Raw genomic sequence first — 57,671 nt, 5'->3', positions numbered from 1 at the left:
TACGCTCTTGCAGAACGCCCATCTCTTCGGCCAGGGTCGGCTGGTAACCTACTGCCGAAGGCATACGGCCCAGCAGTGCGGACACTTCGGTACCGGCCAGGGTGTAACGATAGATGTTGTCGACGAACAGCAGAACGTCGTTACCTTCGTCACGGAATTTCTCAGCCATGGTCAGGCCAGTCAGCGCAACGCGCAGACGGTTTCCTGGTGGCTCGTTCATCTGACCGTAGACCAGCGCTACTTTGTCGAGAACGTTGGAGTCCTTCATCTCGTGGTAGAAGTCGTTACCCTCACGAGTACGCTCACCCACACCGGCGAACACGGAATAACCGCTGTGCTCGATGGCGATGTTACGGATCAGTTCCATCATGTTCACGGTCTTGCCGACACCGGCACCACCGAACAGACCAACTTTACCACCCTTGGCGAACGGGCAAACCAGGTCGATAACCTTGATGCCGGTTTCCAGCAGATCGTTGCCGCCTGCCTGGTCCGCGAACGAAGGCGCCTTCTGGTGGATACCACGACGCTCTTCTTCACCGATCGGACCGGCTTCGTCGATTGGGTTACCCAGGACGTCCATGATGCGGCCCAGGGTAGCCTTACCGACAGGAACGGAGATGGCCGCGCCGGTATCGACGACGTCCAGACCGCGCTTCAGACCTTCGGTCGAGCCCATCGCAATGGTACGAACCACGCCGTCGCCCAGCTGCTGCTGAACTTCCAGGGTGGTTTCCGCGCCTTGTACTTTCAGCGCGTTGTAAACACTCGGCACGACGTCACGTGGGAATTCCACGTCGATGACGGCGCCGATGATTTGAACGATACGTCCGCTACTCATAGCTGGATCCTCTGAATTTTTGAACCGTTAAACCGCGGCAGCGCCGCCGACGATTTCCGAGATCTCCTGGGTGATCGCAGCCTGACGCGCCTTGTTGTAGATCAGCTGGAGTTCGCTGATCAGGTCACCGGCGTTGTCTGTGGCGTTCTTCATGGCGATCATCCGGGCTGCTTGTTCAGCAGCATTGTTCTCGACCACCGCCTGGTACACCTGCGACTCCACGTAACGCACCATCAAGCCGTCCAGCAGCTCTTTTGCGTCGGGTTCGTACAGGTAGTCCCAGTGATGCTTGAGATCCTGATCCGGGGTTGCCACCAACGGTACCAACTGCTCGACCGTCGGCTTTTGGGTCATGGTGTTGATGAACTTGTTCGAAACCACCGAGAGGCGATCGATACGGCCATCGAGGTAGGCGTCCAGCATGACCTTGACGGAGCCGATCAAGTCATTGATCGATGGCTCTTCGCCCAGGTGGCTGATCGCGGCTACTACGTTGCCGCCAAAGATACGGAAGAAAGTCGCACCCTTGCTGCCGATCACGCACAGGTCGATTTCCACGCCCTGTTCGCGGTTTTCGTTCATGTCCTTGACCAAGGCCTTGAACAGGTTGGTATTCAAGCCACCGCACAGACCACGGTCACTGCTCACCACGATATAACCGGCGCGCTTCACAGGGCGCTCGATCATGAACGGGTGGCGGTATTCCGGGTTGGCGTTGGCCAGATGACCGATCACCTGGCGGATACGCTCCGCATAAGGACGGCTAGCAGCCATGCGCTGTTGTGCCTTGCGCATTTTGCTGACCGCCACTTTTTCCATGGCGCTGGTAATTTTTTGCGTGCTTTTGATGCTCGCAATCTTACTGCGAATCTCTTTTGCGCCTGCCATGTATCACCTATCAGGTTAGCAAGCGGGGGCCTGGGCCCCCGCTGCGGCTTACCAGGTCTGGGTGGCCTTGAACTTCTCGATACCGGCTTTCATGCCTGCATCGATTTCGTCGTTGAAGTCACCCTTCACGTTGATCTTCGCCATCAGTTCGGCGTGATCACGGTGGAAGAAGGCGATCAGTGCTTGCTCGAAGCTGCCGACCTTGGAGACTTCTACGTCGGTCAGGAAGCCACGCTCAGCGGCGTACAGCGACAGGGCCATGTCCGCGATGGACATCGGCGCGTACTGCTTCTGCTTCATCAGCTCGGTAACGCGCTGACCATGCTCCAGCTGCTTGCGGGTCGCTTCGTCCAGATCGGACGCGAACTGGGCGAATGCCGCCAGTTCACGGTACTGAGCCAGTGCGGTACGAATACCACCGGACAGCTTCTTGATGATCTTGGTCTGAGCGGCACCACCTACACGCGATACCGAAACACCGGCGTTCACTGCAGGGCGGATGCCCGAGTTAAACATGGCCGATTCCAGGAAGATCTGACCGTCGGTGATGGAAATCACGTTGGTCGGAACGAACGCCGAAACGTCGCCAGCCTGGGTTTCGATGATCGGCAGAGCGGTCAGGGAACCGGTCTTGCCAGTGACTGCGCCGTTGGTGAACTTCTCGACGTATTCTTCCGAAACGCGCGATGCACGCTCCAGCAGACGGGAGTGGAGATAGAACACGTCGCCTGGGTACGCTTCACGTCCTGGTGGACGACGCAGCAGCAGGGAGATCTGACGGTAGGCAACAGCCTGCTTGGACAGATCATCGTAGACGATCAGGGCATCTTCACCGCGGTCACGGAAGTACTCGCCCATGGTGCAGCCGGAGTACGGCGCCAGGAACTGCAGTGCAGCCGATTCCGAGGCGCTGGCGGCAACAACGATGGTGTTGGCCAGGGCACCGGCTTCTTCGAGCTTGCGCACGACGTTGGCGATGGTCGACTGCTTCTGGCCGACGGCCACGTATACGCAGAAGATACCGCTATTTTTCTGGTTGATGATCGCATCGACCGCCATGGCAGTCTTACCGATCTGACGGTCACCGATGATCAGCTCACGCTGGCCACGGCCAACCGGGATCATGGCGTCGACCGACTTGTAGCCAGTCTGTACAGGCTGGTCTACCGACTTACGCCAGATCACGCCTGGAGCAACTTTCTCGACCGCGTCGGTCTCGGTGTTGTTCAGCGGACCTTTGCCGTCAATTGGGTTACCCAGTGCGTCCACGACGCGACCCAGCAGTTCCTTACCAACCGGAACTTCCAGGATGCGACCGGTGCACTTGGCGCTCATGCCCTCGGCGAGGGAGGTGTACGCACCCAGTACCACCGCACCTACGGAGTCTTGCTCCAGGTTCAGTGCCATACCGTATACGCCGCCCGGGAACTCGATCATTTCGCCGTACATAGCGTCGGCCAGACCGTGGATCCGTACGATACCGTCGGAAACGCTTACGACGGTACCTTCGTTACGGGCTTGGGAGCCGACATCGAGCTTCTCGATGCGGCCCTTGATGATTTCACTAATTTCGGAAGGATTGAGTTGCTGCATTGCTCTGCTGCCCCTTCAAACTCAAGATTTCAATGCTTCGGCCAGTTTCGCGATTTTGCCGCGAACAGAGCCATCGATTACCAGGTCGCCGGCGCGGATGACGACGCCGCCGATCAGGCTGGCATCCTCCGACGCGTGCAGGCGCACTTCCCGGCTGAGCCGTGCACTGAGAACCTTGGCGAGTTTGTCTTGCTGTTCTTGGTTCAACGCAAAAGCACTGGTGACTTCCACGTCCACGGATTTCTCTTGTTCTGCCTTGTACAGGTCGAACAGAGCGGCAATCTCCGGCAGAAGCAGGAGACGGTCGTTTTCCGCGGCAACATGAATGAAATTCTGTGCCGATGCATCGAACTTGTCACCGCAAACGTCAATGAATGCGGCGGCCTTTTCTGCGCTTGTCAGTCGCGGGGCCTTGAGCAGGCGCTGCATGGTGTCATCTTCGGACACTGCAGCAGCCAGGCCGAGCATGGCTGACCAATTGGCCAGTTGCTGATGGGCCTGGGCATGCTCAAAGGCAGCCTTAGCGTAAGGTCGGGCCAACGTGGTCAGTTCTGCCATGATCGCCCTCGCTTAAATTTCAGCGGCCAGTTTGTTAACCAGCTCTGCATGCGCGTTTTGATCGATTGTGGCGCCAAGGATCTTTTCAGCACCGCCAACAGCCAGGGCACCCACTTGGGCACGCAGGGCGTCTTTGACGCTGTTCAGTTCCTGTTCGATCTCGGCCTGAGCCTGAGCCTTCACACGGTCAGCTTCGACACGAGCCTGTTCACGGGCTTCGTCTACTAGCTGAGCAGCGCGTTTCTTGCTTTGCTCAATGATTTCAGCTGCCTGTGCCTTTGCTTCACGCAGTTGCTGACCCACTTTCTCTTGGGCCAGCTCCAGGTCGCGAGCTGCGCGGTTGGCAGCGTCCAAGCCGTCTGCAATCTTCTTTTGACGCTCTTGCAGAGCAGTGATGACCGGAGGCCATACGTACTTCATGCAGAAGAGTACAAAAATCAGAAAAGCAACGGATTGGCCAATCAGGGTTGCATTAATGTTCACGCCAACACCTCGCTCGGTCTTTGTCCATCACACCCATCAACTCGTCGAAACGAGTGATTAGCCGGCGATTTGACCAACGAAGGGATTCGCGAAGGTGAAGAACAGAGCGATACCAACACCGATCATGGTGACGGCGTCGAGCAGACCGGCAACGATGAACATTTTGACCTGCAGCATCGGAACCATCTCAGGCTGACGAGCAGCGCCTTCCAGGAATTTGCCGCCCAGCAGGCCGAAACCAATGGCGGTACCCAGAGCACCCAGGCCGATCAGCAGAGCAACAGCGATAGCGGTCAGACCAACTACAGTTTCCATCTTTCCTCCCGACTTTTACGTCGTATTGGTTAGGTTTTTTAGTTTGAAGCGGTAAAACGAATCGTTTGGTACAGCATGCCCTTGCGGACTTTTTAAGCCCTCCCCCCAAACGAGCGGGGAAGGCTATCAGACACGCCAGGCGGTCTTAATGGTTATCTTCGTGAGCCATCGACAAGTAGACGATGGTAAGCATCATGAAGATGAAGGCTTGCAGGGTGATGATCAGGATGTGGAACACAGCCCACGCCCATTGCAGCACGATACCCAGGCCGCTGAGCCACAGGATGCCGGCGCCGAACATCACGGCAATCAGGATGAACACCAGCTCGCCGGCGTACATGTTGCCGAACAGACGCAGTGCCAGCGAGATCGGCTTGGCGATCAGGGTCACGAATTCCAGCAGGAAGTTGACCGGGATCAGCAGGATCTGCAGGAAGATATTCTTGCTGCCGAACGGGTGCAGGGTCAGCTCACCGATGAAGCCACCCAGGCCCTTGACCTTGATGCTGTAGAAGATGATCAGCGCAAACACGCAGAAGGCCATGGCCAGGGTCGCGTTCGGGTCGGTGGTCGACACGGCGCGGAACGGAATGTGCGGATCACCCGAGATCAGGATGGCCAGCTGAGGAATCCAGTCGACCGGTACCAGGTCGATGGCGTTCATCAGGAATACCCAGACGAAGATGGTCAACGCCAGCGGCGCGATCACCGGGCTACGGCCGTGGAAGGAGTCCTTCACGCTGCCATTGACGAAGTCCACCAGCACTTCGACGAAGTTCTGCAGGCCGCTCGGTTGGCCAGAAGTCGCCTTCTTGGCCGCCATGCGGAAGATGAACAGGAAGATCAGACCCAGTGCGACGGACCAACCCAGGGTATCCACGTGGAATGCCCAGAAGCCCATAGCCTTGGCTTCTGCAGCCGAATGGGCGAAGCCCCAGCTGCCGTCTGGTAGTTGACCGTAAGTCAGGTTCTGCAAGTGGTGCTGGATATAGCCCGAAGCGGTTTCTGCTGCCATGGTTGCCTCAAACGCCCTAAGGTCTCGAAAGTCTTTTATTCATCAGCAGGGGCGCGAACCAGCTGACCAAAAGGGTCAACACGAAGACGCCGAATACTGCCAGCGGCGCCAGTGGCTTCACTCCTGCGAAGGTCAGTGCGAAGAGCACTGCCGTCAAAATCATCTTGCCTGCCTCGCCAGCGTAGAACGACTTGACGATGGCCTGCGCCGCCCGAGCTCCGCTAAAGCGAAAAGCCTTCCAGGCGAAATAAACATTGGGCAGCCAGGCAATCAGGCCTCCGCAGAGCCCTGAATATCCGCTGACCGTCCCAGCCAACTGCCACAACACCAAGGTTGCCAGCAGCAGCACGACGAATTGCGTCAGCAATACCGGAAAAACCGCCCAGCGATGGAAAGGCAACCGGTTTGGCGTGCGGATTTCCATCACAACTGCTCCCCGTGAATCGGCCTGCCAGTCAGCGATGACTTGGCATAATTTGTGCCGACAAAATGCGCGCAGAGTATAGGGGTGGATTAACCCCTATTCAACTATTCGTAGTGATTTCCGATTGCGCGCTACAACAGGAATTGTTTCAGCGAATGTGTGTGAGTACGCCCTGCAACTCATCGAGCGAGTTATAGCGAATCACCAGTTGGCCCTTGCCTTTAGCGCCGTGGCGAATCTGTACAGCCGAGCCTAAACGCTCTGCAAGCCGCTGTTCCAGGCGTGCAATGTCCGGATCAGGTTTGCCGGGTTCTACCGGATCAGGTTTGTCGCTCAGCCATTGGCGCACCAGCGCCTCGGTCTGACGTACGGTCAGCCCACGTGCGACAACATGACGCGCCCCTTCCTCCTGGCGATTCTCTTCCAGGCCTAGCAAAGCCCGTGCGTGACCCATCTCCAGGTCACCATGGGCGAGCATCGTTTTGATCGCTTCAGGCAACGTGATCAACCGCAGCAGGTTGGCCACGGTCACCCGCGACTTGCCCACGGCATCGGCCACTTGCTGCTGGGTCAGCTCGAACTCCTGCTGCAACCGCTGCAGGGCCAGCGCTTCTTCCAGAGGGTTCAAGTCCTCGCGCTGGATGTTTTCGATCAGGGCCATGGCAATGGCCGCTTCGTCAGGGACCTCGCGGACCATGGCCGGAATGGTGTCCAGACCGGCTTGTTGAGTCGCGCGCCAGCGCCGCTCACCGGCGATGATCTCATAGCGCTCATCGCCAACCGGGCGCACCACGATCGGTTGCATCACGCCGTGGCTGCGGATCGAGTGAGCCAGTTCTTCGAGCGCCTGCGGGTCCATGTCGCGACGTGGCTGGTACTTGCCCCGTTGAATCAACTCGACGGGCAGGTGCTGAAGCTCCTTGAGGTCGATCTTTACAGCCTGCTCTTCGAGCGCGCTCACGGATGGACCGCTGAGCAGCGCATCCAACCCACGTCCGAGACCCCGTTTCTTGACGGCCATGCGGATTCCTTAAGTTGCTTGTGCAGTGCGGGACTGGCGGCGTTGACGACGAACCAGTTCTCCGGCCAGGGCAAGGTAGGCCTGTGCGCCGCGCGATTGCTTGTCGTAGGCCAATGCCGGCATACCGAAGCTGGGTGCTTCGGCCAGGCGGATGTTTCGCGGAATGACGGTATCGTACAACTGCGAACCGAAATGCTCCTTGAGCTGCGCCGATACATCGTTGTTCAGGCTCAGCCGCGGATCATACATGGTTCGCAGCAACCCCTCGATCTTGAGCGCGGGGTTCAACTTGGCAGCGATCCGCTTGATGTTGTCCACAAGGTCGCTCAGCCCTTCCAGCGCGTAATACTCGCACTGCATGGGGATGATCACGCCATCGGAAGCCACCAAGGCATTGAGCGTCAGCATCGACAATGAAGGCGGGCAGTCGATGAGGATGAAATCGTAGTTATCACGAATGGGCGCCAGCGCATTACGCAGGCGGCTTTCCTTGACCTGCATCTCCAGCAGCACGACTTCGGCAGCGGTCAGGTCACGGTTGGCCGGCAACAGCTGGAACCCACCATGCTCGGAATAGTGCATGGCCTGGGCCAGGTCACACTCTCCGATCAGCAGGTCGTACACAGAGTGCTCGAGCTCGTGCTTGTCCACGCCGCTGCCCATGGTGGCATTGCCCTGCGGATCGAGGTCGATCAGCAGCACACGACGCTTGGTCGCCACCAGCGAGGCAGCGAGATTGATACAGGTGGTGGTCTTGCCCACACCACCTTTCTGGTTCGCGATTGCGAATACCTTAGCCATTGATGCGTCTGTTCCCAATCAAGCCTTGCGGCGCAGTATCAGCAGATGACGTTGGCCCTGGCAACCCGGAACGGTCAGGGCCTGCTCGCTTTCCACTGTGAAGTCTGCGGGCAATGCTACCAGTTCATCGGCAGGATGCAGCCCCTTCATTGCAAGCCACTGCGTCCCGGTGTCGCCCAGGTGGCGGGTCCAGTTGGTGAAATTCTCCATGCTGCTGAAAGCGCGGGAGATGATGCCGTCGAACGGCTGGGCCGGCGTGTACCCCTCGACCCTGCTGTGGATAACCGTAAGGTTGTCCAGCTTGAGCTCCATTTTCACCTGGGTCAGAAAGCGCGTCTTCTTGCCATTGGCATCCAGTACGGTGATCCGCTTGTGGGGATACAGGATAGCCATGGGCACACCTGGCATGCCTCCGCCGCTGCCGACATCCAGCCAGTTACTGCGCTCGCTGTGGATAAACGGCATCACGCTGAGGCTGTCGAGCAGGTGACGCGAAACCATTTCATCCGGATCCCGGACGGCGGTGAGGTTGTAGGCCTTGTTCCACTTGATCAACAGGGCCAGGTAGCCCAGCAGTTTTTCATGGTGTTCAGGGCTCAGGGGCACAGCCAACTGGCGGGCACCTGTGGACAACTCTTCGGCATGTTGGGAGGTAACCAGGGAACTCAAACGCTTTGCTCCAGCTCGCGGCCTGCACCGCGTTTTTTCAGGTGGATGAGCAACAGGGAAATGGCCGCCGGCGTCACGCCTGGAATGCGCGAGGCCTGCCCCAGGGTTTCGGGACGGGTCTGGCTGAGCTTGCCCTGAATCTCTTTGGACAGCCCCGAAATCGTGGCGTACTCGATATCCACAGGCAGGCGCGTGTCCTCACTGGCGCGCAGCCGCGCGATTTCGTCCTGCTGACGGTCGATGTAACCCGCGTATTTGGTGCGAATCTCGACCTGCTCGGCGACCTGTGGATCGATCAACTCACCGCCGGTAGCCGCCATTAACCCTGCATAGTCGATTTCGGGTCGTGCCAGCAGGTTCAGCAGGCTGTACTCGTGGCTCAATGGCGTACCGAACTTGTCCACAACGGCTTGGCCTTGCTCGGTGTTGGGCCTTATCCAGGTCGATTTCAGCCGCTGCTCTTCTTTTTCGATACCGTCGCGCTTGGTGCAGAAGGCGGCCCAGCGCTCGTCGTCGATCAACCCCAGCGCTCGCCCTTTTTCTGTGAGACGCAGGTCGGCGTTGTCCTCCCGCAGGATCAACCGGTATTCGGCCCGGGATGTGAACATGCGATACGGTTCTTGAGTGCCCAAGGTGATCAAGTCGTCGACCAGCACGCCGATGTAGGCTTCATCGCGCCGCGGACACCAGGCCTCGCGGCCCTGAGCGCGCAGTGCGGCGTTGGTCCCGGCCAACAGGCCTTGCGCACCGGCTTCTTCGTAACCGGTGGTGCCGTTGATCTGGCCAGCGAAGAAGAGACCACCAATGACTTTGGTTTCCAGGCTGTACTTCAAGTCGCGCGGATCGAAGTAGTCATATTCGATGGCGTAGCCTGGGCGGACGATATGCGCGTTTTCCATGCCCCGGATCGAGCGCACCAACTCCAGCTGCACATCGAAGGGCAGCGAAGTGGAAATACCGTTGGGGTAGAGCTCGTGAGTGGTCAGGCCTTCAGGCTCGATGAATACCTGGTGGCTTTCCTTGTCCGCAAAGCGGTGGATCTTGTCTTCGATCGACGGGCAGTAACGTGGCCCTACCCCTTCGATGACCCCCGAGTACATGGGCGAACGGTCAAGGTTCGAAGCGATGATGTCATGTGTCCGGGCGTTGGTGTGAGTGATATAGCAGCTCACCTGGCGCGGATGCATGCCCGCATTGCCCATGAACGACATCACGGGGATAGGCGTATCGCCGGGCTGCTCGGTCATGACCGAGAAATCCACGGAGCGACCGTCGATACGAGGCGGCGTACCTGTCTTCAGGCGGCCGACGCGTAGCGGCAATTCACGCATGCGATGCGCCAACGCGATGGAGGGCGGATCCCCTGCGCGTCCTCCCGAGTGGTTCTGCATACCAATATGGATCAGGCCGCCCAGGAAGGTGCCGGTGGTGAGCACGACCGAGTTTGCAAAGAACCGCAGCCCCATCTGGGTGACCACGCCTTTGACTTCATCCTGTTCAACGATCAGGTCGTCACAGGACTGCTGAAATATCCACAGGTTGGGCTGGTTTTCCAAAATCTCACGCACAACCGCCTTGTAGATGGCGCGGTCAGCCTGTGCACGCGTGGCGCGAACGGCTGGGCCCTTGCGGTTATTCAACACGCGAAACTGAATGCCACTCTTGTCGGTGGCCAGCGCCATGGCGCCGCCCAGGGCATCGATTTCCTTGACCAGATGGCTTTTGCCGATGCCACCAATGGCAGGGTTGCAACTCATGTGCCCGAGGGTTTCCACGTTGTGGGTCAGCAGCAGGGTTTTGACACCCATGCGTGCAGACGCAAGCGCAGCCTCGGTACCGGCATGGCCGCCGCCGATGACGATCACTTCAAAACGGGAAGGGAAATCCACCACGCACCTCGTGCCTGTTGTGCAAATAGAAAAGGTAAGCCGACAAGTATAGGGACATCACCCCCCTCATTGAAACCGTCTGAGCAAATTTTGATCAGGCTGTGGATGAATGGCACACAACAGAAATCAACGAAGATAGATTTATAAAAGCTTTGTTTTTATGTTTATTCTTATGCACAGCGATATCTGTGGATAAGGTCTTCAAGACCAGGAAACGCGTGTTGTACAGAGATCCTGAACCCTGTGCTTTAACCCCGCTGAGCCTTTTGGATAACAGGGAATAGCCTGTGGATGAAATGCAGGGTTACCCACAGGGCGATTTATCCTCAAGAAAAATTAGCGCTTATCAACGGAGCTCAGATAGGGTTTTCCACAGGGCTTAGCGGCTACCGTTCCTGGCTGTCCCTTCGCTGGAGGCTTATTTCAAGCCAAAAAAAACCGCCCCTAAAGGGCGGTTGGCTGGTCCGGGACCAGGTTGTTTGTTACTTGCCGATGCAGAAACTCGAGAAAATCCGCCCCAACAAGTCGTCGGAACTGAAGGCCCCGGTGATTTCCCCAAGCACCTGCTGCGCCTGACGCAAGTCCTCTGCCAGTAGTTCACCTGCACCTGCGAGGGTCAGCTGCGCACGACCGTGCTCAAGGTGCTCACTGGCCTGGCGCAACGCATCCAGGTGCCGTCGACGGGCGCTGAAACCACTCTCGGCGGTTTGTTCATAGCCCATGCAGGCCTTGAGATGGTCGCGCAACAGCTGCAGCCCCCCACCCTCTCCTTTGGCGCTCAGCGTGATGGTGGCTTGTCCATCTTCACCCTGGTGCAGCGCTACAGGCTCCCCACTCAGATCCGCTTTATTGCGTATCAGGGTTACCCGTGCTGGATCCGGACGCTGGTCCAGAAACTCGGGCCATAAAGCAAAGGGATCGTCGGCTTCAGGGGCTGTGGAGTCCACAACCAGCAATATCCGGTCTGCCTCGCCTATCGCTTGTAGCGCTCGCTCGACACCGATCTTTTCCACATGATCATCTGTTGAACGTAGCCCAGCTGTGTCCACCACGTGAAGCGGCATGCCGTCGATGTGGATATGTTCGCGCAGGGTGTCCCGAGTCGTGCCGGCAATGTCCGTTACGATCGCCGCTTCACGTCCCGCTAGCTGGTTGAGCAGACTCGACTTGCCTGCATTGGGTCGCCCAGCGATGACCACTGTCATGCCATCACGCAGCAAAGCCCCTTGGCCCGCCTCACGCAGCACTGTGGATAAATGATCCCTCACGGCATCGAGCATCGACAGCACGTGGCCATCGGCCAGGAAATCGATTTCTTCCTCGGGAAAATCAATGGCGGCCTCCACGTAGATGCGCAGCGCAATCAACGCTTCGGTGAGGCTGTGGACATGTCTGGAAAATTCGCCCTGCAGCGATCGCAGTGCGTTTCGCGCTGCCTGGCTGGAGCTGGCTTCGATCAAGTCGGCGATGGCCTCGGCTTGAGCCAGGTCAAGCTTGTCATTGAGAAATGCCCGCTCGCTGAACTCCCCTGGCCTGGCCAGGCGACACCCCAGTTGTACACAGCGCTGTAGCAGCATATCCAGGACCACGGGGCCGCCATGGCCTTGCAACTCAAGTACATCTTCACCGGTGAATGAGTTGGGCCCCGGAAAGAACAGCGCGATACCTTCATCCAGTACCACCCCCTCCTCGTCGCGGAATGGGCCGTAATGAGCATGACGCGGTTGCAGGCTGCGGCCGGTTATCCACTGGCCCGCCTGGGCAGCCAGTGGTCCTGACAACCTCACGATGCCTACGCCGCCGCGGCCTTGGGCAGTTGCGATGGCGGCAATGGTTTCACGCACAGTATTCATGCTGGGGAGCCTCTACGACAAATACGACAGATAGCAAAAACGCCCCACGAGGGGGCGTTTTATTCACAAGCTAGCGTAGCAGCCCGTCAGGCAGCCGCTTTCTTGTTGGCGGCCTCGATGCTGCGCGTGATGTACCACTGCTGCGTGATGGACAGGCAGTTGTTCACAACCCAGTACAGCACCAGACCGGCTGGGAACCACAGGAAGAAGAAGGTGAAGATGATCGGCATCATTTTCATCACCTTGGCCTGCATCGGATCCGGCGGGGTTGGGTTCAGGCGCTGCTGAATGAACATGGTAGCGCCCATGATGATCGGCAGGATGAAGAACGGATCCTTGATCGACAGGTCGGTAATCCACAGCATCCAAGGTGCCTGACGCATCTCGACGCTTTCCAGCAGTACCCAGTAGAGGGCCAGGAATACTGGCATCTGGACCAGGATTGGCAAGCAACCGCCCAGCGGGTTGATTTTCTCTTTCTTGTACAGCTCCATCATCGCCTGGGACATCTTCTGGCGATCATCGCCGAAGCGTTCCTTGAGCGCTGCGAGCTTGGGCGAAACAGCACGCATACGTGCCATGGAACGGTAGCTGGCAGCGGACAGCGGGAAGAACAGGCCCTTGATGAGCATGGTCAGCACGATGATCGACCAGCCCCAGTTACCCAGCAGGCTGTGGATATGTTGCAGGAGCCAGAAGATCGGCTGTGCGATGAACCACAGGAAACCGTAGTCGACGGTCAGCTCCAGGCCTGGGGACAACTCCTTGAGCTTGGACTGGATCTTGGGACCGGCATACAACATGGCGCTGGTTTCGGCCTTGCCGCCCGCAGGTACGCTGATAGCCGGGCCGGTGTAGCCGATGATGTAGTTGCCCTGGCTGTCCTTGCGGGTTTGCACCGCATTGTTGTCAGACTTGGCCGGGATCCATGCGGTCACGAAGTAGTGCTGAAGCCATGCTACCCAACCGCCGGACACATTTTCTTTCAAACTACCTTTGTCGATGTCCTTCATCGAGACCTTTTTGTAGGGCTCCGAAGGTGTCCACAGGGCCGCACCCAAGTAGGTCGCGGTGCCGGTGGCAGTGCTCGACGACGGATCGGAACTGGCATCGCGCTTGAGCTGGGCGAACATGTTGCCGCTCCAGGCCTGGCTGCTCTGGTTGTCGATCAGGTAGCTGACGTTCAGGTCATACTCGCCGCGCTTGAAGCTGAAGCGCTTGATGTAGTTGACCCCGTTGTCGCTGAACTTCAGGTCTACCACCAACTGGTCCTGACCATCGGCCAACTGATAACGCTTCTGATCAGCAGCGTAGAGGGGGCGACCGGTCGAACGGGCATCTGGACCGTTGGCACCGGTCAACCCGCTTTGCGCGAGATAGACGCGCTCTGCACCGTTGTCGAACAGCTGGAACGGGATATCCGGATGGTCCTGACGGCGTGGATACAGCGGCAGGTTCAGTTGGACGACGTCACCACCTACCGGATCGATAGCCAAGTCCAGCACATCGGTCTTGACCCGGATCAGATCCTTGCTGACAGCCACGGGTGCCAGATCGGCAGTGCGGGTTTCAGCAGTGGCGCTTGGCACATCGGCGCTGGCACCAGCACCGGCATTGCCGGCAGGTACGCCATCGGGCAAACCAGGGTTGTTCGTGCTGGCAGCAGTATTCTGAGTCGGCAGGGCAGCCTGGCCGTAGTCCTGGTTCCATTTAAGGACCATGACGTAGGACACGATTGCCAGGGCGACGATCAGGATCGTGCGTTTAATATCCATGATTACTCGGCTATCGAAGAAGTTCGGGAGGAAGGAGCGGGTGGAACGGGGTCGAAACCGCCGTCGTTCCACGGATGACAACGCCCCAGGCGACGAACGGCTAGCCATCCACCACGCCAGAGACCGTGGTTTTCGATGGCTTCGTAGGCGTAACAAGAGCAACTGGGGTAGAAACGGCAGTGGCTGGCCATCAGAGGACTAATGGCATAACGGTAAAACTGGATCGGAACGAGTGCCAGTTTACGCATCTTGGCTGCTTACCCCTGCGCAATCGGCGGAGACTGCTGGTGCCGGTCGGCTGCGCGCCAGGCGTTTCCAGAGTTTGCCGAAGTGTTGGTGCAATTCCGGGTTTTCTATCTCACCCAATCCCTTACGCGCGACGATCACGATATCCAACCCGGCAAGTGAATGCTGGTTCAGACGAAAGGAATCGCGCATCAAGCGCTTGAGGCGGTTGCGTTGAACGGCGAGCTTGACGCTTTTCTTGCCAATCACCAGGCCTAGGCGCGGGTGATCCAGACCGTTCTCGCGAGCAAGGATCAGCAGGTTTTTCCCTGGAACCTTGCCGGTTGGGGAGTCGAAGACCGCTTTGAAATGCCGGGGTGTAAGCAGTCGCTTTTCCCGACTGAAGTCCTGACTCACCACCTGTGCCGAAAAATCAAATGGCCAGACGCTTACGGCCTTTGGCACGACGACGCGACAGAACAGCGCGGCCGTTCTTGGTAGCCATACGGGCACGGAAACCGTGAGTGCGCGCGCGCTTGATGGTGCTTGGTTGGAAAGTACGTTTCATGGCGTGTTACCTGGGTTTGTCGACGACGGGCCGGGATGGCCCCCTTTTAAGAGACCGGCGATTCTAGAGAAAGCAAGCCCATAGGTCAATTTCCAACCAACCTTTCCTTTAGGTGTGGGATGAACGGGCGTAGGCCTGGGCTAGCGGCACGGACACCTATATGAAGCTCGGCAAGACAACACCGCTCAACATGAAAAATAAGAAAGACATATAAAAAGCTTCTTTAAAGATCTTAATACTCTTAAGTGGATAACTTTCTGTGGATAACCTTCTGCAGGCCTTGAATTCAGAGATGTACAGCATTTTTAAACCCTGTTTGAAAGCCGTGCTACAGCTGTTGCAGGCTTGAATTTAAGCTGTGCATAAGTATGGATTTTATACACAGGTAGGTTATGCACAGGTCGATTCATGGGGTTGTGCATAGACCTTAGGCCTAGTTATGCACAAGGCTTATGCACAGTGTATAAGTGGTTTTTCGGTCATTTAGTGGCTGGTTTGCCATGAATGCCGACGTGTCTGCATGTGGATAACTGAGCGCGTGCCCGGTACAATGGCCGTTTGTTTCAGCCTTCGTGGCTTTCAAGCTCAGGGGATATCCGTGTCAGTGGAACTTTGGCAGCAGTGCGTGGAGCTTCTGCGCGATGAACTGCCTGCCCAGCAATTCAACACCTGGATCCGTCCGTTACAGGTCGAAGCCGAAGGCGACGAGTTGCGCGTCTATGCGCCTAACCGTTTCGTTCTCGATTGGGTCAATGAAAAGTACCTGGGGCGTTTGCTTGAGCTTTTGGGAGAAAAAGGCACGGGCATAGCCCCCGCGTTGTCGCTGCTTATTGGCAGCCGGCGCAGCTCTGCGCCCCGTGCAGCACCTAATGCCCCGGTAAGCGCGGCTGTTGCAGCCTCCCTGGTTCAAACGACGCCCAAGGTCCCCGCCGTCACGCCGTCCGAGCCTGCTCCAGCGGCGACACTTGACCCCGCGCCTGCAAACGCCAACGATGTGGTCGAGCCTTCTTCTAGGGATAGCTTCGATGCCATGGCCGAACCTGCTCAGGCCCCCACGGGTAGGACGGAGCAGCGCACGGTACAGGTAGAGGGTGCCCTCAAGCACACCAGCTACCTGAACCGCACATTCACGTTCGACACCTTTGTGGAAGGCAAGTCGAACCAGCTGGCCCGTGCTGCCGCCTGGCAAGTTGCCGACAACCCCAAGCACGGTTACAACCCATTGTTCCTTTATGGCGGTGTGGGCCTGGGTAAAACCCACCTCATGCATGCCGTGGGTAACCACCTGCTTAGAAAAAACCCGAATGCCAAGGTGGTGTACCTGCATTCCGAGCGCTTCGTCGCCGATATGGTCAAGGCACTTCAGCTCAATGCGATCAACGAGTTCAAGCGCTTCTACCGCTCGGTCGATGCGTTGCTCATTGATGACATTCAGTTTTTCGCGCGCAAGGAGCGTTCACAGGAAGAGTTTTTCCACACCTTCAACGCATTGCTTGAAGGTGGCCAGCAGGTGATTCTCACCTCCGATCGGTATCCCAAGGAAATCGAAGGGCTCGAGGAACGCCTTAAATCGCGCTTTGGCTGGGGCCTCACGGTGGCCGTAGAGCCGCCGGAACTGGAAACGCGCGTCGCGATCCTGATGAAAAAGGCCGATCAGGCCAAGGTGGAGCTGCCGCACGATGCCGCCTTCTTCATCGCTCAGCGTATTCGGTCGAACGTGCGTGAGCTCGAGGGCGCCCTGAAGCGAGTGATTGCTCATTCGCACTTCATGGGGCGCGACATCACCATCGAATTGATCCGCGAATCCCTGAAGGACCTTCTGGCATTGCAAGACAAGCTGGTGAGTGTGGATAACATCCAGCGTACGGTGGCCGAGTACTACAAGATCAAGATCTCTGATCTGTTGTCCAAACGCCGGTCCCGTTCGGTGGCACGTCCACGCCAGGTGGCGATGGCGCTCTCCAAGGAGCTGACCAACCACAGCTTGCCAGAAATCGGCGACATGTTTGGTGGGCGCGACCATACGACTGTGTTGCATGCCTGCCGCAAGATCAATGAACTGAAAGAATCCGACGCGGATATCCGCGAGGACTACAAGAACCTGCTGCGCACGCTGACGACCTGAGGGGCGTCAGCGCAGCCATATGAAGGCAAGGGACAAGACCATGCATTTCACCATTCAACGCGAAGCCTTGCTCAAACCTCTGCAACTGGTGGCAGGTGTCGTCGAGCGCCGGCAGACGTTGCCGGTGCTTTCCAATGTTTTGCTGGTCGTACAAGGCCAGCAACTGTCGCTGACCGGTACCGACCTTGAGGTTGAACTGGTTGGCCGTGTGCAACTGGAAGAACCTGCCGAGCCTGGCGAGATCACTGTCCCAGCCCGCAAGTTGATGGACATTTGCAAAAGCCTGCCCAGCGACGTGCTGATCGACATCAAGCTCGATGAGCAGAAACTCCTGGTCAAGGCCGGGCGTAGCCGCTTCACACTGTCGACATTGCCTGCCAATGATTTCCCGACCGTTGAAGAAGGCCCTGGCTCGCTCACGTGCAATCTGGAGCAGAGCAAACTGCGTCGATTGATCGAGCGCACCAGCTTCGCCATGGCCCAGCAAGACGTCCGTTACTACCTTAACGGTATGCTGCTGGAGGTTTCGCGAAATACCCTGCGCGCCGTTTCCACGGATGGTCATCGCCTGGCCTTGTGCTCGATGAGTGCACCGATCGAACAGGACGACCGCCACCAGGTAATCGTGCCGCGCAAAGGTATTCTTGAGCTTGCTCGCTTGCTGACCGAGCCTGAAGGCATGGTTAGCATCGTGCTTGGCCAGCACCATATCCGCGCAACGACAGGTGAATTCACATTCACTTCCAAGCTCGTCGACGGGAAATTCCCCGACTACGAGCGCGTGCTGCCCAAGGGTGGTGACAAACTGGTAATCGGCGATCGCCAAGCTTTGCGCGAGGCATTCAGCCGCACCGCTATCCTGTCCAACGAAAAGTACCGCGGGATTCGTTTGTTGCTTGCTGCCGGCCAGTTGAAGATCCAAGCCAATAACCCCGAGCAGGAAGAGGCTGAGGAAGAAATCAGCGTCGATTACGACGGCAGCTCGCTTGAGATTGGTTTCAACGTTAGTTATCTGCTGGATGTGCTGGGCGTGATGACTACTGAGCAGGTACGCCTGATTTTGTCAGACTCCAATAGCAGTGCATTGCTGCAGGAGGCAGGCAATGACGACTCTTCGTACGTTGTCATGCCGATGCGGCTGTAAGCAAAGCAGGCCCAATGTCACTTAGGCGTATCATCGTCACCGGGGTGCGAAATATGCACCCGGTGACGTTCTCCCCCTCCCCGCGTATCAACGTGTTCTACGGCGATAACGGGAGCGGCAAGACAAGTCTTCTCGAAGCCGTACATTTGCTCGGCCTGGCTCGATCCTTTCGCAGTACGCGCTTGAACCCGGTGATCCAGTATGAGCAAGCGTCTTGTACGGTATTCGGAGAGGTGCTCCTCGCCGAAGGAGGTACCTGCAACCTCGGGGTGTCTCGCGAACGTCAGGGTGATTTCACCATCAGGATCGATGGGCAGAATGCGCGTAGCGCGGCACAACTTGCTGAATTGCTTCCATTGCAGCTCATCAACCCAGATAGCTTTCGGCTACTGGAAGGTGCCCCAAAAATCAGGCGGCAGTTCCTGGATTGGGGTGTGTTCCACGTGGAACCCCGTTTCATGCCTGCGTGGCAGCGCCTGCAGAAGGCCCTCCGGCAGCGGAACTCATGGTTGCGGCATGGTACACTTGACCCAGCTTCGCAAGCCGCTTGGGACCGAGAGTTGTGCTTGGCCAGCGCTGAAATAGATGAGTACCGCCGCGAATATATCAAGGCCCTGAAGCCTGTATTCGAAAAGACCCTGAGCGAGTTGCTTGAACTCGACGGTCTGACCTTGAGCTATTACCGAGGCTGGGACAAAGACCGTGAACTGCAGGATGTGTTGGCTGCTTCTATTCTCCGTGACCAACAGATGGGACACACGCAGGCGGGTCCGCAACGGGCAGATTTGCGACTTCGATTAGCTGCAAACAACGCAGCAGACATCCTGTCCCGTGGCCAACAAAAGCTGGTGGTATGCGCATTGCGGATAGCTCAAGGTCATTTGGTTGGCCAAGCGCGACGCGGCCACTGCATTTATCTCGTGGACGATTTGCCATCGGAGCTCGATGAGCAACATCGTCGTGCACTGTGTCGCTTGCTTGAAGAATTACGCTGCCAGGTATTCATCACCTGTGTAGATCATGAATTATTGAGGGAAGGCTGGCAGACGGAAACGCCGGTTGCTTTGTTCCACGTGGAACAGGGCCGTATCACCCAGACCCACGACCATCGGGAGTGAAGGCATGAGCGAAAATCAGACGTACGACTCCTCCAGCATCAAGGTGCTAAAAGGTTTGGATGCCGTGCGCAAGCGTCCCGGCATGTACATTGGCGACACCGATGATGGTAGCGGCCTGCACCACATGGTATTCGAGGTGGTCGACAACTCCATCGACGAAGCCCTGGCCGGCCATTGCGACGACATCACAGTAATTATCCACCCTGATGAATCCATCAGCGTGCGTGACAACGGCCGTGGCATTCCGGTCGATGTGCATAAAGAAGAAGGCGTGTCGGCAGCAGAAGTCATCATGACGGTGCTGCACGCAGGCGGTAAGTTCGATGACAACTCCTACAAGGTATCCGGTGGATTGCACGGGGTAGGTGTTTCGGTCGTCAACGCATTGTCCGAGCAACTGATACTGACGGTACGTCGCAGCGGCAAGATCTGGGAGCAGACGTATGTCCATGGTGTGCCTCAGGCGCCGATGGCGATCGTTGGCGAGAGCGAGACGACCGGTACTCATATTCACTTCAAGCCGTCCGCTGAGACATTCAAGAATATTCACTTCAGCTGGGACATCCTGGCCAAGCGCATTCGTGAACTGTCTTTCCTGAACTCGGGCGTTGGCATTCTGCTGAAAGACGAGCGCAGTGGTAAGGAAGAGTTCTTCAAATACGAAGGCGGCCTGCGGGCGTTCGTCGAGTACTTGAATACCAATAAGACGCCGGTAAACGCCCAGGTGTTCCACTTCAGCGTGCAGCGTGAAGACGGTGTGGGCGTAGAAGTTGCTCTCCAGTGGAACGACAGCTTCAACGAGAACCTGCTGTGCTTTACCAACAACATCCCGCAGCGTGATGGCGGTACGCACTTGGTAGGCTTCCGTTCTTCGTTAACCCGCAGCCTGAACAGTTACATCGAGCAAGAAGGCCTGGCAAAGAAGAACAAGGTTTCGACCACCGGGGACGACGCCCGTGAAGGCCTGACTGCGATCATTTCGGTCAAGGTGCCCGATCCCAAGTTCAGCTCGCAGACTAAAGACAAGCTGGTTTCGTCGGAAGTGAAAACCGCTGTCGAGCAGGAGATGAACAAGTACTTCTCCGATTTCCTGCTGGAAAACCCGAACGAAGCCAAGGCTGTCGTCGGGAAGATGATCGATGCTGCGCGCGCTCGTGAAGCTGCCCGCAAAGCGCGTGAGATGACCCGCCGTAAGGGTGCACTGGATATCGCGGGCTTGCCAGGCAAGCTGGCTGACTGCCAGGAGAAGGACCCTGCCCTGTCTGAACTCTACCTGGTCGAGGGTGACTCCGCAGGCGGCTCTGCGAAGCAGGGGCGTAACCGTCGGACCCAGGCCATCCTGCCGCTCAAAGGCAAGATCCTGAACGTGGAGAAAGCTCGGTTCGACAAGATGATCTCGTCCCAGGAAGTGGGGACATTGATCACTGCGCTGGGCTGCGGCATTGGTCGGGAAGAGTACAACATCGAAAAACTGCGGTATCACAACATCATCATCATGACCGATGCTGACGTTGACGGTTCGCACATTCGTACGTTGCTGCTGACCTTCTTCTTCCGCCAATTGCCGGAGCTGGTCGAGCGCGGTTACATCTACATCGCCCAGCCACCGCTGTACAAGGTCAAGCGCGGCAAGCAAGAGCAGTACATCAAGGACGATGAGGCCATGGAAGAGTACATGACCCAATCGGCCCTGGAAGACGCCAGCCTGCACCTGGACGAGTCTGCGCCACCGGTATCCGGCGTGCAACTGGAAGCCCTGGTCAACGAGTTCCGCGGTGTGATGAAGACCCTCAAGCGTCTGTCGCGCTTGTACCCGCAGGAGCTAACCGAGCACTTTATCTATCTGCCTGAAGTCACCCTCGAGCAGCTGGGTGATCATGCCGTGATGGAAGCCTGGAAGAACCAGTTGCATGAGCGCCTGAATTCGACCCAGAAATCGGGCCTGGTCTACAAGGCCAGCCTGCGTGAAGACAAGGAACGTAACGTATGGCTGCCTGAGGTGGAAATTACCTCCCACGGGCTTGCCAGTTACATCACGTTCAACCGTGACTTCTTCGGCAGCAACGACTACCGCACCGTAGTCAACGTAGGTGCCGAGCTGTCCAGCCTGTTGGGCGAAGGCGCTTATGTGCAGCGTGGCGAGCGTCGCAAAGCCATCGTCGAGTTCAAGGAGGGCCTGGACTGGTTGATGAACGAGACCACCAAGCGCCATACCATCCAGCGCTATAAAGGGTTGGGCGAGATGAACCCGGATCAGCTGTGGGAAACCACCATGGACCCAACAGTGCGCCGGATGCTGAAGGTCACGATTGAAGATGCAATCGCGGCTGACCAGATCTTCAACACCCTGATGGGTGATGCCGTTGAACCGCGCCGTGACTTCATCGAAAGCAATGCACTGTCGGTTTCCAACCTGGACTTCTGATTAGCCTCGACCGTCACATGACCGGGTAGCTTCGAAATTCGAGTTTAACCGGTCATCATCAAGCCCGCGCCAGCGGGCTTTTTATTTCCCGATCTTTGGGTAGGCAAGCTCACCCCCATCGGCTCAAGGGTAAAGCTCAGAACGGACTTGCCGTGGGTCGCACGATCAGTTCACTGACATCCACCTCTGCCGGTTGCGCAACCGCATACGCTATCGCTTGAGCGATGGCTGAAGCAGGTATTGCGACCTTGCGAAACGCCTGCATCTCCGCTCGGCCGCCTGCATCTGAAATGCTATCGGCCAGCTCCGACTCGGTGACGCCTGGCGCGATCAGCGTCACCCGAATGTCGCCCCCTACTTCCTGACGCAGACCTTCAGAAATCGCACGTACTGCATATTTGGTGGCGCAGTACACCGCAGCGGTTGGGCTAACCGTATAGGCGCCAATGGATGCGATATTGATGATCTGCCCTGCACGCTGTCGCTGCATTACTGGAAGCGCCGCGGCGATGCCATGCAGCACGCCTCGAATGTTCACGTCAATCATCCGGTCCCACTCTTGGACCTTGAGTGCTTCGAGTTTTGAAAGCGGCATGACCCCAGCGTTATTGATGAGGACGTCAATGCGACCGTGCAGCGACATGGCGAAATCAACGAAGGACTGCATGCTGTCCAAGCGCGTGACATCCAGCGCCTGTACATCGGCTGTACCTCCCGCCAAGCGAAGCTCGTTGGCGACCGCATGTAGGCGATCAATGCGACGGGCACCCAGCACTACGCTGGCGCCTTTGCCTGCGAGCAAGCGGGCTGTTGCTTCACCGATACCGCTGCTGGCCCCGGTGATGACGACGACTTTGCCTTGAATACCGTCCATATGTCGCTCCTGCTTCAGCTTGGAAAAGCCACCTTGATGGCAGCGGGTGAACCCAAGATTAGGAGGCATGAGGTAATACGGGTTATGCGATTTCTGCCAATCGCTTGCATGATTCTGCAAGAGCGACGTGCGACGAGGGCGAGCAATGCCCCGGGTTCGGCTTGCGTGCAGGGCGTCAATGTACGTCGGCAATGCCCGCCGCTTTCAAGCGCCGATACAACGTACGTTCGCTGATCCCCAAGTACTTGGCCAGCTCACTGCGCGACCCCTTGAAATGACTGAGCACCTGTATGAGATCTGCCGGGCGACTTGCGTTGGCGCGCACTTCGGCAGGGAGCGACACCACGTCTTCGGGCAAGTGTTCCGGCTCAATGACGCCTTCATCGGCAAACAGACGTGCCCGCTCCAGGATGTTGCGTAGCTCGCGGATGTTCCCCGGAAACGGATACATCATCAGTTGATCGAGTGCTGCATCACCGAGCGTGGGCGCGCTGGGCCCTGCGATTCTTTTCAGCAGGCTTTGGATCAGCAGAGGCAAATCCTCGCTACGCTCGCGCAGTGCAGGCATGCGGATGGGAAAACCACTGATCCGATAGTACAGGTCCTCCCTGAATGTGCCGTCGGCCACCATCTGCCTCAAGGGTTTATGGGTTGCCGACACCAGTCTGAAGTCCGAATGCACGGTGCGCAGGCTACCTACAGGCCGGAAGCTGCCGGTTTCGATCAAGCGCAACAGCTTGACCTGCATGGCCAAGGGCACCTCACCTATCTCGTCCAGGAACAGCGTACCGCCATGGGCAGCTTCCGCCAGGCCGGTCTTGCGCTGGTGCGCACCGGTGAATGCGCCCTTCTCATAACCGAACAGTTCGCTTTCGAAAAGCGCCTCCGTCAGGCTGGTGCAATCGACCACGACCAAGGGCCCATCGGCTCTGGGGCTGCCCATGTGCAATGCGCGCGCGAACAGTTCCTTGCCGGTGCCGGACTCACCCTGGAGCAAGACAGGGATGTCAGCCGGCGCCGCGCGTTGCAAGCTGGCCAATGCCGCCTTGAATGCAGGTGCCTGGCCCACTAGGCCCTGTTCCTGAGGCTGGGCAGATGCGATGACGATACGGGTGAGCCGTTCGACGAAAGCAATCACCCTGCCCTGCTCATCCAGGATCGGCCGAAGTTCGACATCCACATGTTCCGGCCCGCGTGGGGTGTGATGCACATGCAGCACACGCTCGGGCACCTTGCTGGACCAGGCCTTGCGCATCGGGCAGTCCTCGCCGGCCTGGTCGCAGGGAACGTGGTAATGGTGTGAGACCTTGTGACATTTCTGCCCAAGCGGCGCCTGCTGGTCCTGGCCGAACTGACGTCGATAAGCGGCGTTGGCGGCCAGAATGTTGTAGTCGGTGTCCAGCACGATGGCGGGCAGTACGTCGTGCTCCAGGAAAGACACCAAGGCAAGCACGGAAGGGTGAGGTTCGGACATGACGGCACCAGTCGGATAACGAGTTCGAGGGTAGCAAGGACTGCCAGCTGCTGCCATCGACTGACACCTGACTGCCACTGTTCACTGCCAACGAAGCTGCCATTTGCCTGTCACTCCGCCAATTCTGGGCTCCAGGCGAGCATCAGTGAGGTGGCATGCATCTTGATGGGGATAGGTATGGCGCCCTCTGGAAAAATGCAGCCAACGAGGGGGAGCCGAATGGGAGACTTGAATGATCATTGGCAATAACCTTCACGTGGAAGCGTTCTTCGACAGCGCCACCTCAACCATCAGCTACCTGGTCATGGATGGCGAAACGCGTGCTTGCGCCTTGATCGACAGCGTTCTGGATTACGACCCGAAGGCTGGGCGCGTGACCACAGCCTCTGCAGATTGCCTGATCGAACGCGTGAAAGCGCTTGGCGCCCAGGTGCAGTGGATATTGGAAACCCATGTGCATGCAGATCACCTGTCCGCTGCTGCCTACCTCAAAGACAAGCTGGGAGGCCGCATTGCAATCGGCGCTTGCATCACCCAGGTCCAGAAAGTCTTCGGCAGTTTGTTCAACGCTGAACCTGGCTTCGCCCGTGATGGCAGCCAGTTCGACGTCCTGTTCGACGATGGAGACATTTTCCAGATAGGCAATCTGCAGGCTCAAGCCCTGCATACCCCTGGGCATACGCCTGCCTGCATGAGCTACTTCATCGAGCATGAAGGCGAGTCGGCAGTCTTCGTCGGCGACACGCTGTTCATGCCGGACTACGGTACTGCGCGATGCGACTTCCCTGGCGCCGATGCTCGGACCCTGTATCGGTCGATCCACCGCCTCCTGGCCCTTGGAGATGGCACCCGGCTGTTCATGTGCCACGACTACCTGCCCGAAGGGCGCGAGCTGCGGTACATGACCACCGTGGCCGAGCAGCGCACTCAGAACATTCACATCCACCAGGGTATCGACGAAGACAGCTTCGTTGCCATGCGCCAAGCGCGTGATCGAACGCTGGACATGCCTGTCCTGATCCTGCCCGCCGTCCAGGTGAACATGCGCAGCGGCCAGTTCCCAGCGCCTGAAGCCAATGGGGTGCGCTACCTGAAGATTCCCCTCAATTCGCTGTAGTCAGGCACATCCCATAACCAGACAGTCAGGATCAACCATGCCCGCCGTGCCCTCTTCCGTCCCAGCCTTTCATCACCAGATCATCATCATAGGCGCCGGTGCTGCTGGCATTGCGACGGCGTCCAGCCTCCTCAAGCGCGACCGCTCGCTGGACATTGCCCTGATAGACCCCGCCGAGGTCCATTACTACCAACCCGGCTGGACCATGGTCGGTGCTGGGGTCTTCGATGCCCCGAGCACGGCTCGGCCGATGTCGTCCGTCATCCCTCGCGCGGTGCGCTGGATCAAGTCACAGGTGCAAGGGTTCGATGCACATTGTCGCAAGGTCCTGCTGGCAGATGGCAGGGCTTTCACCTATGAACAGCTGGTGGTCTGCCCCGGATTGAAGCTGGATTGGACGGCCATCGATGGGCTGGCCGATACCCTGGGCGAGCATGGCGTCACGTCCAATTACCGCTATGACCTGGCGCCCTATACCTGGGAGTTGGTGCAAGGCCTCAGGCAAGGCCGCGCCGTGTTCTGCCAGCCGCCCATGCCCATCAAATGCGCTGGCGCACCGCAAAAAGCGCTGTACCTTTCGTGCGACCACTGGCTGCGCCAGGGCCGACTGGGCACTGTGCGAGCCAGCTTTTTCAATGCCGGCAATGCCTTGTTCGGGGTGCCGGCCTATGTGCCTGCCTTGATGGCGTATATCGACAAGTACTCGGTAGACCTCAACTTCGGCCATCGTCTGATCGCGGTGGATGGACCGAAGCAGCAGGCTGTGTTCGCCCATACGTTTGCGGATGGCACTCAGCACCTTCGCACCGAGCCGTTCGACATGCTGCATGTGGTACCGCCGCAGGTCGCCCCCGACTTCATTCGTCACAGCTGCCTCGCCGATGGCGCTGGCTGGGTGGATGTGGATCCCGCGACCCTGCGCCATCGTACATTCGCCCATGTGCACGCCCTTGGGGACGTGATCAATGCCAGCAACGCGAAGACGGCAGCCGCTGCACGCAAGCAAGCGCCGGTGGTGGCCAACAATGTATTGGTGGCCCTGGGCCGACGCACGGGCCTGGCGCACTATGATGGCTACGGGTCCTGCCCACTGACGGTCGAGCGCGGCAAGATCGTGCTGGCCGAGTTTGGCTATGGTGGCGCGCTCAAGCCGAGCTTTCCCCAATGGCTCCTTGACGGCCGCAAACCCACACGGCTGGCCTGGCTGCTCAAAGCTCGCCTGCTACCACCCTTGTACTGGCAAGGCATGCTCAAGGGCCGTGAATGGCTGGCCAAGCCGGTAGCAAGCACGACCGAGGCAGCCCAGTGATCGATCAGGCGTGGCTCAGTACAGGCCTAGGCACGATCATCGGCGCGGTCTTGGCACTGACCGGTGCCGGTGGCGGCATCCTTGCGGTTCCGTTGCTGGTGTTCGGCCTGGGACTTTCGATGGCGCAGGCCGCCCCGATCGGTTTGCTGGCTGTGGGGCTGTCGGCCGCGGTGGGTGCCGGCTTGGGCTTGCGCCAGGGCGTGGTGCGCTACCGTGCGGCCCTGTTCATCGCAGCAGTGGGCATCGTGTTCACGCCCCTGGGGCTGATGCTCGCGCACCGCTTGCCCAACGCACCGCTGCAACTGATATTTGCTGGCATCCTGATCTACGCGTGCATGCGCACCTGGTTGAAGGCCCGTCAGCAATTGAATGGCGCAGACTCAGGTGCACATCGCTTCATCGAGCCCTGTGTACTCAACCCTCTGCAGGGCCGGTTACGCTGGACGCTTCCGTGCGCTCGGGCGCTTGCCGGCACCGGGGCGCTGTCGGGGTTGCTGTCAGGCCTGCTGGGGGTGGGCGGCGGCTTTGTCATCGTCCCTGCCCTGCGGCGCTACACCAACTTGCGTATGGTCAGCATCGTCTCTACCTCCCTGGCAGTCATCGCGCTGGTCGCCTTGGGCAGTGTCGCTACCGCCACCCTTGCAGGGAGCATGCGCTGGCAGGTGGGTGCGCCATTTGCGCTAGGTGCGGTACTGGGCCTGCTGGTAGCCCGGCCACTGGCGGCAAGGCTGGAGGGCCCCCGCCTGCAACAACTGTTCGCCATCGCAGGCTGGGCCGCAGCGGCGTTGTTGATCAGCAGAGCGCTAGGGGGCTAGCAGCGCATCCTGCTCGGCGGCACACAGGTTCAGCAGGTAATCCCATACCACGCGCAGGCGCACGGATTTATGCAGTTCGCGCCGGGTGCAGATCCAATAACTGCGCTGGATGGTTTCCCCCGGCAGCACCCTAACCAGCGTTGGGTCGTGCCGCGCCATGTAGTTGGGTAGCACGGCGATACCCAGCCCAGCACGCGCCGCCGCTTGCTGGGCAATCACGCTGGTACTGCGAAATACCACGTTCGGCGATCGGCAGAAGCTGTTGAGAAACAGCAGCTCCTGACTGAACAGCAAGTCGTCCACGTAGCCGATCCAACTGTGGCGCGCCAGGTCTTCGCGGTTGCGCAATGGCGCGGCGCGCTCCAGGTACGCTGCGCTGGCATAGAGGGCCAGCCGGTAGTCGGTCAGCTTGCGGGTGATCAGCAAGTCTGCACTTGGCCTTTCCAGGTGAATGCTGATTTCCGCTTCACGGTTGAGGATGCTGACGAAACGCGGCACCGCAACCAACTCCACTTCCAGGCCAGGGTAGCGCTCGAACAGCTCATTCATCCGTGGCGTGAAGAACATGATGCCGATCCCCTCCGTGACGCCGAGGCGGATCTTGCCCAGCGGCGTGATGGCCTGGGTGATTTCCTCCTGCGCCAGCAAGGCGGTGTTCTCCATGGCTTCGGCATGTTTGAGCAGTGCCTGACCAGACGGCGTCAGCTCATACCCCTGCGCATGCTGAACGAACAACGCAGTGCCCAGGCTCTGCTCGATACGCTCGATGTGACGCGCAACGGTGCTGTGGGTCGTCTCCAGACGCTTGGCGGCCGTCAACAAGCGCCCGCTGCGTTGCAGCTCCAGGAAAAACCGCAAATCATTCCAATCGAACATGCTGGTCCTTGCATATCTGTATCGAACACCCAGGTGTTAGGTGCCGACGCTCCACGAGGTATCGCTGTGCTTAAACGCACAACGGGTGCGCGAAATCGCGTGTTTCTTCCGCGAAATTACTCACTAAGCTGGTTGGGGACAAGAACAAAAACAGGCCCTGAGGTCCGCTATGTCATCAGTTGATTCTGCCTACGATTATGTGATCGTGGGTGCCGGCCCCGCTGGCTGCTTGCTGGCAAACCGGTTGTCTGCCGACCCGTCATGCCGGGTGCTGCTGCTCGAAGCCGGTGGGCGGGATAACTACCCTTGGATTCACGTGCCAGTGGGCTACCTGTACTGCATCGGTAACCCGCGCACGGACTGGTGCTTCAAGACCGAGGCCCAGCCTGGGCTGCAAGGTCGATCGCTGGGTTATCCCCGTGGCAAGGTCCTGGGCGGGTGCTCTTCGATCAATGGCATGATTTACATGCGTGGCCAGGCAGCTGACTACGATCACTGGGCTAGCCTAGGCAACCGGGGCTGGGCCTGGAAAGACGTGTTGCCGCTGTTCAAGCAAAGCGAAAGCCACCATGGCGGTGCCAGCGAACACCATGGTGGCAACGGTGAATGGCGTGTAGAGCGCCAACGCTACAGCTGGCCGATCCTCGACGCTTTCCGCGATGCAGCCGAGCAGACGGGTGTTACCAAGGTCGATGACTTCAATACTGGTGACAACGAAGGCTGTGGATATTTTCAGGTCAACCAGCGCAGCGGTGTTCGCTGGAACGCATCCAAAGCCTTTTTGCGCCCCATCAAACACCGCCCTAACCTGAGTGTCCTGACCGATGTGCAGGTGGACCAGGTGCTGCTCAGCAACACGCGTGCTCGCGCAGTTAAAGCCTATTGGCAGGGCAGCTGGCACGAGTTCTCGGCGCGACGAGAGATTGTGCTGTGTGCAGGTGCAGTAGGCTCGCCCGGCATCCTGCAACGCTCGGGCATTGGTCCACAGCAGTTGCTGGAGGGCTTGGGTATCGGGGTGCGCCATGCCGTACCGGGTGTGGGTAGCAACCTGCAGGATCACTTGCAACTACGGCTGATCTACCAGATCGGCAACGCACGTACCCTCAACCAGATGGCCAATAGCCTGTGGGGGAAGATGGGCATGGGCCTGCGCTACCTGTACGATCGCAGCGGTCCGCTGGCCATGGCCCCGAGCCAGCTGGGCGCATTCGTGCGTTCAAGCCCCGACCAGGCCACTGCGAACTTGCAGTACCACGTGCAGCCTCTGTCACTGGAGCGTTTTGGCGAGCCGTTGCATCAGTTTCCAGCCTTCACGGCTTCGGTGTGCAATTTGCGGCCACTGAGCCGTGGACGTATCGATATTCGCAGTGCAGACATGCACAGCGCGCCCTTGATCGACCCCAATTACCTCAGCGACCCCCAGGACCTGCGCGTCGCCGCCGACGCCATTCGTCTCACCCGGCGCATTGTGCAGGCCCCTGCCCTTGCCGCCTTTGCGCCCAAGGAATATCTGCCAGGGCCTGCCCTGCAGACCGAAGAACAGCTGCACGAAGCGGCGGGCAAGATAGGCACGACGATCTTCCATCCCGTAGGGACCTGCCGCATGGGCAATGGCCCTATGGATGTGGTCGATGACCAGCTTCGTGTTCATGGCATCCCAGGCCTTCGCGTGGCAGACGCATCGATCATGCCCCAGATCACGTCGGGCAATACCTGTTCACCTACCCTGATGATCGCCGAGAAGGCGGCGCAGCTTATTTTGAAAGGAGCAGCCACTACGACCTTCCTCAACCAGGATGCAGTACCAACACCCTGACCGGGTGTGCAATACGACAGCGCGTAGTCGGACGCTGTCGGCAGTGGAACAACAAGAATAATCACTGTGGCCTGCGGGCCGAGGACAGCAACGATGTCGGATTACATCCAAGAGCAGGATGCGGCCGCCAGCCGCCCCAGTCGTCGTGAAGAACGCAAGATCATCTTCGCGTCATCGCTCGGTACGGTTTTCGAGTGGTACGACTTTTTCCTCTACGGCGCCCTGGCTGCCGTGATCAGCAAGCAGTTTTTCGCGGGCGTCAACGACACCACCGCGTTCATCTTTGCACTGATGGCGTTTGCCGCGGGCTTTCTGGTGCGACCGTTTGGCGCGCTGGTGTTCGGCCGCCTGGGGGACATGATCGGGCGCAAGTACACCTTTCTCATCACCATCGTACTGATGGGACTGTCCACGTTCGCCGTTGGCCTTTTGCCCACCTATGCCAGCATCGGCATCGCAGCGCCGATCATCCTGGTCGTGCTGCGCATGCTGCAAGGCCTGGCGCTGGGCGGTGAGTACGGCGGTGCAGCCACCTACGTGGCCGAACATGCACCACCTGGCAAGCGGGGGTTCCATACTGGGTTCATTCAGTCCACCGCCACCTTGGGTCTGTTGCTGTCATTGCTGGTGGTACTGGGCAGCCGTTACGTGAGTGGCGATCAGTTCGAAACCTGGGGCTGGCGGCTGCCGTTTCTGCTGTCCATCGTGCTGTTGGGGATCTCGACCTGGATCCGGATGAGCATGCACGAGTCCCCGGCCTTCGTGAAAATGAAGGCACAGGGCAAGATCAGCAAATCGCCAATCCGTGAGTCGTTTACGTCCTGGCCAAACCTGAAGGTCGTGCTCACGGCGCTGTTCAGTATCAATGCGGGTCAGGCTGTCACCTTCTATACGGCACAGTTCTACGTGCTGTTTTTCATGACCCAGATGTTGAAGATGGACCCGGCCCAGGCCAACACCCTGCTGATCATCAGCGTGGTGATCGGGGCGCCGTTTTTCGTGTTCTTTGGATGGCTGTCCGATCGGATTGGGCGCAAACCGATATTGATGCTGGGCCTGCTGTTGGCCACGGTGCTCTACTTCCCCTTGTTCAAGGCCCTTAGCTTCTACGCCAACCCGCAGATCAACACCGCCAGCCGCCAGGCACCCATCGTCGTCACCGCTGACCCGAAAGGTTGCACCTTCCAGTTCGACCCTGTGGGCAAAGCCCGCTTCGATAGCCCTTGCGACAAGGTAAAGACCTTCCTGGTCAAGCAGGGTTTACCCTACAACTCGGTAAGCGTAGATGGCAGCGACGTGGTCGTGAGCATCGGCGACAAAACCATCAATGGCTATGACGAAGCGGCCATGCGTGCGGCGGTCGAGCAGGCAGGGTACCCCGCCAAGGCTGATCCGGCCCAAGTCAACAGCGTGATGGTGGTGGTGTTGATTGTGGCCATGATCCTGATCGCCACCATGACCTATGGACCGCTGGCTGCCGTGATGGTCGAGCTGTTCCCTACGCGTATCCGGTACACCTCCATGTCCTTGCCCTATCACATCGGCAATGGCTGGTTCGGCGGTTTCCTGCCCACGGTATCGTTCGCCTTGGTGGTCTACACCGGGGATATTTTCTACGGGTTGTGGTATCCGGTACTGGTCACAGGCATCAGCCTGGTAGTGGGCATCTTCTGTCTCAAAGAGACCAAGGATGTGGACATCGACAAGGTGTGATTCGCTAAACCGCAGCCATAAAAAAACCGGCTCTAAAAGCCGGTTTTTTTATGCCGTGAAAAAACTTATGCACGTTTTTCCAAAAAATCAATAAAGAACAAATATGCAGCAAATTCATAGGCTTAGCTAATTTTCGCAACAGCTAATCCATAATTTGCTCACACGTTATCCACAAGCGGCTCAGGCCTGGGCCTGCGTGCTTTCTTCGACCTGCGCAAGAGAGCCCAGGCCCCGTTGGGTGGCTTCGTTCCAGGCTTGGGCGCGGTCATTGAGTTCGGCGATGGCGCGAGGGCCTGTGCCGTTGGCGTACATGGGTTCGCCGATCACCACTTCGATGGTGCCAGCGTGCTTGCCCCAGCCATTCTTCGGCCAATACTTGCCGGCATTGTGGGCAATGGGTAATACCGGTAGCCCAGCGTTTACCGCCAGCGCCGTTCCGCCTCGAGAGAACTTGCCCACCGTGCCAAAAGGTACGCGTGTGCCCTCCGGGAAAATCAGGACCCAGGTTTTCTGCTTGAGCAGTTCATCGCCCTTCTTGGCCACCTGGCGCAAGGCTTCCTTGGGGTTGTCGCGGTCGATGGCAATGGGGCGCAGCATGGCCATGGCCCAGCCAAAGAAAGGCACATACAGCAGTTCACGCTTGAGCACTTGGCTGAGCGGCGAGAAATACTGGGACAGGAAAAACGTCTCCCAGGTGCTCTGGTGATTCGACAAGATCACGCAAGGCTCGGCTGGCACGTTTTCAGCGCCGGTAATCTTGTAATCGATGCCTACGATGACGCGTGCCAGGAAAATAGCGCAGCGGCACCAGTACACATTGATGAATCTGTAGCGCTTGGGGAACGACAGAAATGGCGCAACGAAGAAGCTCAGCGAGCACCAGAGCAGCGAACTGGTACCCAGCAGCAGGTAAAAAAGAAAGACTCTGATCGCCTGCAGGATCGACATAGTGGTTCGTACCATTGCGGGACTTGCCCGCTTTTAGAAAAGTGCGCCCAAAGGCGCACCGTTTAGATAAGTGCTCTGGCGATGGCAGCCAGATCGTCGTAGATCAGGGTTGAGGCCGGAACGCCCTTCTCAAGGGTGCGTTCGCCTTTGCCTGTCTTTACCAGAACAGGTTGTGCATCGACGGCCAGCGCAGCCTGTAGGTCACTTTGGCTATCGCCCACGAACCAGACGCCCTCAAGGTTTGCCTGGTAATGCTCGGCGATGGCCTGCAACAGGCCCGGCTTGGGCTTGCGGCAGTCGCAGCCTTCATCGGGGCCATGCGGGCAATACACGATATGCCCCACCTCACCGCCCTGCTCGGCCACCAGCATGCGCAAGCGCGCATGCATGGCCTCGAGCGTCGCGATTGGGTAATAACCACGGGCGATACCGGACTGGTTGGTGGCCACGGCCACCGTCCAGCCCGCTTTGCTCAACTGCGCGATCGCCTCGATGGCGCCAGGGATGGGCACCCATTCATCCAGCGACTTGATATAGGCGTCGGAGTCCTGGTTGATGACCCCGTCACGATCGAGAATCAGCAGTTTCAAGGCTTACCCCAGCAGCGAAATGTCGGCCACGCCCAGGAACAGCCCACGCAGACGGCTGAGCAGGGCATATCGGTTGGCACGTACCTTGGCGTCCTCGGCATTGACCATCACGGCCTCGAAGAAGGCATCGACCGGATCACGCAGTGCGGCAAGGCGCGCCAGCGACTCGCTGTACTGGCGTGCAGCAGCCATCGGTTGCACAGCCTGATCGGCTTGCTGGATGGCCGAGTACAGCGAGAACTCGTTGGCGTTGTCGAAGTACTTGGGCTCGACCTGTTCGGCGATGGCGCCTTCTGCCTTGCTCAACAGGTTCGACACGCGCTTGTTGACGGCGGCCAGTGCCTCGGCTTCGGGCAGCTTGCGGAAGGCCTGGACAGCCTGAACGCGCTGATCGAAGTCCAGTGCAGAACCCGGCTGAAGCGCGCGAACCGAAAGGTAGGTGGCGACGTCGATGCCTTCGTCTTCGTATCGAGCACGCAGCCTGTCGAAGATGAACTCCAGCACCTGGTCAGCCAGCCCGGCAGCCTTGACCTTGGCCCCGTATTGCTTGACCGCGAACTGCACGGCACCGGTCAGGTCCAGGTCCAGCTGCTTCTCGATCAGGATACGCAGCACGCCCAGTGCGGCGCGGCGCAGGGCGTACGGGTCCTTGCTGCCGGTTGGCAGCATGCCGATGCCGAAGATACCCACCAGGGTATCGAGCTTGTCGGCGATGGCGACGGCAGCACCGGTCAAGGTCTGAGGCAGTTCTGCACCAGCACCGCGTGGCATGTACTGCTCGTTCAGCGCCAGCGCCACATCCTGCGGTTCATCGTCGTTGAGCGCGTAGTAGTAGCCGGCTACGCCCTGCATCTCTGGGAACTCACCGACCATTTCCGTGGCCAGGTCGCACTTGGACAGCAAGCCGGCACGCGCGGCCCGTTGAGCATCGCCGCCAATCAAGGGCGCAATGAACGCTGCCAGTTTCGATACTCGCTCGGCCTTGTCATAGACCGTACCCAGCTGGGCCTGGAATACCACATTCTTCAAGCGCTCGTTGAAGATTTCCAGCGGTTGCTTCTTGTCCTGCTTGAAGAAGAACTCGGCGTCGGTCAGGCGCGGACGCACGACCTTTTCATTACCCTGCACGATCTGCTTGGGGTCGCGGCTCTCGACGTTGGCCACGGTGATGAAGCGCGGCAGCAGCTTGCCTTCGCTGTCGAGCAGGCAGAAGTACTTCTGGTTGTCCTGCATGGTGGTGATCAAGGCTTCTTGCGGCACCTCCAGGAAACGCTCTTCGAACGAGCACACCAGCGGTACCGGCCACTCGACCAGCGCGGTCACCTCGTCCAGCAACGCGGGCGGCACGATAGCGGTGCCTTCCTGCTGCATGGCCAGCTCGGCGGTGCGTTTGGCGATCAGGTCGCGACGCTCACTGAAATCGGCCAGCACGTAGGCCTTGCGCATGTCTTCGACATAGTTGGCCGGGGCGCTGATGGTGACGTTTTCCGGATGGTGGAAGCGGTGCCCGCGCGATTGGCGGCCGGCTTTCTGGGACAACAGGGTGCAGTCGACCACCTGATCGCCCAGCAGCATCACCAGCCATTGGGTCGGACGCACGAACTCTTCACGGCTTGCCGCCCAGCGCATGCGCTTGGGAATAGGCAGGTCGTTGAGCGAGTCTTCGACGATAGTCGGCAGCAGGCCTGCGGTCGCCTTGCCGGGGATGTGCTGGGAGAAGCGCAGCTTGGGGCCGCTACGGTCGATGTCGGCCAGCTCCACACCGCACTTCTTGGCAAAGCCCAGTGCAGCCTGGGTCGGCTCGCCTTCTGCGTTGAAGGCCGCTTGCAGGGGCGGGCCATCGATGTTGATGCTGCGGTCAGGCTGCTGCACATCGAGTTGACGGATCAGCACCGCCAGGCGACGCGGCGCGGCGTAGACCGATTTGCCGGTGTAGTTCAGGCCAGCAGCTTGCAGGCCTTTTTCGATACCGGCCAGGAACGCGTCGCCCAGGGTCGCAAGGGCCTTGGGTGGCAGCTCTTCGGTGCCCAGTTCTACCAGGAAATCTTGAGCACTCATTGTGCAGCCTCCAGCTTAGCCAACACTTCGTCACGCAGTTCGGGGGTCGCCATCGGGAAGCCCATGCGCGCACGGGCCTGCAGGTAGCTTTGCGCCACGTCGCGGGCCAGGGTTCGCACCCGCAGGATGTAACGCTGGCGCTCGGTCACCGAGATGGCGCGACGGGCATCGAGCAGGTTGAACGTATGGGATGCCTTGAGGACCATTTCATAGGTCGGCAACGGCAGCTCCAGCTTGATCAGGCGGTTGGCTTCGCTTTCGTAGAAGTCGAACAGCTCGAACAATTTCTCGACGTTGGCGTGCTCGAAGTTGTAGGTCGACTGCTCCACTTCGTTCTGGTGGAACACGTCGCCGTAGCTGACCTTGCCGAACGGACCATCGGCCCATACTAGGTCGTAGACCGAGTCCACGCCCTGGATATACATAGCCAGGCGCTCCAGGCCATAGGTGATTTCACCGGTCACCGGGTAGCATTCGATACCACCGACCTGCTGGAAGTAGGTGAACTGGGTCACCTCCATGCCATTGAGCCAGATTTCCCAGCCCAGGCCCCAAGCGCCGAGGGTTGGCGATTCCCAGTTGTCTTCGACGAAGCGAATGTCGTGCACCAACGGGTCCAGACCGATGGCCTTCAGCGAGCCGAGGTACAGCTCCTGGAAGTTGGCCGGGTTGGGCTTGAGCACCACCTGGAATTGATAGTAATGCTGCAGGCGGTTGGGGTTTTCGCCATACCGCCCGTCGGCAGGGCGACGGCTTGGCTGCACGTAGGCGGCGTTCCAGGTTTCTGGACCCACTGCGCGCAGGAAGGTAGCGGTGTGGAAAGTGCCGGCGCCTACTTCCATATCGTAGGGCTGAAGCACCACACAACCTTGCTCGGCCCAGTAGTTCTGCAGGGCGAGGATCAGGTCTTGGAAGGTACGCACGGCTGGCGTAGGCTGGCTCACGAAATTCACCTGTATCTGGGGATGCGGATGTAAAGAGCGGGAGTATAACCTGATTCGCCTCGCCCTCTACTCATTGGAGCCTTATGCCACGCTGCTTTTGGTGTACCGACGATCCGTTGTACCAGGCCTACCATGACCAGGAATGGGGAACGCCCCAGCGTGACCCGGCGTTGCTGTTCGAGATGCTTTTGCTCGAAGGGTTCCAGGCAGGGCTTTCCTGGATCACCGTGCTGCGCAAGCGCGAGCGCTACCGTGAAGTGCTGGAGGGCTTCGATCCTGCGAAACTCGCGGTGATGAGCGACGAGCGCATCGAGGCGTTGATGCAGGATGCCGGCATTATCCGCAATCGGCTCAAGCTCAAGGCTGCCAGGCGCAATGCCCAGGCCTGGCTGGCTGTGGATAACCCCGCCGAGTGGCTATGGTCGTTCGTCGGCGGCGCCCCGAAGATCAATCATTTCAACACGCGCAGCGAAGTCCCGGCCGTGACCGAAGAAGCCCAAGCCATGAGCAAGGCGTTGCGCAAGGCCGGCTTCACCTTCGTCGGCCCGACCATCTGCTATGCCTTCATGCAGGCAACCGGCATGGTCATGGACCACACCACCGACTGTGATCGCTACGCCGCCTTGTCCCACTGAAGGGTTACAATGCCCGTCTTGCTGAAATAAGGAACTCGCCTGTGGAAAAGTTCAAGGGCGCCCTGATGGTCGGGGTGCTGCGACTGTTCGCCAAGTTGCCCTGGGGTGCGGTGCAACGCGTCGGGGCCGGCATCGGCTGGCTGATGTGGAAAATACCCAATGGCTCGCGCAACGTGGTGCGCATCAACCTGGCCAAATGCTTCCCCGAGATGGACCCGGTTGCCCGCGAGCAGCTGGTCGGCCAGGCACTGCGGGATATTGGCAAATCCTTCGTCGAAAGCGCCTGCGCCTGGATCTGGCCCCCACACCGTTCGCTGGAACTGGTCAAGGAGGTGCATGGGCTGGAGGTGCTGGAGCAGGCCCTGGCGTCAGGAAAGGGGGTTGTGGGTATCACCAGTCATTTGGGCAACTGGGAAGTGCTGAACCACTTCTATTGCAACCAATGCAAGCCGATCATTTTCTACCGCCCACCCAAGCTCAAGGCGGTGGACGACCTGCTGCGCGAGCAGCGTGTGCAGATGGGCAACCGCGTGGCACCTTCGACCAAGGAAGGCATCCTCAGTGTGATCAAGGAAGTTCGGCGCGGTGGCCAGGTCGGCATCCCGGCCGACCCCGAGCCGGCCGAATCGGCGGGTGTATTCGTTCCCTTCCTGGGCACTGAGGCGCTGACCAGCAAGTTCGTGCCGAACATGCTGGCTGGCGGCAAGGCAGTCGGGGTTTTCCTGCATGCCCTGCGTCTGCCTGATGGCTCAGGCTTCAAGGTGTTTCTGGAAGCCGCGCCGGAGGCGATGTATAGCACCGACGTGCACGAGTCGGCGGCCGCGATGAGCAAGGTGGTCGAGCGGTATGTGCGCGAGTATCCCAGCCAGTACATGTGGAGCATGAAGCGCTTCAAGAAGCGTCCGGCAGGTGAGGCGCGCTGGTATTGAGGCGCGCATCGTCGGCAGCGGCTGTCTGGCAGCCGATGCGTCGGCGCTAGCGAGCTCAGCGTTTGTCGAGTTTCTTGAGAAACACCGTCATCTCTTTCTCGGCCTGCTTGTCACCATGGGCCTGCGCCGACGCGATGCCGTCTTCCCAGGCCTTGCGCGCCGCTGGCAGGTCCGCCAGCAACTGGTAGGCCTTGCCTAACAACTTCCAGGCTGCCGAGTACTTGGGGTCCTGCTCGACACAGCGAGCCAGGTGCACTGCAGCCTGCGCGCCATTGCCTTCGTCGAGCCAAGCCTTGCCCAAGCCAAAGCGCAGCAATGGGTTATCCACACCCTTGGCCAGCATGTTTTCCAACGATTGGCGCATGTCCCGCCTCCTAGAAGAAACTCAAGCCGACGTGGAACAGCTTTTCCACATCCCGAATGTGTTTCTTGTCCACAACGAATAGGATCACGTGGTCACCTGATTCGATGACTGTCGTGTCGTGCGCGATGAGCACACTGTCGTGGCGAATGATGGCACCGATGGTCGTGCCTGGGGGCAGGGTTATGTCCTCGATTGTCTTGCCCACCACCTTGCTCGACTTCGCATCACCGTGGGCCACCGCCTCGATGGCTTCGGCTGCACCACGACGCAGCGAATGCACGCTCACGATATCGCCACGGCGCACATGCGCCAGCAAAGTGCCGATGGTGGCCAATTGCGGGCTGATGGCAATGTCGATTTCACCCCCCTGCACCAGGTCTACATAGGCCGGGTTGTTGATGATCGTCATGACCTTGCGTGCACCCAGGCGCTTGGCCAGCAGGGACGACATGATGTTGGCTTCGTCATCGTTGGTCAGAGCCAGGAAGATATCGGTGTCGGCGATGTTTTCTTCCAGCATCAGGTCCTTGTCCGATGCGCTGCCCTGCAGCACCACGGTACTGTCCAACGTATCGGACAGGTAGCGGCAGCGTGCCGGGTTCATCTCGATGATTTTTACCTGGTAGCGGCTTTCGATGGCTTCGGCCAGGCGCTCGCCTATCTGCCCGCCGCCAGCGATGACGACACGCTTGTTGGTTTCATCGATGCGGCGCAGCTCACCCATGACCGCCCGGATATCCTTTTTGGCGGCGATGAAGAACACCTCGTCATCGGCCTCGATCACCGTGTCACCGCGCGGTGTGATCGAGCGGTCACGGCGGAAGATCGCCGCCACCCGGGTTTCCACATGGGGCATGTGCGCGCGTATCTGGCGCAGCTGCTGGCCGACCAGCGGGCCGCCGTAGTACGCCTTCACGGCCACCAACTGCGCCTTGCCCTGGGCGAAGTCGATAACCTGCAACGAACCGGGCTGTTCGATCAGGCGCTTGATGTAGTGGGTGACGACCTGTTCTGGGCTGATCAGCACATCGACCGGGATGTGGTCGTTGTCGAACAGTTCTTCGCGGGTCAGGTAGGCCGACTCGCGCACCCGGGCGATTTTTGTCGGTGTGTGGAACAGCGAGTAGGCCACCTGGCACGCGACCATGTTGGTCTCGTCGCTGTTGGTCACGGCAACCAGCATGTCGGCGTCCTCGGCGCCTGCCTGTCGCAACACCGTAGGCAGCGACCCACGCCCCTGCACAGTGCGGATATCCAGGCGATCACCCAGGTCGCGCAGGCGGTCGCCATCGGTGTCGACCACGGTGATGTCGTTGGCCTCGCTGGCCAGGTGCTCTGCAAGCGTTCCGCCCACCTGGCCGGCGCCCAGGATGATGATCTTCATCCGCTACTCCCCAGTGTGCTCAACCGCGCGAGGCGGCAATCTTGATCAGCTTGGCATAGTAGAAACCGTCGTGGCCGCCTTCCTGGGCCAACAACTGGCGCCCATGCGTCTGGCGCAGGCCCGCTTCGGTGGCCAGGTCCAGCTCGCGTGCGCCTGGCGTGCGCGCCAGGAAGGCGCCGATCACCTCGGTATTTTCGGTCGGTAGGCTGGAGCAGGTGGCGTACAGCAGCATGCCGCCCACCTCCAGTGTTGGCCACAGGGCATCGAGCAACTCGCCCTGTAAGGCCGCCAGCGGCGCGATGTCTTCGGCCTGGCGAGTGAGCTTGATGTCTGGATGACGACGGATGACGCCAGTGGCCGAGCAAGGAGCGTCCAGCAGGATGCGCTGGAACGGTTTGCCATCCCACCAACTGGCCGTGTCGCGGGCATCGCAGGCGATCAGCTCGGCGTCGAGCCTCAGGCGGTCGAGGTTTTCGCGCACGCGCACCAGGCGCTTGGCTTCAAGGTCGATGGCCACCACGTGAGAGAGCCCGGCTTCGGCCTCCAGCACATGGCAGGTCTTGCCTCCCGGGGCGCAGCATGCGTCGAGCACGCGTTGACCGGGCGCCAGCTCTAGCAGGTCGGCGGCCAGTTGCGCGGCTTCGTCCTGGACGCTGATCCAGCCCTCGGCAAAGCCTGGCAGGCCGCGAACATCCCGCGGCTCGGCCAGCACGATACCGTCACGGCTATACGCGCAGGCCTGGGCCTGGACGCCTGCATCGGCGAGCAGCTTCAGGTAGCCGTCGCGGCTGTGATGGCGGCGGTTGACGCGCAGGATCATCGGCGGGTGCGCATTGTTGGCGGCGCAGATGGCTTCCCACTGGTCCGGCCAGAAGGCCTTGAGCGCCTTTTGCAGCCAGCGTGGATGGGCGGTGCGCACTACCGGGTCGCGCTCCATGTCGGCCAGCATGGCTTCGCCGTCGCGCTGTGCACGTCGCAGCACCGCGTTCAGCAGCCCCTTGGCCCAGGGTTTTTTCAGCCTGTCGGCGCAACCCACGGTTTCACCAATGGCGGCATGAACCGGGATGCGGGTATAGAACAACTGGTACAAGCCAATCAGCAACAACGCCTGCACATCGGCATCGGCGGCCTTGAAGGGCTTTTGCAACAGCTGCGCTGCCAGCAGGTCCAGGCGTGGCTGCCAACGGGCGGTACCAAAGGCCAGGTCTTGGGTCAGCCCGCGGTCGCGGTCCTCGACCTTGTCCAGTTGCGCGGGCAGGGAGCTGTTGAGAGAGGCCTTGCCGCTGAGCACAGCGGCAAGGGCACGGGCGGCGGCCAGGCGTGGGTTCATTGGCCGAGCACCTTGCCTGGCGTGAATTTCTCTTTGCGGCTGTTGAACAGGTCAGCGAAGGCTAGCGCTTTGCCACCCGGCAATTGCAGACGGGTCAGGCTGAGCGCCTGCTCGCCGCAAGCAACCACCAGGCCGTCTTTGCTTGCCGCCAGGATTTCACCGGGTGCGCCCTGCCCTGTGGCCAAGCACGCACCCAGCACCTTCACGGTTTCCCCGTCGAGCGTGCTGTGGCAAATCGGCCAAGGGTTGAATGCCCGAATCAGGCGCTCCAGCTGTTCAGCTGGCAGGGACCAGTCCAGACGCGCTTCGTCCTTGTTCAGCTTGTGCGCATAGGTAGCCAGGGCGTCGTCCTGCGTCTCGCCGTGCAAGGTGCCATCGGCCAGCCCGGCGATGGCCTGGATGACGGCCGCCGGCCCCATTTGCGCCAGGCGATCATGCAGGCTGCCGCCGGTATCAGTGACGTTGATCGGGGTGACGACCTTGAGCAGCATGGGGCCGGTGTCCAGGCCCGCTTCCATGCGCATGACGGTCACGCCGCTTTCGGCATCGCCCGCCTGCACTGCCCGCTGAATCGGGGCCGCCCCGCGCCAGCGTGGCAGCAAGGACGCGTGGCTGTTGATGCAGCCAAGGCGCGGGATGTCCAGTACCGCCTGGGGCAGGATCAGGCCGTAGGCAACCACGACCATCAGGTCGGGTGCCAAGGCTGCCAATTGTGCCTGGGCCTCGGCATTGCGCAGGCTTGGTGGCTGCATCACCGGGATGTCATGGGCCACGGCCAGCGCCTTGACCGCGCTGGGCATCAGCTTCTGACCGCGGCCTGCAGGGCGATCGGGCTGGGTGTAGACGGCCACGACTTCGTACGGGCTGTCGAGCAGGGCCTTGAGGTGTTCGGCGGCAAACTCGGGAGTGCCTGCAAAGACGATGCGCATGGTGTTCTCGCTGCAAAAAGAAAAAAGGCTTGCCGGAGCAAGCCTTCTGGAAGGTGGGAATCAGGCTTGCTGGCGGTGCTGTTTTTCCAGCTTCTTCTTGATTCGATCCCGCTTGAGCTGTGACAGGTAGTCGACGAACAGCTTGCCATTGAGGTGATCGAACTCGTGCTGCACGCACACCGCCAGCAGGCCTTCGCATTCCAGCTCGAACGGTGTGCCGTCACGATCCTGGGCCTTGACCCTCACGCGCAGGGGCCGATCGACGTTCTCGTAGAAGCCTGGCACCGACAGGCAACCTTCCTGGTACTGGCCCATGTCATCGGTCAGTTCCTCGACCGACGGGTTGATGAAGACGCGAGGTTCGCTGCGGTCTTCGCTGAGGTCCATCACCACGACTTGCTGGTGCACGTTGACCTGGGTCGCAGCCAGGCCAATGCCAGGGGCTTCGTACATGGTTTCAAACATGTCGTCGATCAGCTGGCGCAGGGCGTCATCGAACGCCGTCACCGGTTTGGCGATGGTGCGCAGGCGCGGGTCCGGGAATTCGAGAATGTTCAAAATGGCCATAAGGTCAGGCAGTCACTGTGCGTTTGGTTGAAAACTGAACACACATAATAAAGGGAAACGCGGACTTCGGCACCTGGCAACCTCGTCTAGGGTGACTATTGGCGTGATAGCCCCCAGCCAATGGACAGCTTTTCAAAGTGTTACTCACAGAGTTATCCACAGGTTGCGCAGCCTGAATCAACCGTTTCGCATCAAGGATGATTGCCGATGTCTGATTGCTCTTTATCTACTTGCCCGCCTGCAGAACTGGAGGCGCGGTTGCGCCTGCATTGCCTTCCCGAGACCGGCTTGCGCCGCTTTTCTACCCTGATCGAGGCCTTCGGCAGTGCCTCATCGGCGCTCAGTGCCCCCGGTGCTGCCTGGCGCGCACTGGGCATCCCCCATGCCAGTATCGATGCAAGGCGCAGCCCTCAAGTACGGGATGCGGCCAGTGCTGCAATGCGCTGGCTAGAGCGTCCGGGCCAGCAATTGCTGATGTGGGACAGCCCAGACTACCCCGCGCTGCTCGCCGAAATCGACGATGCCCCGCCGCTGCTGTTCGTGGCGGGGAACGTTTCGCTGCTCAGCCGCCCACAGCTGGCGATCGTGGGCAGCCGCCGCGCGACGCCGCCGGCGGTGGACACGGCTGGCGCATTTGCCAGGTACCTTGCCCAGGCGGGCTTCGTCGTCACCAGTGGCCTGGCGGTAGGCATCGATGGTGCCGCTCACCGTGCTGCGCTGCAGGCTGGCGGGGCCACGATAGGCGTACTGGGCACAGGGCTTGAAAAACTTTATCCACAGCGGCACAAGCCGTTGGCCCATGCGATGATCGACAACGGCAGTGCACTGGTGTCGGAGTATCCGCTCGACGCCGGGCCGCTGCCCGGTAATTTTCCCCGGCGCAACCGCATCATGATCTGGTGATATGATTCTCCGAGGTTTTTTTGAGGATCATCGTCGTGGCAAAAGCTTATGCATACGTGCGCTACTCACGCATAACGCAAGAAAGTGGCGATAGCGAAGCACGTCAATACAACGCTCTGGAACGCTTCACAGCAACCACAGACGTGGAAATTGAGGAAGTGATTTATGACAGGGGTAAAAGCGCCTTTCGTGGCGATAACGCTCGCTCTGGCAATTTCAAAGAGATTTTAGAGCGTATCAATAACAGAAAAATCAAAAAAGATGATTTTTTGGTCGTAGAAAGTATCGACCGAATTACTCGACAAAGAGTCATTGACGGTGTAGAGCTTCTTCAAAGTATTTTGAAGAAAGGAATAAAAATCTACACGACAAGCGATGAAAAAATTTACTCATATTCTGACCCTGCTCGGGATTTTGAAAATCTATTAATGATTGCGCTAATTGCGCAACGTGCAAATGAAGAAAGTGAAACTAAATCTAAAAGGCTAAATTCTGCATGGCGTAAAAGAAGGGAAAAAGCGCAAAATGGCGAAGTAATTATAAGGAGTGGAAAAGCAGTTCCTTACGGTCTTCGTGTTGTAGATGGTAAGTTTGTGATTGTCGAAGAAGAACAAAAAGAGATTGAAAATCTATTTGGATTTTTACTCGAATATGGGATTAACACATCGATCATCAAAATCAATGAAACATCAAAAAAGAAATGGAATAATGGAACATTAAACAAATTGCTCAAAGCTAAAACAGTCATTGGCTGTATGCCTATGCACCGAGTCGAATATGACGAGCGTGGAAAATCAAAAAAGGTCTTGACTGGCTATATCGAGAATTACTATCCAAAACTTATCGAACCTGCTTTGTTTTACAAAGCAGTAGATACGATGAAAAATCGAAAAGCAAAAAATTGGTCAGGCAATAGAACAGAGCAAGATTTTAACATCTTCAAGCATCAAATTTACTGCGCAGAATGTGGCAGTAAAATGTATTACGACCATCGTGGCAGTCGCTATAAAGATAAGATTTACCCTTTCTTTAAATGTGATAATGCACGAGTTCAAAAGCATATTTGCACTGCTGAGAATGTGAGATTTGAATATGTATTAGGTAGTTTTTTAGACAGTCTAAAAAAAATCAAAAAAGTAGGAAGTAGTTCATCCTGGCAAAAAACCGGATTTGGAGAAAAAGCAAATAATTTTAATGGTGCTATTTCAAGCATCTTGAAAGTCGAACAAGACTCTAATGCTGATATTTCTCTAAAAATTAAAGAGCTTAATGATTGTCGATTAAAAATTGAAAATCTAAACGCACAAATTGAAGAGTTGGATTTTAACGTCCCAAAAATTTTCGTAAGAAAATTATCAGACCTTGAAAAACAATATGACGAACTAAAAATCGGAATTGAGACTTTAGAAAGAAAATCAACAGAAACAATTGAAATTCAAGATGAGCTAACAGCCATTGAACTATTCAAAAGTGAGTCTGGCAGATTAAAGCTGAATAGATTTTTTAAAGAAAATGATATAGTGTTCTATGTTGGTCATGAAAAGCAAAGCAGAACAACAAAGTTTGAAATTAAAAGAAGAAATAATGAAGTTGATGAAAGGCTATCTTTAAATGTCAGACAATTCCCTCTAAAAAATATTCTTGTAGAATTTGATTTAGTTGATTTGCAGACCATGTTCGATTTAACAGTTAAAGGCTAATGTGAATTGCTCGTCCGTGCGTAGCACCTTTTAGACGAGCAAAGCAGATGGCTGAATCAAAGCACATACCCCATTTGAAAAATGGGGTGAGCCAGCGTCGCAGACAATAGCTTTTGATTTTCCGCTTTTGCTGTTAACTATCTCTTACTGTCTTTTTTCTTTATTCTTACACCCCTCTCAAACCCACTATATTCAACACATACAGCCAAAAATAGTTATCAATTTTGATAACCATAGTTGTCAAAATAAACAACTCAAGTTGCTCAATCTGACAACTCAGGTTATCAAAATTGATAACCAATATTAAAATATAATTCCACTATTGATAACTTTTTCCCAAATAAATGTTATATATATTAAAAGAGGAAAATTTATGAATGAAGAAATACTATTCGAAGATTTATTAGATCTTCAAGAAAATGGATATACAGCGACTGAATCACTTGCTGCACAGGTTCAAAATGCGGCACATAGAAGCGCAATGGATAATCCAGAATCAAAATCTATCAATCTATCTATTACTACAAAAATACAGAACAACGACAAGCCAAAAATTTCGCTGGGAGGTGAGTTTGTAATGGCGTTTGTTGATAATCTCATTACGCTCGACTTAACTCCAAACGAATTTAAAGTAATGGCATATGTCTTGAAATGGATGGAATTTGGAAATTTAATTGGGCTGTCTCAGAAGAAAGTAGGTGAGGATTTAAATATTAGCAAAAGCAACGTATCAAGAATTTACAAATCTTTAGAGCAAAAAGATATTTTTGTGAAAGTTGAAGGTCATTTGTTTGTAAATTCAAATATATTTTGCAAAGGATTGGCTCATAAACTCGACAAGGAAAAAAGAGACAAGCTTATAGCTTGTAGAAAGGAGACCAGCAACATCAAAACTATGTATAAATAAATGGGAGCGCTCTCCCATTTTTTACAACTTTCTCCCATTTTTTTTCGAAGCGGTTTTCGATAGTAGATTGAGCGACAGCGAAGTCTAGTATCGAAAATTGCTTGGCCGTCTGCCAAGACCGCCGAAAGGCGTTGCTTTTGCTTTTGCTTTTGCTTTTGCTTTTGGGTCTGGGGTATCCCCAGCAAGTAGGAAGCACGGAGTGCGTCAACCCGTAGGGTTGTCCTATCTTGAACACATTATTATCGGCTGAACAACTTCAATTTTGGGTTTTAAAAATGCTATTATATATTTACAACAAATTGTAAATAATAATGAGCATAAAAAACTGGACAGTTACAACGGAAAGAGTGAAAAACAAATCACAAGGGCTATCTGAATATACAAGTTATTTGATTAGTTCAAAGCACAAAAATCACAAAAATACTAAAATAGTTGAAATATTCAATAAAGACCATAACAAATTTTTGAATAACACAATTAAAGAAGTTATTGAGTTCGATGCGAATAATAAAAAAGGTGGTAGAAAAGTTGAGTCATATGCTCAATCTTTTAATTTTATACTACCACCACCACATAAACCATCACCAGAGCAATGGAAAAAAATCGGCATTGATTTAGTTAGAACAATACATAAAGAGTTAAATATAAAAGGCGAAATTTCAAAGTTTGGAAATTCTTGCTTTATAAATTTACATGACCAGAAAAACCCACATTTAAATATGTTAGTTCCGCGTATTTATGATGGTGAAAGGCTTGCAGATTTAGATAGAAAAAATGTTCTGGCAAAATTGAAATTGCAATTTAATCAATCAGTGATGAAACATTGCGAAATTGACCATACACAACATAAGCCATTGCGTAGCAATAATGGGCCACGTAAGAGCGCACAGCGCTATGCGTATGACAAAGCAAAAGAAGAAGCTGAAAACGCCTTAAAACTCATCACAGAGGCTGCTACGGCGCAGGCTTCGGTGGATTTGGCAAAGGCTGAAATAGCATCGAGAGTGAAAGAGCTGGATAAAAAAGATCTCGAAATCGAAGTTGAAAAGAAAAGACTTGGCTTTTTAATTAACGCATATACAAAATTTAAAGATACTATTTTTCATTGGGTTGATAGTGCAAGAAAAGGATTAACACTTGAAACGATGATTCATCGACAAGAATTAGAAGAAAGTGCTAATACGATAATTGATAGTAAGTTCGTCAGTGATAAAGATGCAATTTTAGTTGAACAAACTGTTTTAAAAGAATTTGAGGCGTTGCAAAATGACAATATAGATACTGTAAAGCCTGAAATATCATCAAGAATGAATAAGCCAAAAATGTAAGAACTCACCGCTATGCGGTCGAGGATTTTCCTCGGAAAATCAATTTACCGGATGATTAGCGGTCTTTCGTTGGGTGTGCTGGTGGTCGAGGCCAGCTTGGCCAGTGGCTCGTTGATCACGGCCCGGCTCGCCGCCGAGCAGGGCCGTGAGGTCTATGCCATTCCCGGCTCCATTCATCACCCCGGCGCCAAAGGCTGTCACCAGCTGATCCGCGACGGCGCCCTGCTTGTCGAAAGCGTCGAGCAGATACTCGAAACCCTGCAAGGCTGGCAGAACCTGCCTCCGGCAGCTGCAGACACCTTCGATCACCCGCTGCTGGCGCTGCTGCATGCGGCACCGCAGAGCACCGAAAGCCTGGCCCATTGCAGTGAGCAGCCGCTGGCAGAGGTACTGGCGCAGCTCACCGAACTGGAGCTTGCTGGCCGGGTCAGCAATCAAGCGGGGCGTTGGTTTGCCCGCTCGGGCTGAGTAAACTGCGCCCAGGCAACATTCCCAGTGGAGAAACATCAATGGTGAGCAGTTTTCGTGTGCAACAAGCCGCACGTGAAATCCGGGCTGGCGCAGTGATCGCCTACCCGACGGAGGCGGTCTGGGGCCTGGGCTGCGACCCGTGGAACGAGGACGCGGTCTATCGGCTGCTGGCACTGAAGTCGCGACCTGTGGATAAGGGGTTGATCCTGGTCGCTGACAACATCCGCCAGTTCGACTTCCTGTTCGAAGACTTCCCCGAAGACTGGATCGACCGGATGGCCAGCACCTGGCCTGGTCCCAACACCTGGCTGGTGCCGCATCAGGATCTGTTACCTGAATGGGTGACCGGGCAGCACGACACCGTAGCGCTTCGCGTCAGCGACCACCCCGTGGTGCGCGAGCTGTGCGCGTTGGTCGGGCCGCTGATCTCCACGTCGTGCAACCCTGGCGGGCGCCCTGCGGCAAAGACCCGGCTGCGGGTGGAGCAGTACTTCCACGGAAAACTGGATCTGGTGCTGGGTGGGGCGTTGGGCGGGCGGAAGAACCCGAGTTTGATTCGCAATCTGGCTACCGGTGAAGTGGTGCGGCCGGGTTGATGCACCTGCGGGCCATACTGCCGACAAGGCTTGGGCCGAGCGCCTGAGCCACTCCCCTCATGACCACTTGGTTTTTTCTGATTTTTGCCAAGGCGGTTGTTTGATATTCGGTTTGGGAAATATCCTACGAGCCGCGTCCCCTTCCATCACCTTTTCAGTAGGAACCTCTCCCCATAGGCTTCAGCTGTCGCCAAATACCTTGGCGATCGGGTGTGGTAACCCGGATGTACCTGGGGCGTCACAGCTATGGCAGCTGTGCGCGGGAGGCGTCATGCCTGCCGGGAGCGCTCCAGCCCGGTTTACCACCTCGCGTACAGCTGCCGCCTTAACCGTGTGGTAACGGCTTGGCGCCAGCTTCATCATCTGGAGCAAGCCATGAAAAAAATCGTACCTGATCCACCCCTTTCTTCTACTTCCGCCCACCCATTCGGCCGCTGCGACCGGCCATGACCCACTCTTCACCGTCAACCCGAACATTTCCGCCGAGGACGCTCTGGTCCACGTAGCCCTGTACCTGCGTAGCACCTACGAAACCGGCTACAAAGCCCTGGATTACATGCGAGAAGAAGGCCGTGGCATGTTCTGGTCGAACCTGCATGCGATTGAAATGGCAGAAGGCGTAGTCGAGGCCATCCTGGATGGCATCGAGTCGACTCCGCCGTCGCAGAAGAAGGTGTGAGGGCTGACAGGTGTTCGCCTTTAGATTTTTAGCGCCTGTGAGATCGAGCGCCGCGTGGGTGGCGCTCGATCTGCGCAACACTACAAAAACCAAGGCAAGCACCTGGTCGCCATAACGCGACCTTCTGCCAATCAAGGCAACAAAACAGTGGACCCCACAGTCCGCCGCGCCGACAGCTCGCTCTGGGCCTTGGCCGCTTCGCTGAGCGGGTAGCGCTGCTGGATATCCACCGTCACTTTGCCGCTGGCAATCATGGCGAAGAGGTCATCAGCCATGGCCTGGGTGTTCTCGGCGTTGTTGGCATAAGTCGCCAGGGTCGGCCGTGTGACGTACAGCGAGCCCTTCTGCGCCAGAATGCCCAGGTTCACCCCACTCACCGCACCCGAGGCATTGCCGAAGCTCACCATCAACCCCCGCGCTTGCAGGCAATCGAGCGACGTCAGCCAGGTGTCGGCGCCCACCCCGTCATACACGACTGGGCATTTCTTGCCGTCGGTCAGCTCCAGCACCCGTTTGGCGACATCCTCCTGGCTGTAGTCGATGGTGGCCCAGGCGCCCAAGGCCTTGGCCCGCTCGGCTTTTTCGGCAGAGCTCACGGTACCGATGAGCTTGGCACCCAGCGCCTTTGCCCACTGGCACGCCAGCGAACCCACACCGCCTGCGGCCGCATGGAACAGGATTACATCGCCAGGTTGCACAGCGTAGGTCTGCTTGAGCAGGTACTGCACGGTCAGGCCCTTGAGCATGACGGCGGCAGCCTGTTCGAAGCTGATGGCCTCTGGCAGCTTGACCAGGTTGGCCTCAGGCAGCGTGTGCACCTCGCCGTAGGCGCCCAATGGGCCCCCGCCATACGCCACGCGGTCGCCGACCTTCAATCGGGACACGCCAGGGCCCACGGCCTCGACTACCCCTGCCCCTTCGGTACCCAGGCCCGAAGGCAGGGACGGCGGCGCGTACAAACCGCTGCGGAAATAGGTATCGATGAAGTTCAGGCCCACAGCGTGGTTGCGCACGCGAACTTGCTGAGGCCCAGGGTCAGCGGGCTCGAAGTCAACCCACTGCAGCACTTCGGGGCCGCCGTGCTGGCTGAACTGGATACGCTTGGCCATCTCGTACTCCTGGATTCGGGATCGGGAAAGGGGCCTCTATCGGACGCCTTTGCTTGACTGCCGTCAACTGCGGGACGCTGGCAGGCGGTGTTATGCTACGCGCCACTTGTTTCCTGCCCGCTCCTGGTGACCCGATGATTAGCCGCACCGAGGCTGTGAAAGCCTATCTGCTCGACTTGCAAGACCGCATCTGCTCAGCCCTGGAACGCGAAGACGGCGGCGCCCGCTTCGTCGAGGACGCCTGGGTGCGCGAAGCGGGTGGCGGGGGCCGTACGCGGGTGATCGGCGAAGGCACCGTCATCGAGAAAGGCGGGGTGAATTTCTCCCATGTGTTCGGCACCGGGTTGCCGCCTTCAGCCAGCGCCCATCGGCCGGAGTTGGCTGGGCGCGGTTTCCAGGCGCTCGGGGTGTCGCTGGTGATCCACCCGCATAGCCCCCACGTGCCTACTTCCCACGCCAACGTGCGGTTTTTCATCGCCGAGAAGGAAGGCGAAGAGCCGGTCTGGTGGTTCGGCGGTGGCTTCGACCTGACGCCGTATTACGGTGTGGAGGAAGATTGCGTGCACTGGCATCGAATCGCTGAACAGGCGTGCGCGCCCTTTGGCGCCGATGTTTACCCACGCTACAAGGCCTGGTGCGACCGGTATTTTCACCTCAAGCACCGGGGCGAGCCCCGTGGCATCGGTGGGCTGTTCTTCGATGACCTGAACGAGTGGGACTTCGATACCTGCTTCGCCTTCATCCGCGCCATCGGCGATGCCTATATCGACGCGTACCTGCCCATCGTGCAGCGCCGCAAGGGTACGCCCTATACCCCACAGCAACGGGAGTTCCAGGAGTATCGCCGGGGCCGCTACGTCGAGTTCAACCTGGTCTACGACCGTGGCACGCTATTCGGGCTGCAGTCTGGCGGGCGCACCGAGTCCATCCTCATGTCGCTGCCACCACAGGTACGCTGGGGCTATGACTGGAAACCCGCGCCAGGCAGCGAAGAGGCGCGGCTGACCGAGTACTTCCTGCAAGACCGTGACTGGCTTGGCCAGTAAGCCTGTAACCATTCAAGGAGCCGTCATGGACCAGTACGTCGTTTTTGGCAACCCGATCGGCCACAGCAAGTCGCCGCTGATTCATCGCCTGTTCGCCGAACAGACCGGCCAGGACCTGGAGTACGCCACGCTGCTGGCGCCGCTGGACGACTTCAGTGACTGCGCGCGCGGCTTCTTCAAGCAAGGCAGCGGTGCCAACGTCACCGTGCCATTCAAGGAAGAAGCCTATCGCCTGTGCGACAGCCTTACCCCGCGCGCGCGTCGCGCAGGCGCGGTGAATACGCTCAGCAAGCTGGCCGACAGTACTTTGCAGGGGGACAACACCGACGGTGCGGGGCTGGTCCGTGACCTGACCGTCAATGCCGGTGTGGAACTGGCAGGTAAACGCATCCTTGTCCTCGGTGCCGGCGGCGCCGTGCGCGGGGTGCTGGAGCCGCTGCTGGCGCAAAACCCGCAGTCACTGGTGATCGCCAACCGCACGGTGGAGAAGGCTGAATGCCTGGCCGAGGCGTTCGATGAACTGGGGCCGGTGGTGGCCAGCGGGTTCGCCTGGTTGCAAGAGCCGGTGGACGTGATCATCAATGCAACCTCGGCCAGCCTGGCCGGTGAGCTGCCACCGATTGCCAGCAGCCTGATCGAACCCGGTCGCACGGTGTGTTACGACATGATGTATGGCAAGGCGCCAACGCCGTTCTGCCAGTGGGCCGCCGAACATGGCGCTGCCAAGGTGCTGGACGGTCTGGGGATGCTGGCCGAACAAGCCGCCGAAGCTTTTTATGTGTGGCGCGGTGTGCGGCCGGACACTGCTCCGGTTCTCGCTGAACTGCGCCGCCAGCTGGCGCGGGGCTGACAGCAAGCTGGGCGCCTGAGCGGCGCTTCATGTGGCTGCTCAGTCCTCGAACCGGATTGGGCAACGCGCCGGGCCTTCGAGCTTGTGCAACTCTTCGATCACCTGTGGCCTGGCGCCGCGCAAGGTCAGGCTGCCGCCCGTTCGCTGCAGCCGCCTCGCCTCGCGGTGCAGCATGTCCACCCCTGAATAGTCGATGAAGTTTACCTGCCGCGCATCCATGACCACCTGCGGGCCCTGGCAGCGCTGCAGGCGTACTTGCAGGTAATGCGCGGCACCGAAGAAGATCGAGCCGCCTACACGCAAGATGTCCGCATCGCCTTCGCGGCTCTGGTGGATGCGCGGACGCGAGGTGCGCTTGAGGTAGAAGAACAGGGAAACCAGCACACCGGCATAGATGGCCGTCTGCAATTCCAGGAGCAAGGTGGCCGCTGCCGTCAGCGCCATGACCACGAACTCGGCACGGCTCACACGCAGTAATGCGCCGATGGCCTTGCGATCAACCAGCCCCCAGCAAATCAACAGAATGCTGCCAGCCATCGCCGGAATCGGCAGGTGCGCGATCAGGCCGGCACCGGCGACGGCGAACACCGCTACCCACAGCGCCGAGAACACCCCGGCCATGGGCGAGCGTGCGCCTGCGTCATAGCTCAGGCCCGATCGGGTGAACGAGCCCGACGAGAGGTAGCCGGAAAAGAACGCACCGACGATGTTGGAGAGCCCTTGGGCTCGTATTTCCCGGTCGGCGTCAATCAGTTGCTCGGAGCGCGCAGACAACGAACGGGCGATGGACAAGCTGGTCACCAGCCCCAGCATGCCAACGGCCACGGCGCTGGGGAGCAGGCGCAGTATCAGGTCCATGTCCAGCAGCGGCACGGCACTCAGAGGTGGCAGGCGCCCCTCGAACGCCGGTACACGCGGCACGTGCTCGAACACGCCGGGCAGCAGCCACGCCAGCAGGCTGACGGCCAACAGACTGATCAACAGGCTAGGCCAGCGGGGGCGCCATAGTTTCAGCGCCATGCCCACTGCAACGGTAAGCGCCCCCAGTATCAAGGACGGCACATCCATTTCGCCGGCATGGCTGGCCAAGTCCTGAGCCGTCTTCAAGGCGGTGGCCTGGCTGGGCAAATCCAGCCCGAGCAGGTTGGGCAGCTGCCCCAGCGCGATGACCACGGCAGCCCCAAGGGTGAAGCCGATCACTACCGAATGCGAGACGAAATTGACCAAGGCCCCGAAACGCAGAAGCCCCAGCAGCAACTGGAAGACACCGCCCAGAAAGGTCAGCAGCAGCACAAGGGTGATGTAGTCATCGCTTCCTGCTACTGCCAACGGGCTGACACTGGCGTAAAGCACGATGGAAATGGCCGCCGTCGGTCCGCAGATCAGGTGCCAGGAGGACCCCCACAGGCAGGCGATCAGCACCGGGACGATGGCTGCATACAGCCCATATTCCGCTGGCAGGCCGGCGATCAGGGCATAGGCGATGGATTGCGGGAGCGCCAGGATGGCGCCGCTCAAACCCACCAGCAGGTCCTGACGCAAGCTGCGGGGCGTCTGGCGCGGCAGCCAGGCTAGAAAGGGCAGCAGGCGTATGAGGCGATGCATAGGGTGGTCAAATCCCCAGGATGTGTCTGTTCTGGAGAGGTGATCTGTTTCACGAATCAACCGCAGACAGATCCGCTCTCCACTCGCTGTTTACAATGTTTGTTTCACGGCCGCGACGGCGTCTGCACCCGCTTTGGTGGTCACGCCGCTCAGCCAGCCATCCAGTGCCTCGGGGTGCGCTTTCACCCAGGCCCTGGCCGCCTCGTCGAAGCTGATCTTCTTATCCACAACCTCGGCCATGATGGTGTTTTCCATGTCCAGCGTGAAGCTCAGGTTGCTCAGCAACTTTGCCGCGTTCGGGCAGGCTTGTGGATAACCCTTACGTGTCAGCGTGAACACGTCGCCTTTGCTACCGAACCACTTCTCGCCACCGGTCAAGTAATGCATGTTCAGCTTCACGTTCATGGGGTGCGGCGTCCAGCCGAGGAAGGCTATGTACTGCTGTTTCTTGACCGCTCGATCCACCTGGGCCAGCATGGCCTGCTCGCTGGACTCCACCAGTTTCCATTTGCTCAGGCCGAAGGCATCACCCTTGATGATCTCTTGCAGCGAAAGATTGGCCGGCGCGCCTGAGCCAATGCCGTACAGCTTCCTGCCAAACTGATCGGCGTGCTTGTTCAAGTCCGCGAAATCACGTACCCCGCCTTTCCACACATAGTCCGGCACCGCCAGGGTGAATTCGGTTCCTTGCAGGTTACGCGAGAGCTGCTGCACATCCCCGTTGGCGACGAACTTGTCATGGAAGCCTTGGTGCGCAGGCATCCAGCTCCCAAGAAAGGCATCGACTTGGCCATCCTTGAGCCCGCCATAGATGATCGGCACCGCCAGGCTCTCCACCTTCACCTGGTACCCCAGGGGTTCAAGCAACAGCCGGGCCACTGCGTTGGTGGTGGCGATGTCACTCCACCCGGGGTCGGCCAGCTTGACGGTTGAGCATTGCGCGTTGTTACCGGCGGCCTGGGCGTTAAGCGTACTCAGGCTGACGGCTAGCGCGAACAAGGTAGCTGCGAACGTATGCATGGCGGGCTCTCTTTTCAATCCAGTGGGGCGGGCTGTGGATAACGTGCCTTGCGCTCGAGGTCGTCAAGATCGATGTGGTTGCGCATGTACTGCTGACTGGCGTCCACCCAAGGTTGGTGATCCCAGCTGCTCAACTTGCCAATGGCCAGTGCCTGGGCCACCAGACGGCGACGTCGCTGGCTGGCCAGCACCTGCTCGCGCAGGCCGGGTATGTCCCAGCGCTGGCGCGCCTCGGTGACGAACCCCTGCAGCAATGCCTGATGATCCGGGCTGGTAGCCAGATTCTCCCGCTCGTACGGGTCGCGGCTCAGGTCATAGAGTAGACAGGGGTCGTCCTCGCTGTACACGAACTTGTAGGAACCGCGGCGGATCATCATGAGCGGGCCGACGGTACCCTCAGCCATGTATTCACCAATCACCTCATCGTGACCGCCCTGCCCTTGCAGGTGGCCAAGCAGTGAGCGGCCGTCCAGGTGAAGGGATTTATCCACAGCCCCACCTGCCAGCTCGACCAGGGTAGGCAGCAGGTCGCAGGTCGAGACGGACGCACTGACGCGGCCGGCCGAGAAGCGTTGCGGGGCATGGATCAGGAGCGGTACACGGGCTGACATCTCGAACCAATGCATTTTGTACCAGAGGCCGCGCTCACCCAGCATGTCGCCATGGTCGCCCGAGAACACGATCAAGGTGTCGTCGGCGAGGTTGCATTCCTCAAGGGTGTGCAGCAATTGACCGATATTGTCGTCGATGTAGCTGCAAGCGCCGAAGTAGGCCCGCCGGGCATCGCGGATTTTGTCCACAGGGAGCGGTTTGTCCCAAAGGTCGTAGACCTTGAGCAATCGCTGGGAGTGGGGATCGAGCGAGGCTTGGCTATCGGAGTGCTTGGGCAACGGGATATCCACACCGTCGTAGCGATCCCAGTAGCGTTTGGGGATGGTGTAGGGATCGTGAGGGTGGGTCATGGACACTGTCAGACAGAACGGGCGGCCGTCGTTTTCACGGACATGGTCATACAAATACTGACGCGCCTTGAACACCACTTCCTCGTCAAAATCCAGCTGGTTCGTACGCACGCATGGCCCGGCCTGCAGCACCGAGGACATGTTGTGGTACCAGCTTGGTCGCACGTCAGGCTCATCCCAATTCACGGCCCAGCCGTAGTCGGCCGGGTAGATATCGCTGGTCAGGCGTTCCTCATAGCCGTGCAGTTGATCAGGCCCGCAGAAGTGCATCTTGCCGGACAGCGCCGTGCGATAGCCCAGGCGGCGCAGATAGTGGGCGTAGGTGGGGATGTCGGCGGGGAAGTCAGCCGCGTTGTCATAGGCCCCAATACGGCTAGGGAGCTGACCACTGACGAGGGTGAAACGCGAGGGGGCGCACAGCGGGCTATTGCAGTAAGCCGAATCGAACACCACGGCCTGTGCAGCCAGACGAGTGAGATGAGGCATCTGTATGGGTGAGTCGGCGTAGATGGGCAGCAAGGGTGCTGCCATCTGATCGGCCATGATGAACAGGATATTAGGGCGTTTCATGCAAGCTCCCATCGTTGAAGGTTATGCGCAATGCTTGCCTACCACGATGCGGCGGTGCATAACATGGGTAAAGCCCCCGTAGGGCAATGCGTGGGATTAGCCAGGCTTATGTTTGAACACCTTGCTGGATTGTCGTTGGATACCCTACGCGTGTTCGAGGCGGCCGCACGCTTGCGCAGCTTTACGGCAGCTGCCTTGGAGCTGGGCACCACGCAACCGGCAATCAGTCAGCAGGTAAAACGCCTGGAGGCGCAACTGGGCGCGCGGCTGTTCGACCGCATCTACCGGGGCATCGAGCTGACCGAGGCGGGCCAAGTGTTGTTCGAGTACGCCAGCCAGGGGTTGCAAACCATGGACGATGGCGTGGCCCGCGCAAGCGGGCGCCATCAGCGTGAAGTACTTCAGGTGGCGACGGATTTTGCATTCGCTGCGTTCTGGTTGATGCCCCGTCTGCAGCGCTTTCATGAAGCGTATCCACAGGTCGATGTGAGCCTGGTGACGGGTGAGCGAAGCCAAGGCATGTTGCGCCCGGACATTGACGTGGCGGTGCTATTCGGCGATGGGCGTTTTCATCAAGGCGAGAGCCGTTGGCTGTTCGATGAGGAGGTTTTCCCGGTATGCAGCCCTCGCCTTGTCCATGGCAAACCCTTGTCTGCCGCGGCTTTGCAGCGTTTGCCGCTGCTGCATCTCAAGGGTGAGCAGGCGAGCCGGTGGTTCGACTGGGCAGGTGTCTTTCGCGGGCTCGGGGTGACCAGCGCGCCGCCTGCGGGGCAGCTGCGGTTCGACAACTACACGTTGTTGATCCAGGCCGCCATCGCGGGCCAGGGCATGGCGATCGGCTGGCGGCATCTGGTGGATGGGCTGGTCGACCAAGGGTTGCTGTGCCGGCCGTTGGAGGGCACCTTGCGGTCGGCACGTGGGTATTACGCCGTATTGCCGCCGCGCAAGCGTCGCGGGGCGTTGATCGCACGCTTCGTGGATTGGCTTGAGCACGAGCGTTGCCTCTGAGATGCTGGGCCCGCTTGTGGCATGTTGTCAGAATCGACGCACATCAGGAGTAGCTGTGCAGAGAATCAAGGGTTATCACGCCCACGTGTACTACGACGCCTCCACCTTGGAGCAGGCGCGAGCCTTGTGCGAGGAGGCAGCCGCGCTGTTTCCGATCACCATGGGGCGTATGCACACCAGGCCTGTTGGGCCGCATCCGGACTGGAGCTGTCAGTTGGCGTTCGAGCCTGAGCTCATTGGCGTGGTGCTGCCCTGGCTGGCGTTGCACCGCAGGGGGCTGGTGGTCTTTTTGCACCCGCTTACCGGGGATGAGCTGGCAGACCACCGCGATCATGCGATCTGGATGGGGGCGCTGCGGCCTCTGGACTTGTCGGGTTTTGGCGAAGGGCGTTAATTGGGCGATCCAATCTTAGGCGCGTTCTTGCCGGAGCGGCCGCGATGCCTGCGAAGCAGCCCCCAGGATTTCAGCTTCGCAGCTCATATTGCTGGGGCCGCTATGCGGCCCATCGCGGCAC

At 58.3% G+C, this 57,671-nt stretch carries 52 protein-coding genes and 3 pseudogenes (1 of these 55 running past the window's edge); 22 read left to right on the top strand and 33 right to left on the bottom strand.

The features are described from left to right. The 17 genes from atpD to rpmH form a co-directional block, all read right to left on the bottom strand. A protein-coding gene (gene atpD, locus ACF8E5_RS17425) for a F0F1 ATP synthase subunit beta (RefSeq protein WP_023532615.1) crosses the window boundary here: on the bottom strand, positions 1-841 show its 5' portion. 536 nt of this gene lie to the left of the window's left edge; only the first 841 of its 1,377 coding nucleotides appear in the window; the start codon lies at positions 839-841; the stop codon falls past the left edge of the window. 27 nt (positions 842-868) lie between these two features. Further along, complete coding sequence (gene atpG / locus ACF8E5_RS17420) at positions 869-1,729, bottom strand: F0F1 ATP synthase subunit gamma (protein ID WP_058602716.1); 861 nt, start codon at positions 1,727-1,729, stop codon at positions 869-871. 48 nt (positions 1,730-1,777) lie between these two features. Beyond that, positions 1,778-3,322 carry a F0F1 ATP synthase subunit alpha gene (gene atpA / locus ACF8E5_RS17415; protein WP_023532736.1) on the bottom strand — a complete coding sequence of 515 codons (1,545 nt, stop codon included), beginning with the start codon at positions 3,320-3,322 and terminating at the stop codon, positions 1,778-1,780. Between the two features lie 21 nt (positions 3,323-3,343). Beyond that, positions 3,344-3,880, bottom strand: coding sequence for a F0F1 ATP synthase subunit delta (locus ACF8E5_RS17410; RefSeq protein WP_023532623.1), 537 nt, complete (start codon positions 3,878-3,880; stop codon positions 3,344-3,346). A gap of 12 nt (positions 3,881-3,892) precedes the next feature. After that, entirely contained in the window at positions 3,893-4,363 is a 471-nt protein-coding gene (locus tag ACF8E5_RS17405) for a F0F1 ATP synthase subunit B (protein WP_011536505.1), read from the bottom strand. Positions 4,364-4,420: 57 nt separating this feature from the next. After that, on the bottom strand, positions 4,421-4,678 hold the full coding sequence (atpE, locus tag ACF8E5_RS17400; protein WP_003097235.1) for a F0F1 ATP synthase subunit C: 258 nt from the start codon (positions 4,676-4,678) through the stop codon (positions 4,421-4,423). Between the two features lie 145 nt (positions 4,679-4,823). Beyond that, positions 4,824-5,693, bottom strand: a complete 870-nt coding sequence (gene atpB, locus ACF8E5_RS17395; protein WP_023532311.1) for a F0F1 ATP synthase subunit A — start codon at positions 5,691-5,693, stop codon at positions 4,824-4,826. A gap of 16 nt (positions 5,694-5,709) precedes the next feature. Then, complete coding sequence (locus ACF8E5_RS17390) at positions 5,710-6,117, bottom strand: F0F1 ATP synthase subunit I (protein ID WP_023532288.1); 408 nt, start codon at positions 6,115-6,117, stop codon at positions 5,710-5,712. A gap of 148 nt (positions 6,118-6,265) precedes the next feature. Continuing rightward, entirely contained in the window at positions 6,266-7,138 is an 873-nt protein-coding gene (locus ACF8E5_RS17385) for a ParB/RepB/Spo0J family partition protein (protein WP_145254129.1), read from the bottom strand. 9 nt (positions 7,139-7,147) lie between these two features. Beyond that, on the bottom strand, positions 7,148-7,939 hold the full coding sequence (locus tag ACF8E5_RS17380) for a ParA family protein (RefSeq protein ID WP_023532809.1): 792 nt from the start codon (positions 7,937-7,939) through the stop codon (positions 7,148-7,150). An 18-nt stretch (positions 7,940-7,957) separates the two neighbouring features. After that, on the bottom strand, positions 7,958-8,608 hold the full coding sequence (rsmG, locus tag ACF8E5_RS17375; RefSeq protein ID WP_392475587.1) for a 16S rRNA (guanine(527)-N(7))-methyltransferase RsmG: 651 nt from the start codon (positions 8,606-8,608) through the stop codon (positions 7,958-7,960). Continuing rightward, the gene (gene mnmG / locus ACF8E5_RS17370) at positions 8,605-10,497 is read right to left on the bottom strand and encodes a tRNA uridine-5-carboxymethylaminomethyl(34) synthesis enzyme MnmG (RefSeq protein ID WP_196185268.1); all 1,893 of its coding nucleotides are present in this window, start codon (positions 10,495-10,497) and stop codon (positions 8,605-8,607) included. The genes rsmG and mnmG overlap by 4 nt, the downstream gene beginning before the upstream one ends. Positions 10,498-10,979: 482 nt before the next feature. Further along, a complete protein-coding gene (mnmE, locus tag ACF8E5_RS17365) occupies positions 10,980-12,350 on the bottom strand; it encodes a tRNA uridine-5-carboxymethylaminomethyl(34) synthesis GTPase MnmE (RefSeq protein WP_058638773.1) in 1,371 nt (456 codons plus the stop codon). Positions 12,351-12,436: 86 nt separating this feature from the next. Further along, positions 12,437-14,125 carry a membrane protein insertase YidC gene (yidC, locus tag ACF8E5_RS17360; RefSeq protein WP_392475586.1) on the bottom strand — a complete coding sequence of 563 codons (1,689 nt, stop codon included), beginning with the start codon at positions 14,123-14,125 and terminating at the stop codon, positions 12,437-12,439. A gap of 2 nt (positions 14,126-14,127) precedes the next feature. Continuing rightward, complete coding sequence (gene yidD / locus ACF8E5_RS17355) at positions 14,128-14,373, bottom strand: membrane protein insertion efficiency factor YidD (RefSeq protein ID WP_078477749.1); 246 nt, start codon at positions 14,371-14,373, stop codon at positions 14,128-14,130. Next, positions 14,366-14,770 carry a ribonuclease P protein component gene (gene rnpA, locus ACF8E5_RS17350; protein ID WP_058603069.1) on the bottom strand — a complete coding sequence of 135 codons (405 nt, stop codon included), beginning with the start codon at positions 14,768-14,770 and terminating at the stop codon, positions 14,366-14,368. The genes yidD and rnpA overlap by 8 nt, the downstream gene beginning before the upstream one ends. 13 nt (positions 14,771-14,783) lie before the next feature. Then, positions 14,784-14,918: a 50S ribosomal protein L34 gene (rpmH, locus tag ACF8E5_RS17345; protein WP_003253163.1), complete on the bottom strand. Its 135-nt coding sequence runs from the start codon at positions 14,916-14,918 to the stop codon at positions 14,784-14,786. Between the two features lie 598 nt (positions 14,919-15,516). Here rpmH and dnaA point away from each other — a divergent pair. The 4 genes from dnaA to gyrB are packed head-to-tail and all read left to right on the top strand — an operon-like array spanning position 15,517 to position 21,730. Beyond that, positions 15,517-17,043 carry a chromosomal replication initiator protein DnaA gene (dnaA, locus tag ACF8E5_RS17340; protein WP_196185271.1) on the top strand — a complete coding sequence of 509 codons (1,527 nt, stop codon included), beginning with the start codon at positions 15,517-15,519 and terminating at the stop codon, positions 17,041-17,043. Positions 17,044-17,083: 40 nt separating this feature from the next. Further along, entirely contained in the window at positions 17,084-18,187 is a 1,104-nt protein-coding gene (gene dnaN / locus ACF8E5_RS17335; RefSeq protein ID WP_023532585.1) for a DNA polymerase III subunit beta, read from the top strand. A 14-nt stretch (positions 18,188-18,201) separates the two neighbouring features. Continuing rightward, positions 18,202-19,305 carry a DNA replication/repair protein RecF gene (gene recF, locus ACF8E5_RS17330; RefSeq protein ID WP_392475585.1) on the top strand — a complete coding sequence of 368 codons (1,104 nt, stop codon included), beginning with the start codon at positions 18,202-18,204 and terminating at the stop codon, positions 19,303-19,305. Positions 19,306-19,309: 4 nt separating this feature from the next. Next, the gene (gyrB, locus tag ACF8E5_RS17325) at positions 19,310-21,730 is read left to right on the top strand and encodes a DNA topoisomerase (ATP-hydrolyzing) subunit B (protein ID WP_392475584.1); all 2,421 of its coding nucleotides are present in this window, start codon (positions 19,310-19,312) and stop codon (positions 21,728-21,730) included. 136 nt (positions 21,731-21,866) lie between these two features. Here the strand turns inward: gyrB and ACF8E5_RS17320 are convergent, their stop codons facing one another. Next, a complete protein-coding gene (locus tag ACF8E5_RS17320; protein WP_058638770.1) occupies positions 21,867-22,604 on the bottom strand; it encodes an SDR family oxidoreductase in 738 nt (245 codons plus the stop codon). 175 nt (positions 22,605-22,779) lie between these two features. Beyond that, complete coding sequence (locus tag ACF8E5_RS17315; RefSeq protein WP_196185273.1) at positions 22,780-24,078, bottom strand: sigma-54-dependent Fis family transcriptional regulator; 1,299 nt, start codon at positions 24,076-24,078, stop codon at positions 22,780-22,782. 232 nt (positions 24,079-24,310) lie between these two features. Here ACF8E5_RS17315 and ACF8E5_RS17310 point away from each other — a divergent pair, with 232 nt between their 5' ends. From ACF8E5_RS17310 to ACF8E5_RS17300, 3 genes are read left to right on the top strand one after another with little or no spacing between them, the layout of a single operon-like run. Further along, positions 24,311-25,195, top strand: coding sequence for an MBL fold metallo-hydrolase (locus ACF8E5_RS17310; protein ID WP_196185274.1), 885 nt, complete (start codon positions 24,311-24,313; stop codon positions 25,193-25,195). 37 nt (positions 25,196-25,232) lie between these two features. Beyond that, the gene (locus ACF8E5_RS17305) at positions 25,233-26,504 is read left to right on the top strand and encodes an FAD/NAD(P)-binding oxidoreductase (protein ID WP_058638767.1); all 1,272 of its coding nucleotides are present in this window, start codon (positions 25,233-25,235) and stop codon (positions 26,502-26,504) included. Beyond that, positions 26,501-27,319 carry a sulfite exporter TauE/SafE family protein gene (locus tag ACF8E5_RS17300; RefSeq protein WP_392475590.1) on the top strand — a complete coding sequence of 273 codons (819 nt, stop codon included), beginning with the start codon at positions 26,501-26,503 and terminating at the stop codon, positions 27,317-27,319. Before ACF8E5_RS17305 ends, ACF8E5_RS17300 begins: the two co-directional genes overlap by 4 nt. Here the strand turns inward: ACF8E5_RS17300 and ACF8E5_RS17295 are convergent. Beyond that, positions 27,308-28,195, bottom strand: coding sequence for a LysR family transcriptional regulator (locus tag ACF8E5_RS17295; RefSeq protein ID WP_027913298.1), 888 nt, complete (start codon positions 28,193-28,195; stop codon positions 27,308-27,310). The genes ACF8E5_RS17300 and ACF8E5_RS17295 overlap by 12 nt on opposite strands. Positions 28,196-28,364: 169 nt before the next feature. Between ACF8E5_RS17295 and ACF8E5_RS17290 the strand changes: the two genes are divergently transcribed. Continuing rightward, complete coding sequence (locus ACF8E5_RS17290) at positions 28,365-30,011, top strand: GMC family oxidoreductase (protein WP_196185276.1); 1,647 nt, start codon at positions 28,365-28,367, stop codon at positions 30,009-30,011. A 93-nt stretch (positions 30,012-30,104) separates the two neighbouring features. Next, entirely contained in the window at positions 30,105-31,724 is a 1,620-nt protein-coding gene (locus ACF8E5_RS17285; RefSeq protein ID WP_392475583.1) for an MFS transporter, read from the top strand. Between the two features lie 180 nt (positions 31,725-31,904). Here the strand turns inward: ACF8E5_RS17285 and ACF8E5_RS17280 are convergent, their stop codons facing one another. The 4 genes from ACF8E5_RS17280 to glyQ are packed head-to-tail and all read right to left on the bottom strand — an operon-like array spanning position 31,905 to position 36,264. After that, complete coding sequence (locus ACF8E5_RS17280) at positions 31,905-32,687, bottom strand: 1-acyl-sn-glycerol-3-phosphate acyltransferase (protein ID WP_058638765.1); 783 nt, start codon at positions 32,685-32,687, stop codon at positions 31,905-31,907. Positions 32,688-32,734: 47 nt separating this feature from the next. Continuing rightward, complete coding sequence (gene gmhB / locus ACF8E5_RS17275) at positions 32,735-33,262, bottom strand: D-glycero-beta-D-manno-heptose 1,7-bisphosphate 7-phosphatase (protein WP_058638764.1); 528 nt, start codon at positions 33,260-33,262, stop codon at positions 32,735-32,737. Between the two features lie 3 nt (positions 33,263-33,265). After that, entirely contained in the window at positions 33,266-35,320 is a 2,055-nt protein-coding gene (glyS, locus tag ACF8E5_RS17270; protein ID WP_392475582.1) for a glycine--tRNA ligase subunit beta, read from the bottom strand. After that, positions 35,317-36,264, bottom strand: a complete 948-nt coding sequence (gene glyQ / locus ACF8E5_RS17265; RefSeq protein WP_023532379.1) for a glycine--tRNA ligase subunit alpha — start codon at positions 36,262-36,264, stop codon at positions 35,317-35,319. Before glyQ ends, glyS begins: the two co-directional genes overlap by 4 nt. An 83-nt stretch (positions 36,265-36,347) precedes the next feature. On the opposite strand from glyQ, the gene ACF8E5_RS17260 reads away from it, so the two are divergent. After that, positions 36,348-36,899 carry a DNA-3-methyladenine glycosylase I gene (locus ACF8E5_RS17260; protein WP_145254144.1) on the top strand — a complete coding sequence of 184 codons (552 nt, stop codon included), beginning with the start codon at positions 36,348-36,350 and terminating at the stop codon, positions 36,897-36,899. A gap of 41 nt (positions 36,900-36,940) precedes the next feature. Continuing rightward, complete coding sequence (locus tag ACF8E5_RS17255; protein ID WP_058638761.1) at positions 36,941-37,828, top strand: lysophospholipid acyltransferase; 888 nt, start codon at positions 36,941-36,943, stop codon at positions 37,826-37,828. A 55-nt stretch (positions 37,829-37,883) separates the two neighbouring features. Here the strand turns inward: ACF8E5_RS17255 and ACF8E5_RS17250 are convergent, their stop codons facing one another. Genes ACF8E5_RS17250 through def form a run of 5 tightly spaced genes read right to left on the bottom strand, consistent with a single transcriptional unit; the run spans position 37,884 to position 42,402 of the window. Further along, positions 37,884-38,192 carry a tetratricopeptide repeat protein gene (locus ACF8E5_RS17250; RefSeq protein WP_078477758.1) on the bottom strand — a complete coding sequence of 103 codons (309 nt, stop codon included), beginning with the start codon at positions 38,190-38,192 and terminating at the stop codon, positions 37,884-37,886. Positions 38,193-38,202: 10 nt separating this feature from the next. Continuing rightward, positions 38,203-39,576 (bottom strand): Trk system potassium transporter TrkA, encoded by a 1,374-nt coding sequence (gene trkA, locus ACF8E5_RS17245; protein ID WP_196185278.1) that lies wholly within the window; start codon positions 39,574-39,576, stop codon positions 38,203-38,205. Between the two features lie 19 nt (positions 39,577-39,595). Further along, complete coding sequence (rsmB, locus tag ACF8E5_RS17240) at positions 39,596-40,906, bottom strand: 16S rRNA (cytosine(967)-C(5))-methyltransferase RsmB (protein ID WP_058638759.1); 1,311 nt, start codon at positions 40,904-40,906, stop codon at positions 39,596-39,598. Beyond that, positions 40,903-41,835, bottom strand: a complete 933-nt coding sequence (gene fmt, locus ACF8E5_RS17235; protein ID WP_392475581.1) for a methionyl-tRNA formyltransferase — start codon at positions 41,833-41,835, stop codon at positions 40,903-40,905. The genes rsmB and fmt overlap by 4 nt, the downstream gene beginning before the upstream one ends. Before the next feature lie 60 nt (positions 41,836-41,895). Continuing rightward, a complete protein-coding gene (def, locus tag ACF8E5_RS17230; RefSeq protein WP_023532616.1) occupies positions 41,896-42,402 on the bottom strand; it encodes a peptide deformylase in 507 nt (168 codons plus the stop codon). Positions 42,403-42,609: 207 nt separating this feature from the next. Here def and ACF8E5_RS17225 point away from each other — a divergent pair. From ACF8E5_RS17225 to ACF8E5_RS17195, 7 genes and pseudogenes are all read left to right on the top strand, one after another. Next, a pseudogene (locus tag ACF8E5_RS17225) lies at positions 42,610-43,296 on the top strand (DNA-processing protein DprA); the annotation flags it as partial. Between the two features lie 44 nt (positions 43,297-43,340). Beyond that, a complete protein-coding gene (locus ACF8E5_RS17220) occupies positions 43,341-45,005 on the top strand; it encodes a recombinase family protein (protein ID WP_392475580.1) in 1,665 nt (554 codons plus the stop codon). A 373-nt stretch (positions 45,006-45,378) separates the two neighbouring features. Then, positions 45,379-45,912: a replication/maintenance protein RepL gene (locus ACF8E5_RS17215; protein ID WP_392475579.1), complete on the top strand. Its 534-nt coding sequence runs from the start codon at positions 45,379-45,381 to the stop codon at positions 45,910-45,912. A 311-nt stretch (positions 45,913-46,223) separates the two neighbouring features. Then, on the top strand, positions 46,224-47,240 hold the full coding sequence (locus ACF8E5_RS17210) for a hypothetical protein (RefSeq protein WP_392475578.1): 1,017 nt from the start codon (positions 46,224-46,226) through the stop codon (positions 47,238-47,240). A gap of 48 nt (positions 47,241-47,288) precedes the next feature. Further along, positions 47,289-47,708 (top strand): annotated as a pseudogene (locus ACF8E5_RS17205) (DNA-processing protein DprA); the annotation flags it as partial. Positions 47,709-47,749: 41 nt separating this feature from the next. Beyond that, complete coding sequence (locus ACF8E5_RS17200; protein WP_392475577.1) at positions 47,750-48,307, top strand: L-threonylcarbamoyladenylate synthase; 558 nt, start codon at positions 47,750-47,752, stop codon at positions 48,305-48,307. A gap of 375 nt (positions 48,308-48,682) precedes the next feature. Then, positions 48,683-48,986: pseudogene (locus ACF8E5_RS17195) on the top strand (hypothetical protein). A 131-nt stretch (positions 48,987-49,117) separates the two neighbouring features. Here the strand turns inward: ACF8E5_RS17195 and ACF8E5_RS17190 are convergent. Then, positions 49,118-50,095 carry an NADPH:quinone reductase gene (locus ACF8E5_RS17190; RefSeq protein WP_058638755.1) on the bottom strand — a complete coding sequence of 326 codons (978 nt, stop codon included), beginning with the start codon at positions 50,093-50,095 and terminating at the stop codon, positions 49,118-49,120. 134 nt (positions 50,096-50,229) lie between these two features. On the opposite strand from ACF8E5_RS17190, the gene hemF reads away from it, so the two are divergent. Both hemF and aroE read left to right on the top strand, forming a co-directional pair. Next, complete coding sequence (gene hemF / locus ACF8E5_RS17185) at positions 50,230-51,141, top strand: oxygen-dependent coproporphyrinogen oxidase (RefSeq protein WP_326383987.1); 912 nt, start codon at positions 50,230-50,232, stop codon at positions 51,139-51,141. Between the two features lie 25 nt (positions 51,142-51,166). Beyond that, positions 51,167-51,991: a shikimate dehydrogenase gene (gene aroE, locus ACF8E5_RS17180; RefSeq protein ID WP_392475576.1), complete on the top strand. Its 825-nt coding sequence runs from the start codon at positions 51,167-51,169 to the stop codon at positions 51,989-51,991. Between the two features lie 39 nt (positions 51,992-52,030). Here the strand turns inward: aroE and ACF8E5_RS17175 are convergent, their stop codons facing one another. From ACF8E5_RS17175 to betC, 3 genes are all read right to left on the bottom strand, one after another. After that, on the bottom strand, positions 52,031-53,596 hold the full coding sequence (locus ACF8E5_RS17175; RefSeq protein WP_392475574.1) for a SulP family inorganic anion transporter: 1,566 nt from the start codon (positions 53,594-53,596) through the stop codon (positions 52,031-52,033). 90 nt (positions 53,597-53,686) lie between these two features. After that, a complete protein-coding gene (gene choX, locus ACF8E5_RS17170) occupies positions 53,687-54,616 on the bottom strand; it encodes a choline ABC transporter substrate-binding protein (RefSeq protein WP_196185282.1) in 930 nt (309 codons plus the stop codon). Positions 54,617-54,630: 14 nt separating this feature from the next. Next, complete coding sequence (betC, locus tag ACF8E5_RS17165) at positions 54,631-56,148, bottom strand: choline-sulfatase (RefSeq protein WP_196185283.1); 1,518 nt, start codon at positions 56,146-56,148, stop codon at positions 54,631-54,633. Positions 56,149-56,256: 108 nt separating this feature from the next. Here betC and ACF8E5_RS17160 point away from each other — a divergent pair, with 108 nt between their 5' ends. Together ACF8E5_RS17160 and ACF8E5_RS17155 are read left to right on the top strand one after the other, a co-directional pair. Next, positions 56,257-57,156: a choline sulfate utilization transcriptional regulator gene (locus ACF8E5_RS17160; protein WP_058603642.1), complete on the top strand. Its 900-nt coding sequence runs from the start codon at positions 56,257-56,259 to the stop codon at positions 57,154-57,156. Positions 57,157-57,211: 55 nt separating this feature from the next. After that, complete coding sequence (locus ACF8E5_RS17155; protein WP_182138466.1) at positions 57,212-57,550, top strand: DOPA 4,5-dioxygenase family protein; 339 nt, start codon at positions 57,212-57,214, stop codon at positions 57,548-57,550. Positions 57,551-57,671: the final 121 nt, after the last annotated feature.

The organism is Pseudomonas sp. WSY_20, from assembly GCF_043104335.1.
In the GTDB taxonomy this organism is placed as follows: Bacteria; Pseudomonadota; Gammaproteobacteria; order Pseudomonadales; family Pseudomonadaceae; genus Aquipseudomonas; species Aquipseudomonas parafulva_B.
This window is presented reverse-complemented; position numbering and strand designations above follow the sequence as displayed.

Coding starts and splice junctions, on each gene's coding strand:
- glyS (WP_392475582.1), bottom strand. CDS start 35,320: ATGAGTGCTCAAGATTTCCTGGTAGAACTGGGCACCGAAGAGCTGCCA.
- aroE (WP_392475576.1), top strand. CDS start 51,167: ATGGACCAGTACGTCGTTTTTGGCAACCCGATCGGCCACAGCAAGTCG.
- mnmE (WP_058638773.1), bottom strand. CDS start 12,350: ATGAATACTGTGCGTGAAACCATTGCCGCCATCGCAACTGCCCAAGGC.
- ACF8E5_RS17295 (WP_027913298.1), bottom strand. CDS start 28,195: ATGTTCGATTGGAATGATTTGCGGTTTTTCCTGGAGCTGCAACGCAGC.
- ACF8E5_RS17305 (WP_058638767.1), top strand. CDS start 25,233: ATGCCCGCCGTGCCCTCTTCCGTCCCAGCCTTTCATCACCAGATCATC.
- ACF8E5_RS17315 (WP_196185273.1), bottom strand. CDS start 24,078: ATGTCCGAACCTCACCCTTCCGTGCTTGCCTTGGTGTCTTTCCTGGAG.
- ACF8E5_RS17175 (WP_392475574.1), bottom strand. CDS start 53,596: ATGCATCGCCTCATACGCCTGCTGCCCTTTCTAGCCTGGCTGCCGCGC.
- def (WP_023532616.1), bottom strand. CDS start 42,402: ATGGCCATTTTGAACATTCTCGAATTCCCGGACCCGCGCCTGCGCACC.
- rsmB (WP_058638759.1), bottom strand. CDS start 40,906: ATGAACCCACGCCTGGCCGCCGCCCGTGCCCTTGCCGCTGTGCTCAGC.
- betC (WP_196185283.1), bottom strand. CDS start 56,148: ATGAAACGCCCTAATATCCTGTTCATCATGGCCGATCAGATGGCAGCA.
- atpA (WP_023532736.1), bottom strand. CDS start 3,322: ATGCAGCAACTCAATCCTTCCGAAATTAGTGAAATCATCAAGGGCCGC.
- ACF8E5_RS17285 (WP_392475583.1), top strand. CDS start 30,105: ATGTCGGATTACATCCAAGAGCAGGATGCGGCCGCCAGCCGCCCCAGT.
- fmt (WP_392475581.1), bottom strand. CDS start 41,835: ATGCGCATCGTCTTTGCAGGCACTCCCGAGTTTGCCGCCGAACACCTC.
- ACF8E5_RS17200 (WP_392475577.1), top strand. CDS start 47,750: ATGGTGAGCAGTTTTCGTGTGCAACAAGCCGCACGTGAAATCCGGGCT.
- rpmH (WP_003253163.1), bottom strand. CDS start 14,918: ATGAAACGTACTTTCCAACCAAGCACCATCAAGCGCGCGCGCACTCAC.
- atpB (WP_023532311.1), bottom strand. CDS start 5,693: ATGGCAGCAGAAACCGCTTCGGGCTATATCCAGCACCACTTGCAGAAC.
- ACF8E5_RS17215 (WP_392475579.1), top strand. CDS start 45,379: ATGAATGAAGAAATACTATTCGAAGATTTATTAGATCTTCAAGAAAAT.
- ACF8E5_RS17280 (WP_058638765.1), bottom strand. CDS start 32,687: ATGGTACGAACCACTATGTCGATCCTGCAGGCGATCAGAGTCTTTCTT.
- recF (WP_392475585.1), top strand. CDS start 18,202: ATGTCACTTAGGCGTATCATCGTCACCGGGGTGCGAAATATGCACCCG.
- ACF8E5_RS17310 (WP_196185274.1), top strand. CDS start 24,311: ATGATCATTGGCAATAACCTTCACGTGGAAGCGTTCTTCGACAGCGCC.
- ACF8E5_RS17410 (WP_023532623.1), bottom strand. CDS start 3,880: ATGGCAGAACTGACCACGTTGGCCCGACCTTACGCTAAGGCTGCCTTT.
- ACF8E5_RS17260 (WP_145254144.1), top strand. CDS start 36,348: ATGCCACGCTGCTTTTGGTGTACCGACGATCCGTTGTACCAGGCCTAC.
- ACF8E5_RS17210 (WP_392475578.1), top strand. CDS start 46,224: ATGAGCATAAAAAACTGGACAGTTACAACGGAAAGAGTGAAAAACAAA.
- ACF8E5_RS17290 (WP_196185276.1), top strand. CDS start 28,365: ATGTCATCAGTTGATTCTGCCTACGATTATGTGATCGTGGGTGCCGGC.
- trkA (WP_196185278.1), bottom strand. CDS start 39,576: ATGAAGATCATCATCCTGGGCGCCGGCCAGGTGGGCGGAACGCTTGCA.
- ACF8E5_RS17160 (WP_058603642.1), top strand. CDS start 56,257: ATGTTTGAACACCTTGCTGGATTGTCGTTGGATACCCTACGCGTGTTC.
- ACF8E5_RS17320 (WP_058638770.1), bottom strand. CDS start 22,604: ATGGACGGTATTCAAGGCAAAGTCGTCGTCATCACCGGGGCCAGCAGC.
- ACF8E5_RS17380 (WP_023532809.1), bottom strand. CDS start 7,939: ATGGCTAAGGTATTCGCAATCGCGAACCAGAAAGGTGGTGTGGGCAAG.
- hemF (WP_326383987.1), top strand. CDS start 50,230: ATGATTAGCCGCACCGAGGCTGTGAAAGCCTATCTGCTCGACTTGCAA.
- dnaN (WP_023532585.1), top strand. CDS start 17,084: ATGCATTTCACCATTCAACGCGAAGCCTTGCTCAAACCTCTGCAACTG.
- gyrB (WP_392475584.1), top strand. CDS start 19,310: ATGAGCGAAAATCAGACGTACGACTCCTCCAGCATCAAGGTGCTAAAA.
- yidD (WP_078477749.1), bottom strand. CDS start 14,373: ATGCGTAAACTGGCACTCGTTCCGATCCAGTTTTACCGTTATGCCATT.
- choX (WP_196185282.1), bottom strand. CDS start 54,616: ATGCATACGTTCGCAGCTACCTTGTTCGCGCTAGCCGTCAGCCTGAGT.
- atpG (WP_058602716.1), bottom strand. CDS start 1,729: ATGGCAGGCGCAAAAGAGATTCGCAGTAAGATTGCGAGCATCAAAAGC.
- ACF8E5_RS17385 (WP_145254129.1), bottom strand. CDS start 7,138: ATGGCCGTCAAGAAACGGGGTCTCGGACGTGGGTTGGATGCGCTGCTC.
- yidC (WP_392475586.1), bottom strand. CDS start 14,125: ATGGATATTAAACGCACGATCCTGATCGTCGCCCTGGCAATCGTGTCC.
- atpE (WP_003097235.1), bottom strand. CDS start 4,678: ATGGAAACTGTAGTTGGTCTGACCGCTATCGCTGTTGCTCTGCTGATC.
- ACF8E5_RS17190 (WP_058638755.1), bottom strand. CDS start 50,095: ATGGCCAAGCGTATCCAGTTCAGCCAGCACGGCGGCCCCGAAGTGCTG.
- ACF8E5_RS17390 (WP_023532288.1), bottom strand. CDS start 6,117: ATGGAAATCCGCACGCCAAACCGGTTGCCTTTCCATCGCTGGGCGGTT.
- ACF8E5_RS17250 (WP_078477758.1), bottom strand. CDS start 38,192: ATGCGCCAATCGTTGGAAAACATGCTGGCCAAGGGTGTGGATAACCCA.